The sequence below is a fragment of the Bacillus sp. UNC438CL73TsuS30 genome (assembly GCF_000482325.1).
Lineage (GTDB): Bacteria > Bacillota > Bacilli > Bacillales > Cytobacillaceae > Neobacillus.
The window spans coordinates 57,672-115,342 of the sequence record NZ_AXVA01000022.1; the positions used below are offsets into that span (position 1 = coordinate 57,672).

The window sequence follows — 57,671 nt, forward strand, 5'->3', positions numbered from 1 at the left end:
TGGCAAGAAAGGTTTGTTCCGTAAAATCTACCGTTCTAATATTGGGAGAAAGCGGTGTTGGGAAGGAAGTGTTTGCCAAAGCTATCCATAAAGCTAGTGAAGATGCAAAGGCCCCATTTATCTCTATTAACTGTGGTGCGATACCAGCTTCCCTATTTGAAAGTGAATTATTTGGATATGAACGTGGAGCATTCTCTGGTGCTGACCATCGGGGGAAAAAGGGAAAAATTGAACTGGCAAAAGGCGGCACCCTCTTCCTCGACGAGGTTGGTGAAATGCCGCTTGAAATGCAGGTGAAAATGCTAAGAGTGCTTCAAGAAAGGAAATTTTATCGAATCGGCGGTGAAAAGGAAATTGATGTTGATTTCCGAGTCATTGCAGCAACGAATCGTGATTTGAAGGAATTAATGAAAGAAGGTCAATTCCGCGAGGATTTATACTATCGTTTAAATGTTGTTAGCCTTTCGATCCCCCCTTTACGGGAACGACATGAAGATATAATTGAATTGACCCATTATTTTTTACAGGATTTTGCGCAACGTTATCGTCGACCAATTTATGAATTGTCAGCTGATGTCATTCAAGAAATGCTCCGATACGACTGGCCTGGAAATATCCGTGAACTTCGAAATGTGGCAGAACGTCTAGTTGTTTTTGCTACAGATGGTGTGATTAAGAAGGAATACCTGCCTTTTTCTTCAAATAATAAATGGATTCAACAACATGAGGAGATTCGTGACAATAATCTTCTTATCGAAAATGACGATACCATTTTATCGTTACAGGAAGAAATGGAACAGCATGAGAAAAAGGTTCTTGAAAAAGCTTTAAGGATTGTCAATGGGAATAAATTAGAATGTGCTAAACGGCTTGGGATTACAAGGGCTACGTTATACAATCGGCTAAAACGTCTTGGAATGGAGTAGTTTCCCCTCTATCTTGGTACGATTTTTGCATGGTATTTACATGTAGAAACCAAGGGGAGGAAAAGAAAAATGGTCAATAACGAGAATCTGATTATTTGTCGTTGTGAAGAAGTAACCTACGCTGAACTTCTGTCTACAGCAAATGAACATAAATGTACAGCAAGGGAATTGAAATTAAGAACACGAGCTGGGATGGGTTTCTGTGGAGGACGTACATGCAGACTATCTGTTGATCGAATCATTGAAAGTGTTGTCCCAAATACATCTCCGGGGGAAATTCCTTTGAAATATCAACCACCGGTACGTGCTGTGACCTTTGGAACGGTAGGTGAACGAAAATGACGAGAATTGTGAACCATCCTGTTTTAGGAAAATTGCATGATCGTGAAACCGTTCCATTTTTGTTTGATGGATCTACCTATGAAGCATATGAAAACGAAACAATCGCCGCAGCCCTTCTTGCAAACGGGATAAGAACATTACGGGTTCACGAGGAAAGCGGAACACCAAGAGGAATTTACTGTAATATCGGTCATTGCATGGAATGTCGTGTAAGGGTAAATGGACAAGCAAATGTGAGATCCTGCTTAACGGTTGTTGAAAAAGACATGGTGGTTGAGAGTGGTAAGCAACTTCCAAATATCGTCAAAAGGATGGTGGAGCAGCAATGAGAGACGTAATTATTATTGGAGCCGGTCCGGCAGGATTAGCAGGAGCAATTGCCTGTGCTGGTTATGGTCTGAACGTTACCATCCTTGATGAATTTATCAAACCTGGTGGCAGACTCCTTGGTCAGCTCCATCAAGAACCATCCGGTGAATGGTGGAATGGTATCAAAGAAGCTGTACGACTTCATCAAGAAGCGAAAAAATTATCGGTTGAGATTCGATGCGGTGTATCTGTTTATAACTTGGAAAAGGAAGACTTTCTTTGGAATGTTCATACAAATGCAGGAACATTCACTTCCACCCATGTACTTGTAGCAACTGGTGCAGCAGAGTATCCAATTCCTGTGCCAGGATGGACATTACCGGGGGTTATGTCCATCGGGGCAGCACAGGTAATGACAAATGTTCATCGGGTAGAGGTTGGTAAAAAAGGGATTATTATCGGAGCAAATATTTTAGCATTTGCGATTTTAAATGAATTACAGTTGGCTGGTATAAAAGTTGACCGGATTGTTCTCCCCGAAAAAAGTCCAATCAGCCAAAAATCAGGTGAGCCAGAAGAGGTTTTAAAATCGCTCTTGAATGCCGCACACCTTGCCCCTTCCCCCTTGCTGCGATTTGGGAGTAAATTTATGAAAAACGAGTCGATTCGTAAATTGGGGCTGCAATTTTATCCTAAAGGCGGAGTAAAGATAAACGGCACCCCGTTACAGCTTCGGAAAGCAGCAGTTGAAATTATTGGTAAGGATCAAGTGGAAGGCGTACGAGTTGCAGATGTAGACTCGACTGGTGCGGTTATTCCTGGTTCCGAAATGATATACGAGGCAGACTTTGTGTGTATTGCGGGCGGTTTATACCCGTTAGCAGAGCTTACTGCTGTTGCCGGATGTCCTTTTCATTATCTTCCAGAACTAGGAGGACATGTGCCAGTTCATTCTGAATGGATGGAGACGCCTCTTGCAGGGCTTTTTGTAGCAGGGAATATCACGGGGATTGAAAGTGGAAAAATCGCCATGGCTCAGGGAACAGTAGCAGGTTTGGCAATTGCAAAACGGGCTGGTAAAGGTTCTGGTAAGATTGAACAGCATTTGAAGAAAGCTATTCAAAATGTTCGTACTGTTAGACAACAAGCAGCAATCCAATTTAACCCAGAAATTGAGAATGGCAGACAGAAGTTGAAAGAAATTTGGGAGAACCAATATGAGATAAATAATGGCTCACCGAGAAAAGAAGAGATTGGATAAAAAAATTAACCAGCAGACAATCTCTCTGCTGGTTTATCTATTGATATTATCAAAAATGTTTATTAATTTTCTTTCCTACCTTAAACATGGATATAAGTAAATTTCTAGAGAAACAAAGTCCATATCTAATTTATACAACTCAATTGTTACTTATCAATGTTCTTTTATAGCACATTTAAAAATGTCTTAGCTTAAAAAGCATATTTAATAGCGCATGTTTTCACTTGAGAGTAAAAGTCCAATGCAGCCTGTCCCTGTTCTCTTGTATGCGAGCTGGAAGATTTCATCCCACCAAAAGGTGCTTGATACTCTACTCCCGCAGTCTCTTGATTTACTCGCACCATACCGATTTCAGCTTCTTCTAAAAAGCGCATGGCTTTTTCCATGTCATTTGTAAAGATAGAGGCACTCAATCCGTATTCTGATTGATTGCAAAGACGGACTGCTTCTTCGAAATTTTCCACTTCCACTACCGCTGCGACAGGTCCGAAAATTTCTTCTGTAAACAGCCTGTGAGAGGCACCCACTTTCCCAACAACTATAGGGCGGATATAATATCCTTGGTTTGATTGTTCTACAATTCCTTCCGCGATAATCTCACCTTCATTACGAGCCAAAGCAACGTATTCAGAGATTGTATCGAATTGTGATTTTGACGCAACCGGTCCTAAATAAGCATCGGCTTGCAACGCATCTTTAACAGTTAAATTAGATACTGCCGCACGTAAATGATTTATAAAATCACTGTAAATATCCTTTTCTACAATAATTCTGCTGGTTGCAGTACATTTTTGCCCAGCCGAACGAAAAGCTCCACTTAAGATCATTGGAATAGCTTTTTCAAGGTCAGCGTCCTTTAGTACGATAGCTGCATTTTTGCCGCCCATCTCTGTTTGATACTTAATATTACGTTTGGCACATGCTGATGCAATCTGCATTCCTGTAGAGGTGGAACCAGTGAAGCTGACTGCATCAATATCTCCCTCTTCCAGAAGTGTGTCCCCTATAGATCGGCCCTTGGCAATAACCAAATTCAGGACGCCCGCAGGAAGCCCGGCATCTTCAAATACCTCCATCAGAAGGCCGGCTGTAAAAACAGCATTATCTGCTGGTTTCCATACAATAGAATTCCCGCAAATAAGAGCAGGAGCAATCTTCCAAATAGGAATCGCAACCGGGAAATTCCAAGGAGTGATTAATGCTACAACTCCCAACGGCACCCGTTTGGAGTATTGAAGAACATGCTGATCGCTTGCTGGAACTAATTGACCATCAGGGCGTACTCCTTCTGCAGCATAATAACGTAATAGATTAACTCCACGCATCACTTCACCAATCATTTCGCTAATTGGCTTTCCCATTTCACGACTAGCCAAATTGGCCACTGTTTCTTTTGCTTTTTCAAGATTATCTGCCATTTTATATAAACAAGCCGCTCTTTCCACTCCTGTCTTCTGCTTCCAGGTTTTAAAACCTTCTCTGGCTGCAGAAACGGCCGCAGTTATTTGTTCTTGCGTGGAATAATGGATATCTCCAATTTTTTCATTAATATTTGATGGACTATACACACTTCTACCCTTTTCATTTAATTCATGCCATTGTCCACCTATATAGTTTTTTGTAATTAGATCCGTTTGAGTAATCATTTCTATCACACCTTTCCTTAAAATATAAGGGAGGAAATTAATCCCTCCCTTTCTGCATTATTAAATAAATGTCCTATTGAACCAATTGTTGAGCAGCTCGGTCGAATGCTTTTTTGACAGCTTCATAACTTTCATCAGTTAGAGGAAGGCGAGGAGGGCGAGTTGGACCCATAGGTTTGCCAACGAGCTCCATCATATATTTAATGGATTGAACCAATTGCGGATTAGCGTCAAATTCAAACAGTGGAAGAAAACGTCTATAAAGCTCTGTAGCTTCTTTTACCTTTCCTTCTCTAGCCAATCTGAACAATTCAACACCCTCTCTAGGGAAAGCATTTGGAACTCCAGCAATCCATCCTGTAGCGCCACACAAAGGCCCTTCCATCGCTAGGTTGTCCACTCCGATCAATACTTCCAAGTCCGTTTCTTCAAGGATTTTGTGAACGCGTCTAATGTCTCCAGAAAACTCTTTAACAGCTACCACATTTTCGAATTGAGCAATTTCATTTAATAAATCGGGAGTTAAATCCGTTGGATAATCCAGTGGATTGTTGTAAGCAATAATTGGGAGCCCAACACTTGAAAGGGCCTCATAGTGAGCCACAACCTCATTTCTTAATGGACGATAATTAATTGGTGGCAATGCCATGAGAGCATCTGCCCCGCAGTCTTTCGCATGCTGCGCCCAAGAAACTGCTTGCTTTGTAGAAGGAGCTCCTGTGCCAACTGTTACAGGTACGCGTTTATTAGCTGCTTTTACTACAGTTTCAACAACTTTTGCTCTCTCCTCAGTTGAAAGAGTTGCATATTCTCCTAAAGAGCCAACCGGTACTAGGCCGTCTACCCCTTCCTCAATTAGCCAGTTGCATAGTTCCTCCAGTTTTTGATAATCAACCTCATAATCATTTGTGAATGGTGTTACAATCGCCACATGGACTCCAGGAAATCTAATCATTTGTAGTGCTCCTCTCAATATTTTTTTAGATGAGTACCATCTTACCCTCAATAATGCAAAAGTCGTGCCAAGTTACTGAATAGTAAAAAAAGAGACTTCATTAGAAGCCCTTAGTCATTCTATATATTGATTAATAAGCGAAAAAAATAGCTTTTTTTCCATTCTAATTTCTTTGAAAAATTCCAAAATCGTAAATTTTTTTTAAAAAAGAAAGAAGGAGTGTAAATAAAATTTTACATTGTCAATTTTTCTATACACTATTTTGTAAAATATCTTTAAACTCGATAAAATCTACTAGAATTTCATACTTTTAAATTTGTAAACATGGACTAATTTTTTCAAAGTAAAATAAAAGAAACAAATATAATCTAATGCAGCTCTTATGAAAATTTATAAATAATCGGTTCTATAAAATAAATCCGTGATTACAAGACAAGAGATTTTTCACAGGTTCCTTTAGGTAGTGTCAAAGGTTCTCGTTTGCGATTTGTTTATTGCATCATCGTACATTCGACATTGAAAAGCATTGGCCTTTTGTGGATATGTTATGCCTTGTGTGGCATCCAATCACTGACTGCACTTATATATTTTAGTATTGGGTTAAGGAGCGGTTAATGTGAAAAGAGGTCAAGTTATATCCTTCCGTTTACCTTCGGATTCCCCTCACTATGTATTAAAGTATTGGGAAAATCTTAAGAAACTGGAGAAACGGAATTTTTCAAAAAAGATTGCTGAGCTATTGATTAAAGGAATTAATTCGAGTGATCCAGACGGAGTTATGATTCCTCAAACCGAACTCCATATTTCTCATCCAGAGACGATGGACAGTCCATATTGAGCTTAGGATAGTTTCATTTTTTACCTTAAAAGACGGAATGGTCCATCCATCTACTCAAATTTGCTTGTTGCAGTTACTCACAGGACCTTTCAATCTTCCTATTTAAGAATGGTATCATATTAATTAAAATGATTTGGGAGGGATAGGATGAAAACACTAGTAAAGGTGGTGGCTGCCATTATTGAAAATGAGCACGGTGAATTCTTATGTGCTCTTCGGTCACCTCAAATGTCGACCCCAAATATGTGGGAATTTCCAGGTGGGAAAGTAGAAGTAAATGAAGATATTTATACCGCCTTAAAAAGAGAAATTGCCGAGGAATTGGATTGCAGAATTGAAACAGCGAAAGAAATTTTTAATGACAGCACCCATGAATATGAAACAGTTATCGTAAATTTGCTATCGATTAAATGCAAAGTCGTGGAGGACTCCCCTACACCAAGAGAGCATTCTAAACTGAATTGGCTAAAAAGGGAAAATCTAGATTCATTGAAATGGGCACCTGCTGATATCCCCGCAGTACAGCAATTAATCCATGAAAAATAGTCTTCTTGTCATCGAAGACTATTTTTCACGTCAGATGCATTTTAACTAAACGTTTAATTAGTATATGCTAATTAGGGCAAAAGCATTATTCTATGGGAATGGCCGCTTTTAATCAAATGATTGATTAGTATATCCTAATCCTTCCCAATCCTCCGCGGCCGTATAACTAGTTCCCCGCCACAATTCGGGCAAATGCTACTCATCTCATTCGTACACTCTGGACAGAAAGTACATTCATAACTACAGATATAGGCTTCCCCTTCCTGCTGAACTGATTGATTGCATCTTTCACATACACTCCGCATTTCTAACGCCATCACAAATCCCTCCTATTTTACTAAATTTAAAAACCTTGGCCACGAAATATTCCGGCCGGTAACCACAACCGCTATCTTACGTTCCTTTAGTTCTATCCCTAATTGTTTCAATGCCGCTATCCCCGCTGTACCCGAGGGTTCCACAATGTATTGATGCTTCAACATTGATTTCATCGCTTCGATGATTTCTTCATCGGTTACAGTTAGAATTCGATCAATATGTTTATGGATAATCGGAAACGTTACCGTCTCCGGTTCAATTGGCCCGCTCAATCCCTCTGCAATTGAAGCCTGTAAATCAACTGGACAGACTTCACCATTTTGATGCCAGACAGCAAATGTTGGGCTGTTCTTGGTTTGAACACCCCAAACCTTAATATTTGGATTTATTGATTTAAGAGCAATACACAAACCAGCTGTGAGTCCCCCACCGCCTAAACAAGTAATGACGGTGTCAACATCGGTTAAGTCTTCTAAAATCTCTAAACCAATCGTTCCCCCTGCTTCAATCATGCTCCGATTATTATAAGCAGACACGAAAGTATAGCCAGTTTCTTTAGCAGCCTTTAAGGCCGACACCCTCGCTTCCTCAATCGAATCAAAGTAAGTTATCGTGGCCCCGTAGCTTTCCAATGCTTTTACTTTACTCTCATCTGCATCAAACGGTAAATAAATGCATGCAGGAACGTTCAATTTATGGGCAGCATAGGCCAAGCCGATTCCATGATTTCCGGCAGAAGGTGCAATCACTCCGATTTCACGATGATTTTTTTCTAAAGTTAACAGCTTATTGAAAGCCCCTCTTGCCTTGAAACTACCGGTTATCTGGAGGTTTTCCAGCTTTAAATAAATATCGTTATCATATAAACCACTAAGCTCCCCGTTGTATTCCAACGGTGTATGGCGGATGTAAGGCTTAATCCGACCATGGGCCTGGATTAGATGCTGTAATGTTATTAAGTTAGAATTCATTACGGTCAACTCCCTTATCACCATCTTACTTGGAAACACGAGTCAGGAGATAATACCATTAAGTTATATGGTCATAACCATTCATTATGACTATAGTTAACAGTTCAATAATGGAAGGTTTTGTAATACACTATGACTACCAATACTTTTCAAGGATTTGATCCGAATGTTTAAACTCGCTCAACTTCATTACTTTGTTACCATCGTTGAGGCAGGTAGTATGACTCAAGCGGCTAAAACTCTCTTTATCTCGCAGCCTGCCCTCTCAAAACAATTATCCTTGCTTGAAAAAGAACTAAATTGTGAGTTGTTCCAACGTAAAACGACCGGGATTGAGCTAACGAAAGCAGGCAAATTTTTTTATGACAAAGCCGTTATCATCCTAAGAGATGCAGAAAGTCTGGCCAAATCTATGGAGGCTTTCTCCCGTATAAATACAATTAAAATTGGGACACTTCCCAGTATCGGCAGCTATTTTTTGCCAAGCGTGATAAGTAAAATCGGTTCATCCTTTAAGGTAGAGTTAACGATAAAAGACACTACACAGGAATTAACCGACCTGTTGGATTCTGACTTTATTGATTTTGCCTATGTCCAGGACACTTGTAATCTTAAAAGTAATATAAAATGTAAAGAATTATTCTGGGAGCCATACGATGCAATACTCCCTAGATTACAGTCTAGTAAATCAACGATTACTTTAGCTGCGTTTCTACAACAGAACTTAATTCTTCATAAACATCCGTGTGATATCCGCATGTACTTTGAGAAATGTTGCAGGAATCAAAACCTGGATTTCAATGTAGCCATTGATCTTGAAGCCAACGAATCGATTATTCCTTTTGTTAGCAAGGGTATTGGCTCTTCCATCTTGCCTAGAATGGTAACCAGCCAAATCCGAGACAATTCTATTAAAATTGTTCAACTTGAAGAGGAGAAACTGAAAAGGCGTGTGGATTTTTTATATAAACCGATGTTGAAAAAGATTGCCTTGAAATTGATTGCTTACTCGCTTGAATCTTCTTTCATTTAACCAAATGGGCCCGCCTTTTACAAAAAATGTTAGAATAATTCGCCTAAAAAGCAAGAATTATAGGAGAGATAATGTAATGATAAAAGGTCTATATGAGGCACATTTACCAGTTAGCAATTTACAACAATCAATTGAATTTTATCAAAAATTAGGTCTAAAACTTTATAAAAGATATGATAAAGTTGCTTTCTTTTGGATTGAAGAAGGCAAAAGCTGGATTGGATTATGGGAAGGTTCAGAATCAAAAATTCCTTATCATGTATCGTTGAGGCATATAGCATTTTATGTTGAATTAGAAGACATAAAGAATGCTAAGACTTGGTTAAAAGAACGTGGAATTGAGGTAAAGGAAGAGTTTGGTAAAGAACCAAACGAACCCATTGTTGTTCCTACTCAAGCTCACGCAATGATTTACTTTGACGACCCTGATGGAAACAGTTTGGAGTTTATTACAAGATTACCCAGAGAAATTGATCAATCTGAAAAAATATATTTAAGTGAGTGGGAGAAGCTATACTTATAACTCTCTTTAATATGTGGGATTTCAGCAATTGGTTCATGAAAAATGCGCTTTAACTAAACGTTTAATTAGTATATGCTATTTCGGAAAAAGTCCTTATTCTATAGGACTAGCCGCTTTTAACCAAACGATTGATTAGTATATACTAATCCTTTCTAATCCTCCGTGGTTGAATCACTAGTTCCCCCCAATTAGGTCGAATGCTGCCTAAACGTCAATAAAAAAAAAGGGATTTTTTTCCAAAAAAAAAAAAAAAAAAGAAACCCCCAACATAATGGGGTTCAAACCTGTTATAAAATATTTTTATTTGCCCTCGGCACAAGATTTGAAGGCATCTCTTCCTTCAAGCGCCAAACAAAATTCATTGGCTTGCTGCCTGAATGGCTGACATGATTAGCAGTTCCAAGGAACACAAATGGTGCTGTATAGCCATTTTCCTTCTTATACTCTCTGACGAACAGTGCAATTTTATGATTATTCTTTTTATGGTTAATATAGCGTTCAGCTATTTTACTTCCCTCCGCCACACGACTTTGCGTTTGCCAATGAAAAAGATGCTCGTTAATCGCATAATCGTCATACAAGGTCGATGGTGAAAAATCCTTCTCTGACTTATTTAACGTAATGAAAAAGATATCAAGCTTTTTACTTTCAAAGTATTTTACTCCCTCACGAAAAGCAGGGCTACTACTTTCATTGTAATAACCAAGGGAAGCCAGAATCTGCGAGGTGTTGTAACTACAATGAACACCTAATGGACAATTAAAATTAAAGTCATTCTCAAATTCCATTGTTTCTAAAGACTGATAAAGGAACTGCAAGATTTCCTTAATCTCATCACGAAACTCTGGCTGCGCCAATATCCTGGCTACACCTTCCTCAAGGGTAGCAAAGCCCTCATTGGCCGGATGGGAATTATAAAATGAATAATAGAAGATTGCCAACATCAATTGCTCTTCCTCATTATGAACCATTCGTTCATCAATATAGGTCACCAAAAATTGAAGTAACTTTCTTGAGTTTAAATGAAACAAATTCGGTAACCGTTTCGTTAATACTTTTTCATCAGCAAGCTCAAAATTTAATGCGACACCCGCTTCTACCATCATCCGACTAAAACTACGGTCACCATTTTTCCCATAAAAATCGTAAATCGAAAGATGATAATGCTTTAAAAAGCTCGCCATTGTTAGCGGCATACCCGTGTCTTCCTCAAAATATTTCATCTTAGCAACCAAATTCCCACGGGTGTTGGCACTAGATTTAATGTTTCTTAAAATATAATCCTTCGCCTGCTTTTCTAATTGAACAAAGCAGCCTTTTGGCAAATGAAAGAACCCATTTTCGACGTAGTGTTGGACCGAATGCTTCGTCTTTCCCATCAAAGCCCGAAACTTTTCTTCAAAATTATAGTTTTTATGAGCTTGGCCAACATAATCCAGCACTGTCAGGCATTCTTTTCCTTCCGCTATGCGCAGTCCCCTTCCCAGCTGCTGCAGGAACACTGTCAAACTTTCTGTCGGTCGTAGAAATAATATTGTATTTGCTTCTGGGATGTCGATTCCTTCATTATAAAGATCGACCACAAAAATAAATTTAATTTCACCTTGAACAAGCAGGTACTGGGCTTCTCTTCTCGTCCTTCCATCGACATTCCCATAAAGTGCCACAGAAGGAATACCGGCCTTATTAAAGAAATCTGCCATATACTTTGCATGCTCAATTGAGACGCAGAACCCTAGCCCTTTAACTTGGTCAATGTCGGTAACGTATTTATAAATACTTTTTACTATCTGGCTGCTTCGGTGATCGTTCGAAGTATAGACATTCTCCAATTCTCTAATTTCATACCCTTTACGGCTCCATTTCAATTTGGACAAATCAACCGTATCACTGACACAAAAATACTGAAACGGACTCAGTAGCTTTCTATTAATGGCTTCCGTTAAACGCATTTCAGCAGAGATTGTATCATCAAAATAAGTTAATATATCCTTACCATCCATTCGCTCGGGTGTTGCAGTCAGTCCAAGGAGGATACTTGGTTGATAATGGCTTAACAACTTCTGATAGGATTCGGCTGCAGCGTGGTGAAATTCATCTACAATGATAAAATCATAAAAATCATTGGTTGTGACTTCATATAGTTTTTTACTATTAAAGCTTTGAATGCTTACAAATAAATGATCTAATGACTCTGGTTGATGGGTTCCGACCAACATATCCCCAAAGTTCGGATCTTTCAAAATCACTCGGAAGGTTTCAAGACTCTGTTTTAATATTTCCTCACGATGGGCAACAAACAATAATTTGGCAGACTTACTTTTGTTCTTAAATCGTTTATAGTCAAATGCAGAAATAACGGTCTTACCCACACCCGTTGCAGCAACAAGAAGGTTCTTCATTCGGCCAAAGACTTCGCGTTCTACTTGTATCTTTTCAAGGATTTCTTTTTGATAGAAATAAGGTTGGATATCAAATATGAAACGATGTTCTTTTTCGTCATGGTTTTTACTTTTTGATAGTGCATTCTTTAGAAGTTCCTGGTCATTCTCACTATCCGGTCTGAACATTCTAAACTCATTGTCATTCCAATAGCTTTCAAACGTAGCTTCAAATTTTTTTACAATATCAAACGAATCTTTTTCAGTAACCTTAATATTCCACTCTAAGCCTGACGTTAAAGCTGGATTTGAGAGATTTGAGGATCCGATATAAGCAGTACTAAATCCTGTTTCTCTTTTAAAAAGATAGGCCTTTGCGTGAAGTCGAGTTCGCTCCACATCATAGGAAATCTTGATTTCTGTATTTGGCAGTTGGCTAAGTTCTTTGATTGCCTTATAATCTGTCGCTTCCATATAAGAGGTTGTAATTACTCTAAGCTTGTTGTTTGGATTTTCGGTAAAAGTTCGCAGTTCCTCAATAATACAACGCAGCCCACTCCATTTAATGAAAGAAACAAGCATATCGATTTTGTCTGAGGTAAGAATTTCCTTTTTCAACTCACCAAGCATATTAGGTTCATAATTCGAGCCTGTAAAAAGCGAACTTTGTGAAAGCGGGGTGACTGGCCGGACAATTTCGCCCTTTTGGATGCTGCGGATTGAATTGATTCGAGAATAGATGGAAGTAAGAACTTCTCCTTCTTCTTCGATCTTAAGTTCCCTAAATTCTTCCTCATCAAGCCGGTCACTTAATGTTGTGATAATTTCATTACAGGTCTTAATTTGATTAATTAATGCTTGTTGGTCATTACTTTCATTGTCACGAACAAACTTTAGGGCTTTCCTTGTTACTAAGGATATGTAAGAGGATAAAAGTTTTCTGGCCTCTTCAACATCGATGGATTCTTTGCCTATATCATAGGTGCTGATATCTAGCCCGTTTAGATCATTCTTTAGTTTTTGTGTGATAATTTCTTCATAGATTCCTTGTTTGAGCATATGATACTCCTTGTATTTTCCATTTATATTACTATTATTAACATTTTCTTTGTTATATATAGTAAACAACTTTATTTAGATAAAATTTGAATTTCTAATAAAAAACGGCAGATAAGTTATATCAGCTGTTTTCTTAATAATGTTATAAACTTTTTGGGATTTCAAAAGTGGTTGGAACATATCATTGTTAAATTCCCCAAAACAAATATCTCTGCATTTAATAATCAAAGACTATAAAATTTATTTATTTCTTCCTCCTGGTTGAAAATCATTTCTGCACCATTTAAGAAAGTTACTCGAATGAAGCAAATATGTTCTAGCAGTACTATCTGTTAATAGACCCATTCTTTTTGCTTCCTTAACCTCTCTCTCATATTGATCATATAATCTATCTATTTCCTTATATATCTCTTGACTAACTTTCATAGCTATCCTCCATTTTATAAACGAATTGTAATACGCTTCTTCTTAATCTATAAAGTATATTTACTACATTTCCATGTAATAGCGCCTCTTCCAATGTGACTTCACCCTTTTGAAAAACACCTATATTTTTACTATTATTATAATATAAAGTAAATTAAAATAAGGACTTTTATCCTAATACTTTCTTCTAATATCTAAATTATTTCCATTTTTATATAAGAAATGCTCCTATGTTATTATTAGATATAATATTTTTTGAGGTAGGTCACAAATGGCAAAGAGGAAAAAGAAATCAAAACACAAACAAAAAGAAGACTTTGGAAGTGTAGAAATTCATTGTTCTAAATGTAATCACAGGTTTGAAATCCCTTGGGAAACAATTTGGGATATCCAAGAAATCACCCATGGATATGTAGGCTTCCATTTGTATGATACATTTATTAGCTGTGAAAAATGCGGGGAGATTTGTACAGAGGAAGAAAATGAGGAAGTAAAAAAGTCAATTGGGCCCATCACCGATGATGACCTTCCATTTTAATCTGTGAAAGCAGTAATTCCATAAATAAAAACTCTGTAAACACCCAAAACCTATCTTTCCTAAATAATGTTAAAATAAATAGGCCATGACAGAGAACTCATCCTCTCCCATCATGGCTTTTAATTATTCTATTGGTTTTGTAATCTTTCTTTTTGTTTTAAGATATGTCCCATAAAGTTTAACATGGTCATTGCTGCGACTCGGGGAGTAGCATTTGTTGGGTCATATTGAGGTGCAACTTCTACTAAATCGAAACAAATTACATTTCCCATTTCCGCAATTCCTACTAGAATATCATTTAAAAAATCAAATGAGAAACCACCTGGAGAAGGCGATCCAGTTCCAGTTGCTAATGATATATCAAAACAATCAATATCGATAGTTACATAATATTTGTCAGCTTTAGGAATTTGATTTAAAATACCTTCAACACCTAATTGTAATGATTCTTTTGCAGAAATTAATTTACTATTATATGCTTTAGCTGCCTCAAAATCTTCTTTTCTACTACTTCCGAGTCCGCGTAATCCAATTTGAACCATCTCTTTAATATGACCCATTTCTGACATTCTTCTCATAGGACTTCCATTTCCAAACCGCTGTCCACCCGGAGCATCCGACCAATCAAGATGTGCATCTAATTGGATTACAGTAATATCCCCCTCATCTTTTAAGCCTCTTGCAATTGGAATTGAAATGGAATGATCTCCACCCATAATGGCTGGGATTGCTCCCTTTTCACGGATTTTTCTTACAGCATATTCAATGGCTTCAAAAGAGCCCTCGATATCGCCATGTACCACATCTGCATCTCCAACATCCACAATTTTAAGTGGAGCTCCTAAAAATACTTCGTCTCTTTCTGGATCATAGAAGCCAGCATCTCCACGACCGTAATGGGTTGAAACTTCACGTATCCTTCTTGGACCAAAACGACAACCAGTTAAAAAACCAACTCCTGTATCATAAGGAACACCCAATACTGCTACATCAGCATCTAGTTTTTCCAAATCATCACAAATTGGATATTTTGCAAAAGTACAAATTCCTGTAATTGGCATATTTACTTTTTTCATCTTCACTAACTCCTTTATCTTTAATATATCTGAAAAGAATCTAATTGATTTTTCCACTCAATCATTAAACGCTTTCTCAATTTCTAGAAATCCAGCTGATAATAATACTGCGAGTTTCATCCTAGCTTTTTTACTGTCATAATCCCCACCTAAGATTACCCCTCTTTTCATTAGATCATTTGCACTCCCCAGGTCATCATATGCGGCAAAAACTCTTCCCTCATCACAACTCGAAGTTATTACTATCTTTTTCCCTTGAACTAACGCCCGGTCAATTTCCTCAAGCATCATTGGGGTTACCTGTCCTCTGCCTGCACCTTCAAGAATAATCCCCTCTGTGCCTCCGTCAATTGCAGCTTTAATGAATTTCCCATCGGAACCTAAATAACTTTTTATAATATCAACTGACGGAAGATCTTTAATGATTTGATAATTTTGTCTAATAGTAGGTCTCGAAAAGATAGTAACCACTTTTTGGTCTATATTTCCCAAATGTCCAAATCCGCTGACACCAAATCCATTTATATGGGAGGTATGAATTTTTTTTACGTATTTAGAAGCAAATATATCCCCATTAAAAACAACTATGGAGCCGAGATCTAATGCCTTTTTCTCACATGCTACATGCATCGCATCTGATAAATTCTGAAAGACGTCAGTCCCCGATTCTTCCACAGATTTCTGTGACCCTGTTACCACCACTGGTCTTATATCTGATACTGTTAAATCTAAAAAATAAGCTGTTTCTTCTAGAGTATCCGTACCATGAGTTACGACAATTCCATCTATTGATGAATCTCGAAATACTTCTTCAATCTTTTCTTTTAATTCAATCAGGTGATTAAATGTTAAATACATACTTGGTAACTGAAATAAATTATGAACAATTACTTCTACTTCACCTGATAATGGTAGATTAGACATTAGTTCCAGCCCTGTCATATCCGTACACTCAAGTAGTCCATCATTATTCTTTTTACTCGCAATTGTTCCACCAGTTGTAATAATGGCAACCTTTTTCATGATTATCCCTCTCACTTACATTGCACTATCTATTGAATTATCTTTATTTTTATTAATAACAATTGGTTCAATCTTACCTGTAGCGAAAATAAAACATATTGCCCCAAGTATTGCAACAAGACCTGCAGAGAATAAACCTGCCGCAAAAGACCCAGTGGTTCCAATTAAAAAGCCTACCACCACAGGGCTGACAATACCTGCAAAGTTAGAAAATGAGTTCATAATCCCACCAATCGATGCTGACATATCTGTTCCTTTCGGTGATATATCAGTTGGTAACGCCCAAATGCTTGCGTCAGCAAATGTTAGACCCCCATATGAAATGGCTAACAAAACAAGCGCTGCAATAGGACTAGATGTGAAAGGCGCTAACCCAATAACGATTGCAAATAAAGAACCTCCGACAATACAAATCTTTCTAGCTTTGCTTATACTAAATCCTTTTTTTACTAGTGCATCAGATACAAATCCACCCGCAAGTTGCGAAAAAAACGCTACTATTCCTGGAATCATCCCAAACAATCCAAGCTTTAACAGGCTAAATCCTAGGTCTTTCACTAAATATGTGGGAAACCATGTAATAAAGAAATATAAAACATATGATGTACAGGAATATCCTAGAGTTATCCCCCAGACGGTTCTATTTTTTAGTAGATCCCACATAGAAATCTGATTCTTATTATTTTTTCCTTTTTCGATAGCATCTCCTTGTGTATTCGCTCCACCTTCTTCAATATATTCCAATTCTTCTTTTGAAAGTGAAGGATGCTTTCTTGGACTTCTATAAAAGGCAATCCAAAATACTACCCAAACAACCCCTAACAACCCTGTTACTACAAATGACATTCTCCAGCCTAACCCAGCGATAACTGCAGTAACAATTGGTAGTGCAATTACTGAACCCACTCTTGCTCCGCTTGAATAAATCCCTGAAGCCCTTGCTCTCTCATGTCTCGGAAACCATTGAGAGACTACTTTTACGCAACTAGGAAATGCTCCAGATTCACCAACGCCTAATAAAAGTCTAACAGCTGTTAGAGACACAAAACCTTTTGTAAGAGCTGTTGCTGCCGTACAAATTGACCACCATATACACGAGAATGCAAATACAAATCTAGGACCCAATCGATCAATTACCCAACCCATTGGTATTTGACAAGCTGAATACGTCCAGAAAAACAAACCTAATATTAAACCTGTTTGGCCAGCACTAAGGTTTAAATCTTTTTCCATATATGGTAGAGCAGCTGCTAGTGCGGACCGATCTACATAATTTATGATAATTCCGAAAAAGGCCAATATAACAATAGCCCACCGCAGTTTTTTCTGTGTTTTTCCGTATGATCTTACTTGCATTTTCATCCCCCTTAAATATGATTGTCTGAACCAAAACACTCCCAATAACGAATAATGTAATAATCCTTACCTTTTTAAAAAAACAAGACGTCTTAGAAATAAGATTATCATGGAAACGTATACAAAAATAATTCAAGAATTTTATCAACTAATAAAGAAAAGTTATTAGTAAATCTTCGCTCTTTTTCTTTATTATCAAATAATTACCCTAGACTAAATCGTTATTTAAACATTTTTTGATGTATGAAACTATTGGGGATATTGACTCTTCTTTTAAGTGAACAAGTGCAATGCTTGTTTTAAATTCTATGGGAAGTTTTAAAGGAATTCGTTTCAACATATTATTTTGAATTTCTTCTTCGACTGCATTTTCAGGTAAAAAACAAATACCAGTCCCTTTCATAACCAGCCTCTTTGCAGCCTCCATATTATCAATATCAACTATTAAATGCTGTTGAAAATTAATCGTTTCTAGTAAACTTGTAATACCAAGCCACTCCGGGGAGTTATGATCATAAAAAATAATATTTTGATCGGCAAGTTGCTCGAGTGTAACTCTCTGATTCATTTGGACTAACGGATGACTTATATGTGCGTATAATCCGACATTAAAGTGCATTAATACTGTAGAATCAATACGTGGATGAATAATTTCTCGAATAAGACCGCAATCTACTTCTTTATTTAATACTTTAGTTAAGGATGATTCCGAATGGTCTGAAACAATTTTAAAACGACATTCTGGAAATTGATTTCTTAATTTAGGCAGAAGGATTGGGATAACATAATTGGAGATTGAAATTGAACAGGCAATTTTCACTTGGTCAGGAATATACAATTGTTGATTCAATTTATAAACCGATTCTTGATATTCACGTAATATTTTAATAGCGTAAGGAAGAAAACTTTTCCCTGCATCTGTTAAAATACATTTGTTTCTATCCCGAAAAAATAATTCACGCATTAAATCGTTTTCTAATGATTTTATCCGTGCAGAAATAGATGGTTGCGATAAATATAAAGCTTCAGCTGCTTTATTAAAACTTCCAAATTGTACAACATAAATAAACGCCTTAATATTTTGAATATTCACGATAGAATCTCCTATACTTTAGTATTGTTCCTAATAAAGTATATCTATAATAGCATCATTTACTGTGTAAACTTTCGAACTATTGGAATTTATAAAAAATATTTTCATTTAGGTACACGTTTGCATATTTTTAAGAGACATCATTTACCACTACGATCTCGAAATTGTGTTGGTTATTATCACTTTATAGGAGGAGGAACTTCCATGTACGTTCACAGGGACTTCCCTGAATTCTCATGGTCTAATTCCAGGCATAAAACATTCCTGGAATGTGTACGAAAGTATTATCACCAATACTATGAATCTCATAATGGCTGGTTATATGAAGCTCCCGATGAAAATAAAGCAGCTTACCGGCTTAAAAATATCAAAAACCTCCCCATCCTGTTGGGGGACCTAATTCACAAAGCGATTGACTGGCAGCTCAAGAAGTTTCTCAATGACAAAAGCCTGTTTACAGAAGATGAGATGATTACTTTGATCACTCGAAGTCTCAATAAGGCCTACCTTGATTCCACCAAGCATCGACAGCTTTGGTTTAACAAGCCGAAGCAATACCAAATGCTCCATGAAATCTATTATGGGGACGGGCTTAGCAAGGATGCCATTGCCGCTGCGAAAATGAAGCTGGACCTATGTGTGAAGAACTTTTTCACAAGCAAGACCTACCAAGATATACTGACAAAACTAGAGATGCATGTCTTGCATTCAGAGGATTTTCAAACGTTTGAGGTCAATGGTGTCGATGTGTTCGTTGTACTAGACTTTGTTTATAAAGATGTGAGTCAGGAAAAGTGGATTGTCGTCGACTGGAAAACGGGGAAAGAATCAGAGGATGACCGTAAACAGCTGGCCTTTTATGCCCTATTTTTATCAAAACAACACAATATTCCAATTGAAGATATCATCCTTCGCAATGAATATTTGCTATCTGGCAAACACCAGGAATATAAGTTAACCGAGTTCGAAATGGAGTCCGCTCAAGCCTTAATGAATGACAGTATCTATTATATGTTGAAATACCTTGAAGATCCTGTGAAAAATAAGCCGGTGAATATTGAACAGTTTGAGATGAATCCTTCGAGAAAGTGTCAAAGCTGCAATTTTAAGGAGAAATGTTTGTCGGTTCATGATTCACTGAATGGTTAAAAAGCCTAAACCAAGATGGAATAATTTCCTATGGTTTAGGCTTTTTTGTTAGAGGGAATTCCTAATCCGGAATAATGATTTCTAGTTTCCCTTCCTGATTGGCAATTTCAACCGCCTCGTCAGCAAACAAATAAGGGGTATCAAACCGGTCCTGCTTTTTGATATCCAAGTAACTATTATTAGTAGTCAGAACGGGAAAAACCGCGTTCGTTTTCTTGAATAGATTTTGAGTAACCTCTATTTCCGCCATTAAAATAATCTGTTTATTGGAGACTGAGAAAAATAGTTTACCAATCTCTCTTTCGTTCTCATCCATAATTTTAATCTGTTGAAGGATGGAAATCAGACAGGTTACAAAATCGTTTATATGCTCATTACCTAGCCCTGGTAATTGATACTCTGCCAAAGCTTTATTCATTCCGGTTTTGATTTCTTTAAAGGGAAATACGTCTTCAATTCGAATCGCCGCTTTTGTTTTTCCGAGATTTTCAAACTTCTTTCTTGTATCAACAAGGTACTCCTTAATATAGCCGGTATACTGCTCACGCTGCACCGCCAAATCAGCTAGCTCCTGAATCCAGCGAATCTCTTTACTGCGATTTCGAATCAACAGCAAAAACGCATATACATCCTTTTCATCAAACGTATGATTAACTAACTTTTCATAATAATAGTTCAATAACAATTGTTCTTTCTTATCCATTGGTTTGCTCCTAGAAGAATTATTTCTATCCTATTGTAAACTTATCCTTTTAATAGGACAAACCTTCTAATGGACTAGTTTAGTATAGAAAAACGGAGAAAAGTCTGCGAACTATCGCAAAAGCCCAAATGCTCAAAAGGAATGAATAGCTAAGAATTTTTTTCAATCAATGGGATTGTTAGCATGTGATTGAATATTATCTAAATAAGTTAGAAATATCGCGAGGTGAATGCATGAAAGTTCGTTCCATTCGTTTTAGTACTGTGTTATTGATCATAGGGGGAATTCTTTGGGTGTTTTTTGGTATGAGTCTAGCTAGTAGTCCACCGGGTTTTCCCTCTAAAGAAATTTATCGAGACTCGGTCGGCACAATGCCCTGGTTAAGTATTGGAATGTTGTTCATTACAACCGGGATAGCCATTTTTTACCGAATTTACGCTTTCCGTAAAGGAATAGTGAAATTATCTTTTATTATGGTTCAAACTGGCGGAGTACTATATTTTATTGGGCATTCCCTCAGGCAATTTTTAAATGGGGGGTGGGAGCCTGCAGCACCCATTGGTTTTATCCTTATTATCATCGGAATGTTTATATTTGGTCTAAGAAGTATTAAGTTAAAATTCTTTCCTAATCCAACTGGATATTTAGTAGTATTGAGTTCTTTATGTCTCCTCTTTTTTAATGATCAATTCCTTACAGCCTGGATGTCAGTTCCCTTTGGTCTAATTTGGATTGCCATCGGTGGGTTATTTTTAAAATCCAGCAAGATGGATAAAAGCTAAACAAACGATTGGTTAGTTTTCCCTTGGAAGATTCCTTATTTAAGGAATCCCCCAAAGAATTAAATCTTATGGAGCCTAATCCTCTAATGCACCGGTTCCAAAACATCAGCCTTCTGCTTGGTTGATGCTGCTTTTTTTGTTACGAAACTAGCAATTAATAAAACAATAATATTTATAAATAAGGCGATGATTCCATCGTTCAAGTCTTTAATAGCTTGAGGAAGATGCGGGAATAGCTCGGCAATTTTTATATTCCCCAAGTCCATAAAGGACACTAACACACCACCAATGATAATTCCGGCAAAGGCACCCTGTTTTGTCACAAAATTCTTTTTCATCAAGCTGGCAAAAAAGGCAGGGGCAAGTTGAGTAATAAAATTGTAAGCGATGATGGCGATACTAAAAAGGCTATTTCCACCTCTAAAAGTCAAATAAATAGCTGCAAGTGAAATAAACGGAACGAGATATTTTACAAGTTTTGCAATCTGATTGTCCTTTGTGGCTGGAGAGAATACCTGATAAATATTTTTAGCAAACAAAGTTGAAATCGTCATTAATAGTAAGGAGCTTGGTACTAAAGCTGCTAACACGCCGGCACCGCCAATCAGCCCAACAAACCATGGGTCAAATGCCTGTTTGGAAAACTTGAGTAAGATTAAATCAGCTGCACTTCCTTCTAATCCTGGTGTTTGTAAAATGGCTGCAAACCCTACAAAAAAGGCAAACAACAGAATCAATTGGTAAATGGGCATGAGGGCTGCATTTTTTCGCAAAGCCTTTTCGCTGGAGGCTGCAAAAACGGGAGAAAACCCATGCGGCCACATATAGAATCCGATGGAGCTTAAGATAACGGTCGATATATACCACGATACGCTCATCCCCTGTTCAGGAAGAATTGGGAAATTTGGTTTCGCTTGATTGATTGCCTCGAACATCGGATGAATACCGCCGTAATAATGGATAGGGAAATAAACTCCTAAAAATACCACAATACCTAGAATCAAAATATCCTTCAAAATCGATGTCAGAGCGGAACCGTGAATACCAGAAATCATCACAAAAATGGTTACCCCAAGGGCTCCGACCCAAATGGCAGCCTTAGAAGAGATGACCCCATAAGAAGTTGCCGTCACGATATAGCCTAAGCCTTTGAATTGAAGTACTAAGTAGCAAGTACAGGCCACAATCCCGATCACAGCAACAAGGACTCCTAGGTAAGGACTCTGATATTTTTTTACAAAAAAATCAGATTGAGAAACTAATTTGTGTTGCTTTGCATACCTCCAAATCGCGGGAAATACAAAGTAGGAAATGACCGTAGCCAGGCATCCGTAAGTGACGATGCTAAAAATCGAACCCCCATCCCGATAAGCAGAACCGCTTGCCCCTAAAAAGGTAAAGGTCGTATACATTTCACCAGCTGACAAAAGGAAAATCAACAGGGTTCCCATTCCGCGCCCCCCCACCGACCATTGTTCCAAGTTCATCTCTTTTCCTTTTTTTGCCCAAATCCCTATTGCAACAGAAACAACGAAAAATGACAAGATGAATAGCACAGCAATATTCATTTTGAATTCTCCTCCCGGTTAGCTGGATCTAAAATATAGATAATTCCAAGTATTCCTGTAGTTAAAAAAGACCAGAGTACGATCCAAAAGTGAAAAAACGGCATTCCGAGCACATAAGGAGTCATTCTATTTGTAAATAAAGCCCCTGCAACAAGGCCAAGAAATGGAATAACGGCTAGCCAATAGATGGATTTCATCTCCCCATCCCCCTAATCGTTTTGATTTAATAGTTTCAATGTTCCGTGAACCAATAACTTCGTTCCATCCGCTAAAGCTTGTTCGTCGATTGTAAACTTAGGATGATGGTGTGGATAGATAATCCCTTTTTCTTCATTACCGGCACCAATGGATACATAGGTTCCTGGTACGATTTTTTGAAAGGCTGAAAAATCTTCACTTGCCATCATCGGCTTGACCAATTCTCTGCTTTCTTTTCCAAAAACTTCACAAACCGTTTCGTCTATTACTCTCGTAACTTCCTCATCATTCATAACAGGAGCGTAACCGGACTGATAATTCAATTGATAGGTGGCTCCATGTGCTTCCGTAAGTCCCTTTACAACACGTTCAATAAAGTTCGGTATCTTCTTCTGCAAGTCTGGGTTAAAGCATCGAACCGACCCTCCAATCGATACCGTACTTGGAATTACATTTATCGCACTTCCCGCATGAAACTGGGTTACTGAAATCACGGAAGTTTCCTGAGCATCCTGATACCTTGAAACAATATGCTGGAGATTCGTTACCACTTGAGCTCCAATTGCAATCGGATCAATCGTTTGATCAGGTTGTGAGGCATGTCCTCCCTTACCTAAAACAGTAATTTGAAACGTATCCGCTCCGGCCATCATCGGCCCATAACTCAAACCAATTTTCCCAAGTGGAAGAGTAGAAACCAGATGGGCACCAAGGATTGATTCTACTCCGTCGAGGACACCTGCGCTCACCATTTCTTGGGCACCGCCTGGCGGCTGCTCCTCAGCATGTTGGAATATAAAGCGAACCTCCCCCCTTAATTGCCCCTTTAACTTTGTCAGAATTTTTGCAGCGCCTAACAGCATCGCTGTATGCCCATCATGTCCGCAAGCATGCATGACACCTGAATTCCGTGAAACAAAGTTAAAATTATTCTCCTCTTTAATTGGAAGCGCATCCATATCTGCCCGCAGTGCAATTACCTTTCCGGGTTGCGGTCCCTTTAACCGGGCCATAATACTTGTTTTTGTTGGTCGTGAAATTTCCAGATCACCAAAAGTCCTTAATGTTTCATAAACAAATTGGGATGTTTTTACTTCCTGAAAGGATAGCTCCGGATACATATGTAAATATCTTCGCCAGCTAATCACTTCCTCTTTAACCTCTTCAATTAAATCATTCAACGTTATCATTTGGCTCACAATTATCACCCTCCTTTTTATTTTTGGTTAGTTTAAGGAAAAAATTCCTTAAATGAAGTATATAGGTTTGTAAATTAAGTTTCAATAGTTTTTTGAATTTTATGAATGTGATAGTTTTTAGGTATGCCGAAAAAAGCCAAAATAAATAGCACCCAAAACGATGGATGCTTATAACAATCGATATATTTTACTCGGTCTTCCACGAGTGGCATAGGCCTCCTGGCCAACATTTTTTGCCAACTCAACTTCACACATATCGGTTACAATACGGCGCACATTACGCTCCGTCATCTCAAGATGTGCCGCTAAATCTTTGGTTGTAAAATCATGCCAGCCCATTTTTTGAATGAGGGCAACGATTTTTTTATACGTTTTAACGCTGATATTTCCCTTTTTTAATTTTTCAATAAGGATTTCATTTTGGGAACGGATTTCATATTGTAATTCATTGTTTTGGCCGGGTGATTCGATAATTTTCCCATCATCCTGAACCATAACAATCTCGTGTTTCTTCATTTCCTTAGAATGTTGAATGGCACGAAACGCATTGATTTCCGCTGCATAAGCTGTCTCGCCGAAACCAATTCCAACCGCAACAGTCGTTTCTGCCTCGAATGCCAATTTTTGAACGGTTTCTTCAAGCGCAGAAATTTCACGTTCAATTGCACCGCGGGAGCTAAAAATCATGTATCGGCCATTCCCCTTCTCAGAAAAAGACCCATTTATTTTTTCTCCTAGTTGAATCAACATTTCTTTTAGTCTGAGTTCTAAGTACTGTAAATGATAAGGGGTTTTCATTTCCTCTGCTACTCTGTTAAAATATTCAACTTCGATGATTTCAACGCCAATTTGTCTATCTTTAAAGTAGGAAGTCTTTACTTTTTCCAAAAGGATTCGAAGTGTTTGCCGTATTTCCATCAACGTCATCGACATTCGGTAGGCAGGGATTCCCTTCTCTCTTAAAGCATCGTAAACGGATGGGAAACAAGTTAAAACTCCTTCTGTTTTCCCTTGATTCCATAACTCTAAATGGAATTGCAACAATTCATTCGGATCAATGTCTACCTCAAACTCTTTTGTATAAACAATTGGTTTGTTTATATTAAGCTGCGATAAGGCTTCCTCGCTAATATTATTTACGACCATCGTATCGATGCTTAGTTTCTCAATCATTTTCCCTTGTTCATGAATTAACTCGATAAAGGCTTTAAAGAAGCCTGATTCGGTAGCTGGAACATGTACCATTATTTTGTCTGTTCCCAGTGTTTTTTTCGCCATTTCATAGGGGAGCGGACCCGAAAAAAGCCACGCATGCACATCGGAATGATGTTCTGTTACAATTCTCTCTACTTCTTCGACTTCTACATAAGGTAAAGAGATGAAATTCAATTCCTGTTTATATTCTTCTGCCAAATCTAAAATCTGTTTTATAGACGTTTCTAGGCCGACTAATCCGATTTTAAACATTATGTATTCCGACTTCCTTTATGATCCGTAATCGATTCTATGTTCTATCTTGAATTCCCTTGATACCTTTGATACCAAAATATTCAAAAAAAGTACCTGTCCTCATCATTATACCAGTTTGAGGCAGGTACTATAAATTAACATTTATTTAGATTTGGCTATTTTTAATATGGTGACCTTGCACCTAGGTATCTCGTTTTCCAATAGGATACTGTCATGTCGGAGATAACAACACCTTGGTCTGCTGCACTAATGAATTTATTGTTGCCTAAGTAGATTCCAACATGTGATGGACCTGCTTTATAGGTTTCAAAAAAGACTAAGTCCCCTACGCTTGGCGAACCAACTGGTGTAGTTGCACTCCATTGTGTGCTGGTTGTTCTAGGGATTGAAATTCCAACATGATCAAATACATATTTTGTGAAACCGCTGCAATCAAAACCACTAGGTGTATTTCCACCCCAGCGGTATGGTGTGCCTATGTATTTTTGAGCTTCAGCAATTACTTCTTGGACCTTTGATGCGGAAGTAACAGCAGGTTTTTGAGTAGCCTCTGCTTGTGGTTTCGCTGCTGGTTTTTGGGTCACATTTGTTTCTGGCTTCACAGCTGGTTTTTGGACCGTAGTTGTTTCCGGCTTTTCAACTGGTTGTTGGACAGCTGTTGATGTCGATGGTGCTGCTGGTTGAACAGACTCTTTTGAATAAGTGTTTCCTTCAGATTTTTGTGTCTCGGTTGAACTGGACTTCACGGCCGGTTTTTGAGCCACCTTTGTCTCTGAAGGCGTGGTAGGTTTTACCGCATTTTTTGCTTCCGATTTTGCCACTACACTTTTAATAATCTCTACTCGCTTCACAGCTGCTTTCGCTTTGGATTTGGTAACTTTTCTTGTTGGAACTTCAGAAACTTTATACGAAGCAGATGTTGCTTGGGCACCACTCACACTTAAGGTTTGACCTACATGAATGCGGTCTGATGTTAAGTGGTTGATCGTTTTAACCTGTGTAACAGATAGATTAAAACGAGCTCCAATCTCAGATAGCGTGTCCCCTTTTTGAACCACATATTTTTGGTTAACAGAAGTAGCCCGTGCAGAAACTTGAGTACTAGTTTTTGAATTTGGTATTTTTAATTGCTGGCCAATACGAATCAAATCCGATGATAAGCCATTCAAGTTTTTCAACTCACTAACAGTCGTACCATTCTCTCTTGCTAGTTTCCATAGACTATCACCAGGTTTTACGGTGTAGGAAAGGGATAATTTTTGATTTACATATATTTTATCACTTGAAAGTTTGTTCCATTCTTTTAAGTGATTGATCGAAACATTTTGTAAATGAGAGATTTTCCAAAGACTATCACCAGAATGAACCGTGTATGTAGGTTCTTGTGCATTGGCAGTGGCTCCAAATGCAGTAAGTACAAGCCCGGCCGTTGCAGCTGCTGTTACTAGATTTTTTTTCAACTAAAGCACTCCTTACTTTCATTATCAATACATAGATATAATAATGAAAAGTAAACTCATGCACATCCACACAAAGTGGTAATATAGTAAATTTATTGAATATGTGGTTGTGTAAACGCTTTCTATTACAAACTATAGAAATAGCGGTAAATATTATAATATCGGGGTTTTACCGCTATTTTTCCCCATCAGCAACTTGACCTAAGTAACAAATTTGTAAACATTTTTTAATCTGTTAGAATATTTTTTCATGAATACTATTAGCCTAGTAAGAAAAACAGTTGTTGACGATATATAGACATTTTGACCTGTTTTGGATAAAATTGTCACCCGCTTATTGGTGTCGCTATTGAATTATATTTAGTTTTTGAATCAGTTTTAGCACTAACGGGCTGGTCCCATCTGGTAATTCACGTATTGGAAAGAATCCAGCAGCAAGCGATTCCACCCCATCCACTTTGATGTTACTGCTTTTAATATTAGTTGAAGTATATACAATTGTAACTGGATAGAATTCGTCGCCATTTTCCAGCTTTCTGAAATACTGCCTTCCTGAAAAAACGTCTACCAACTCAAGCTGACCAATTTCAACTCCTGTTTCTTCAAAAACTTCTCTTCTTCCCGCCTCTTCAGCGGACTCCCCTAATTCCAGGAGCCCGCCCGGAAGCGCCCAGATTCCCTCCGGCCGTTTTTGCAAAAGAATTTCCCCTTGTTCATTGATCACGCCCACAACTGCGCCTACTAAAATAATCGCGCGGGTGCCGATAACTTTTCGTAAATCCTCTATATAGCCCATAATATCCTCCAAAAAATAAATATATTTCTATCATATCATTTTTCCATTATTACTAATTACTAGTGCAAGCCCTTTCAGTCTCGTGTATAATGGCTAACTAGAGTAATAGACACGTAATTTTTGGAGTGAACTAGTATGAACCAGCAAAAGGGCTATACGCATTTTTTTACAAATAAATATTGGGTTATCGTGGTTGCCGTGTTTTGCTCGGTTTTATGGGGGAGTGCCTTTCCGGTTTTAAAACTAAGTTATGATGAGCTTGACATGGCAGAAGACGATTTATCGGCAAAAATTGTTTTTGCAGGAATCCGTTTCATGATGGCGTCATTACTGCTGCTGTTTTTCATGCTCTTCGTTGATCGTAAGGCACTCAAAGTAAACTGGCGACAATGGCCAGCCATTGTAGGTTTAGGGCTGTTTACAACGAGTTTAAGTTATTTCTTTTTTTATAATGGATTAGCCCATACATCGGGAATGAAGGCATCGATTTTAAACTCCAGCGGTGTATTTTTCGTTGTTTTTCTGGCACATTTTGTTTATAAGGATGACCGCTTGGATTGGCGGAAGGTTTTTGGTTTGATTACTGGTTTTGGGGGTATTGTGCTGTCAAATTGGGGACAGGATGCCTCACTGGATTTTTCGTTTTATGGAGAAGGATTTATGCTACTTTCTGGATTAGCCAGTACTTTCGGTACCTTTTTATCCAAGCGTCTGTCTGCTAATCTTCATCCGTTTGCTTTAACCGGGTGGCAAATGTTTACTGGTTCGTTGATCATGCTCGTGGTTGGGGTTCCAAATCTTAGACCCCACGCTTTTGAATTTACCGTGAATGCATGGCTTCTATTGGGGTATGCCGTATTTTTATCCGCAGCGGCCTTCGCCTTGTGGACCTCTTTGCTCAAGTATAATAAAGCGGGAGAGGTTTCTCTTTATAAGTTCGTTGTACCCGTTTCCGGGACCATTTTATCCGTGATGTTTCTACCGGGTGAACATATAACGGCTAATACAATTATCGCCCTTCTACTTGTAGCTGTAGGTTTAACGGCTGTGAATCAGAAAGGGAAAAAGGGCTTGTTTGGTTTAAAAAAATGGCGGCGGACTGAGGAGCACCTTTACAAATAAAAAAGAGCTTGGGGCAAGCTCTTTTTTATTTTTTAAATGATAATTCTTTAATTTTTATAATCCAATCCTTGAAGCTTGCGAATTCATTCGAATCAAATCCGAAGTATTTCTTGATGATTTGGACAGATTCGCTCTCCTGATGATGAAACACTCCATCTGAATAGATTAATTTAAAAAGTTCAACTAAGACGATATTTTTGGAACGCTCCGATTTAAATATCTTGAGAATATCCTCGATGGCAAGGTCCTTTAATTGATAATCCTCGAGTTCCATTTCCTTTTTATATTTAGTTAGAATAGTTTCTTCAAATATAGATCTATTCCCGTCAATTGCGGCAATTAAGTTAGCTAATTCAAGAAATGCTTCTCTCTCTTCTGAGTGAAGTTCTGCAAGGAACAATACATACATCTCCTTATTTTCTTTGTTTATTTATACGAATATTAACATATTTAATTTAAATTATATAGAAAATAGGTAACTTGTATTCTTTTCAAAGGATTATTGAAGCATAGCGAGGGTTTCGCAAAGTTCCATAGGTTCTAAATTACCCATCCTGAAAATACAATAGTTTTGGTCTTATTTCCAATAGGAGGTCTCACGATGAAAATTCAAAGACTTGGCCATGCTATGTATATTTTTAAAAGTAAGGAAGGGAAAAACTATCTGATTGATCCCTTTTTTGATTTAAATCCCGGGTTTCCGCCGGATTTGGATACTGCTGCGTTCTATCAATCTTTTGACTGTGTTTTTCTAACTCACGGACATTTCGATCATACGAGCGGGTTGTCTAAGATCGTTGAGCATAAACCTGAAATGATGATTGTTGCACAATATGAGCTGGCTTTGATTCTTCTACAGCAAGGGATTAAAAATGTACTGCCAATCAATTTAGGAGGCTCTGTTTCCTTTGATGATGTGAATGTTACGATGGTCCAGGCGAAACACACTTCCTCTTATAGGGAAACAGAAGGTACTCCTGTGTATGCGGGAGAAGCGGCCGGTTATATTTTTGATTTTAAAAATGATTTTACCGTCTACCACTCGGGGGATACAGCCTTAATGTCCGATATGAAGTTAATTCAGGACGTGTATCAGCCTGAAATTGCAATATTGTCCTCTTCCGGGCACTTTACAATGGGACCGAGGGAAGCAGCCTATGCGGTAAAACATCTGTTAGACGTTCATTACGTCATACCGAGCCATACCTTCCCAACCAACGAAACCGCCGCATCACCTGAAGCCTTAACCCAATTACTCAATGCATTTCCAGTAGTCGATTTCATGGTCGACAAAGACAAAGAACTAGAAAAGCTATTAAAAGACTACCCAAAAACAGCCGTCATCCCCCTCAGTTACGGAGAAGAAGTCACATTTGAGAAATAAAAAAGACGTGCTTTATATTCGACAAAATTCGGGCGGTGACAGGCACCGCCCGAATTTTGTCGAATACACCCACGCCCCCCAATAAATACCTAATCGCTTTTGATTGCCGGTATGATAGAATTTAGGAAAAGTTGATTTAGAAAGCGGAGGGTGAGCGGGGATGGGGAAGGATAAGATTTTGTCGATTTTGGAGAGGGAGTTAGTGGTTGCTCTTGGCTGTACGGAGCCAGTTGCGATAGCATTGGCTGCGGCAACGGCAAAAAGCTATGCAAAGGGCAATATTCAAAAGATTCATCTGTATGCGAGCGGAAATATTATAAAGAACGCCAAATCAGTTGGAATTCCAGGGATGTCGGCTAAAGGTCTTGATTTTGCTGCAGCACTTGGAGCAGCAGCAGGAGACCCTGATAAGAAGCTGGAGGTTCTTGATGGTCTAAGGGCAGAAGATGAGCTGCTTGCATTAAAGCTGATTGAAGCGGGAAAAGTTACAACCGGACATGCAGATACACCGAAACGACTATATATAGAAGTAGTTTTACAAACAGATCAGCAGACAGCAAAAGTGGTTATATCTGATAATCACAGTAATATCACGCTTATCGAGGTAGATGGAAAAACGGTTTTCCTTGGCGGCTGTGAAAACATCGGGATTCAAACCGATGAGGAAGAATTAGAAGAGCTTACCATTGATGAAATCTATGATTGGCTTCTTACTGTTAATCCTCATGACCTGGTTCTTGTAAAAAAGAGTATTGAATTAAATCGGAAGATTGGGATTGTAGGACTCTCCGGAGAGTACGGGCTTAATGTTGGACGAACCATTAAGGAAAATGTAAAAAAAGGATATCTATCTGATGATTTAGCGACTGCTGCTATGTCGCTGGCTGCTGCTGGATCTGATGCAAGGATGGCAGGTTCCACCCTTCCGGTAATGGCCAATACGGGGAGTGGAAATCAAGGGATTGCGGTAACCCTTCCAGTGGTTGCGGTTGCAGAGAAGCTGAAGGTTTCGGAGGAAAAAATGATCCGTGCGGTCGCCCTTAGTCATCTGGTTACGATTCATATCAAATCCAAGTTTGGCCGCTTGTCCGCCTTATGCGGCGTAACGGCTGCCGGGATGGGAGCAAGCGCAGCGATTGTTTACCTGCTTGATGGCGGCCTTCCCCAAATTAAAGCAGCAATTCAAAATACGATTGGCAATGTTTCGGGAATGATCTGTGACGGGGCGAAGGCAGGCTGTGCGATGAAAGTCTCAACCTGTTCCAATGTCGCCGTTCAATCTGCCCTTCTGGCACTAAACAACCAAGCAATCCAATCAACCGACGGCTTCATTCACGACGACGTAGAAAAAAGCATCGAAAGCTTCTGCAAACTCGGAAACGAAGGAACCCGACAAACCGACCAACTCATCCTGCAACTCATGCTCGAGAAATAAATCAATCATAATTAACCTTTTTGTGAAAAGTCAGCATTACTGCTGGCTTTTTTTGTATGGCCTCATTCGACAAAATTCGGGTGGTGACAGGCACCACCCGAATTTTGTCGAATCACCTATTTTTGATAGGGACAGGGCGTTTTTATTTTTATACAAGCTCATAATGTCATATTTCATAATATTTTGAATATATATAAATATGTTTTAAAACATTCTCACCGGAAAGGGGCATATGAAACTATGGATATTTGCATTTCTTGTGGAATGGAATTGTCAATTTTGGAAAGGACTCGTGCTGAGTGCTGGGATTGCAGGGATACGACAACGGAAGCTTATACGGAAGATGAATAATGATTGCTGTTATAGATAAAAATGTTAGAGAAAGCTGCCTGATCATCTCTCAAAGGGCAGCTTTTTCACCTTGCTGGAGAATAGTTGCCTTTTACGATGAACAAGATGAAAATATTGAAACCAAATGGGAATATAATCGTATAAACCTATGTATCGTACAAGTTATAGCATTTCATCAAATTTATTATAGATGGGAGAATTAAAATTGGGCTTAACCATTTTTCAATTTGGACAAACTCTTTTTGAGGTATACTATTGGCTGATCTTAATATCTATTTTCGGTTCCTGGTTTCCGGCTTTTCACTCCTCCAAGATTGGCGGATGGATTGGCAAACTAGTTGAACCATATTTAAGCATTTTCAGGCGGTTTATCCCCCCTCTTGGTCCGATTGATATTTCGCCTATCATCGCACTCTTTGTTTTTAATTATCTAAGTAGATTTGCCCTGGAAGGCCTCCGCCGCTCGTTGACTTTCATCGGGGTATAAAATCTCCATAATACAAAGAAGACAGTTAGAGGTCTCTCACTGTCTTCTTTTGTATTACGATTTACGGCCGTCCGCAAAAGCGCTGAGATCTTGATTATATTTTTCCACTGACTCCCAAAAGGGAGAATGCCCGGCATAAGCATAGAGGGAAAGAATTGAGTTTGGTATGATCTGTGCGTTTTCAATAGACTGTGCCGGATTAAGAATTTTATCCTTTACACCGTGGATAAGAAGAACCGGCAGTTGAATGGTTGGAAGCAGTTCATCATAGGAAACAGATCTTGTGATGATTGCTTCACGAACATATGGAGGAACCATTGTGTTATATCCTAGGACAAAGTAAAAATCGTTCATTGTTGGGTTTTGCGCAAACAGTAGCGTTACAAATTGCTTGAGAGCATTTGTACTATTAAGGGCTTTTTTGGATATGAGACCCGGAATGATGGCCTGCATGGCTGGAGTATAATAGGTGCCTCCAGAGATTCCCGAAGAAGTTCCTACATCCACTAGGTTAATACCAGAAATATCCCCTTCCCCATAAATTTGAAGATAATCCAAAACAACCTGTCCGCCGTAGGACCAGCCAACCAGCAATGGCTTGTTTAGTTTTAAGGCATGAATAATCGACTGGATGTCATCCGCCCAGTTTTGTTGATTGTGATACCCTTCCTTTGGCTTTTCAGAAAAACCGTGACCGCGTAAATCCAAGGCAATTAAGCGAAATTGATTTAACTCCTTGGATTGAAACTGATGAATCCAACTAAGATGGTTTTGCGTAACATCATGGACAAAAAGGATTGGCTTCCCGTGAGGATTTCCACCTTCCACCACAAATAACGACGTTCCAGATCCCCCTTTAATAAAACATGATTTCATTTAACACCTCTCCAATAAAAGATACGTTATTATACTGGAGGAGTTGTCCAAAGGTGACAAAATTCGGGCGGTGCCAGGCACCACCCGAATTTTGTCGAATTTTATTAGTGCGACATGACGCTAGTTGCTATATATATTCCCTCTGAATAATGGCGATATTATCCTTGTGGCAGGTTTTTGTGAAGTTTGATGGGAATGGCATTTCTTTTTCCAATGCACTCATTGCCTTTGTGTCCTCTTCTATAACTGCTGTAATTAATCTCTCTAGATAATCTTGTGATAATTGAATTCTGCGCTTCATTTCCCCTTGACTTGTCGTCGCCTGCCCATGTCCCGGAACCATAACAGCAACATTATGCTTCTCAAGAATCTGCTCTGCTTTTTGGAGTGTTGCTTCGTATGCCCTTGCACTGTCGTAGATAAACGGCAGCTCGAAATCAGATAGATAATCACCAGCAATCCAAATGCTCTCCGGCTCAATGACCGTAAACAATCCGTCATGTGTATGGCCCGGCGACAGGTAGAAGGTTATCGTGGTAACGCCAATCACTAACTTCTGACCGTCTTCTTCGATGACAATATCGATTTCCTCCGGAAAAACAATTGGATAAGGTGCTTTAATGTAATTTTCATTATAAAATTGCTGGATTAAGGACACCTTTTGTTCCTTATTTGGATGGTCCCTTAGTCCCTTGCTTCCAATTACCTTCGCACCCGGGAAGACTTTGTAGCCAATGATATGGTCGAAATCACCGTGCGTAAATAGAAGGTATAGTTCCTTTTCCCCTTTAATCGCATTTACATGCTGCTTTATTTCCTCGATTTCGTGCGGAAGCCAGTTTGGGTCCACAACAAGAATAAAATCCCTTGATTTTACCACTGTACAAGTTGTTTGAAATAAAGCACTTTGAAACACCGTTATGTATTCATTTTGAAATTGGATCATGGCGTCTCCCTCTTTTATAAAAATTTTATCATTTATGTCCCCAATTATATCAAATCAACCAGGTTTAATTTTAAGGATTGCATAAGACCAGCACTAAATAAATATGATAACAATAAGGAATCCTAAATAAAGGAGCTGTTAGCAAATGGCCATCTTCAATAAAATCGCCTTATTTTTTATTGTCTTATATTCCGTCATCATCATTATAAATACTTATTTAGGAGAAACTGAACGGGTTCAATCGAACGTTATTTACTTTCTTATGAACGGATTTGCTTACATCGTAACAGCAATGGAAGTGGAAAAAGAAAAGCTGCTATTAGAAGGATTGGAAGCTTGATTTTAAACTTCACCCCCAAAGATACCCGAAGACTTTTCTTGGGTATCTTTTTACTTGTATGATCATTGAAGCGACTGTCCGTCTGAGGAGGACAAAATGTCCCATTTGTCCACGAACGGTGCCTGTCACCGAATTTTATGTCACCGAATTTTAGGTACTTGGACCATAAACTTACTTCCTTTTCCGATTTCGCCGGAGACTTTAAATGGTGATTCGATTGCCGAATAATCAATGGTGGAAGTTTTTACGCACAATTAAAAAAATGATAAAGAGCGGTTCCAAATGTCTTAGGACCGCTCTCTTATTTAAACCTCTTTTCCTTTTATAATTCATCAATCACTTCTCCGGCAGCCCTTTCACCTGATTCAACCGCTCCATTTAAAAAGCCTTGATAATGAATGGATGTATGCTCTCCGGCAAAGAAGATATTCCCTTCTCGTTCCCCTTCAATTCCGGCAAATTTGGTATATTGACCGACCTTCCAAAACGAATAAGACCCTTTGGACCATTTGTTACTAAGCCAATGATCAACTGTAGATATGCCATTCCAGCTACTTATAGTGCCTGGAAGTACTGGTTCAAGCTTGTCCAAAAAGTTTTTTGTAATTTCCTTTAATCGTTCCTCAGTTGAAGCAACCTGCTTAGCAGCGATTCCTCCCCCAGTATAATTTACAAGAATTCCTGATTCCCCAGGTTGCGCCCGCGTTGATTCGAACGTTTGTTGATAACCAGTATCAGATAATGTATCACCGTTATTCTTCTGCTCACACCAGAACCGATTGAAAAATTGAGCATGAAGCTTCGTATTTACCCCCATCTCAAGTTCTTTAATCGCCACTATTTTTAAGTCCCGAAATCTTGCATTCTCATAATCTATGCTTCTTAAAATATTAAAAGGAAGACAGAGAATTACTTTATCAGCCAAAACAGTCCATTCTTTTTCTTTATTTTGAAAAACAAGCTTTACTTCTTCATTTTGTTCGATTCTTAACAGTTCAGAATTAAATATAATCTGTCCGGTTAAATTCTGGGCTAATAATAGTGGAAGCTGATCATTACCGCCTCTTATATGAAATCGTTCATCAGAGTCTCCATACATTTGATAAGAATCGGTATATCCTAATAGATATAGTAAATTTAATGCGCTTTGTACATGTGCATCTGCTCCAAATTCAATCGTATAGGCCATAGTTAGTAATTGACCGAACCTGGAGTTGGCGCCTCCGGAAACCGTTTCATTGATATAATCGACAATTGACATCTGATCAAGCTCATAGCCACGCTCCGTATAATGATTATATCTTGTGGTTTCTCCAGCTTCTTTAAGATCCCGTTGAAGTTTTGGATATATTTCTGAAAAATCTTTAGTTGCTTCTTTAAAGGTATACGGTTTTCCATCAAAAAAGTAAACTGGTTCTGTACCTTTAGATTCTGCCATTATCAAATTATCCATTTCCAATCCTAATTCTTTCGCTAGCGCTTGAATCTCTCTATGATTTGAATCAATTAACTCGCCGCCACACTCGACAATTTGACCTTCTTCAAAATAATCTCCTTGTTCGGCAGCGCCCGCCCACCCGATTTGTAGCCTCATATATAGTAGAAGGAATCCCTGCCTGCTTTAGCCGGTAAGCACAAGTGAGACCCGCCAGGCCTGCTCCTACAATAACAATTCTTGGATGATCATGTTTTTCCTTATAAACATTCAAAGGCTGTTCTTTTTGGATCTTTCCATGGTTTGGAATACAATGTAATTGCCTAATAGCTTGTCCATTACTTTGTTTCTCCATTTCAGCACGAACTGTCACAAAGGCCATCTTCATCATTCTTGCTAATGGTGTATGTGCCAAATAAACATCAACCCCTTTTTACTTTGCTGCAATAATTTCTTGTAACAAAATATGTTAGGGGAGTGAAATTGCTGTAGGCTAGATGGTCAGAAAATTAAAATTTGGTTAAAAATAGGGCTATGTATATGAAAAAAAGAGTGGTTCCTCCATTTTGGCGGAACCACTCTTTTATCTGATAAGAAAAATGATTAGGGATTATATAAACAACTTTGCAAATTGCCCATACCCCTCATCTTCGAGCTTGCTTTTAGGAACAAACCTCAGGGCCGCTGAATTAATGCAATACCGTGCCCTGTCTGGACCCGGCCCATCATCAAAAACATGGCCAAGATGCGAATCGGATGTTTTGCTGCGAACCTCGATTCTCCGCATACCATGCGAAGTATCAAACTTTTCCTCCAGCTCATTGCGGCGCGGGGGCTTCGTGAAGCTGGGCCAGCCGCAGCCTGCATCATATTTGTCCATGGAACTAAACAAGGGCTCACCGGAAATGATATCTACATAAATGCCTTCTTCATCATGATTCCAGAATTCATTTTGGAACGGCGGCTCTGTTGCATTCTTTCTCGTTACTTCATACTGAAGCGGCGTTAACTCACTTCGCAGCTCGTCATCACTTTTGCGCATCTTCCAGTTCTCACGAATAAACCGTGCCCTACCGGAACCTTCCCGATAAAGATTATAGTGAAACGGAAAAGTTTTATAATAATACTGGTGCTTATCTTCCGCCCTGTAAAAAGGTCCAGCCGGAAGGATTTCTGTAACAATCGGCTTTTGAAAACGGCCGCTCGCTGCAAGCTCTGCTTTTGAGGCTTCAGCCTGTTGTCTTTGGTCCTCATTATGGTAAAAAATAGCAGTCCGATAAGAGGTTCCTCGATCATTAAACTGCCCCTCCGCATCAGTCGGATCGATTTGCTGCCAAAACAGCTCCAGTAGCTTTTTATAAGAAAAGACAACCGGATCAAAAGTAATTTGAACCGCCTCATAATGACCTGTCGTATTAGAACACACCTCTTGATACGACGGATTTTCAGTATGTCCCCCCGTATACCCCGAAACCACTTCCCTAATTCCTAGCTGCTCATCAAACGGCGAAACCATACACCAAAAACACCCGCCAGCAAACGTTGCAAGCTCGAATTGATTCTTCAATCCCATCATTCCTCCATCTTCTTCATAAATTGTACGAACTTAATTGACCCTGTGACCCTATTTTATACCAATGTTTAATTGCATCTAAACTCAATGAAAAGGATTGCTACAAAAAGATAGGGTGGCAGCATAACCCAGATTACTATCACAAGAAGTTTTCAGGTTTATTTCTTAGTGGGAAGCTTACGAAAACACGTGTTCCTTCGCCTTCTTTGCTCATAATTCGAATTTTCCCAGTATGTGATCGAACAATCCAATTTGCAATCGAAAGCCCTAAGCCTGATCCCTCTAAATGACGAGTTCTGGATTTATCCCCACGATAGTAACGGTCAAAAATATAGGGGAGATCACTTTTTGGTATCCCAATCCCAGTATCCGCTACCTCAATAGCAGCACGTGAATTCTTCACATCCGCTTTAATAGTGATAACTCCATTCTCCTCCGTATACTTAAGGGCATTGTCTAACAAAATGACAAACAGCTGTTTCAGTCTCTCTTTATCCCCTATCATTTTGATTGGAAAGATTTCAGCGATTATCTGTATATTTTTTCTACTAGCCAGCGCTTTAAAATCTTTAATTACATGCTGAAGAATCTCTTCCAGCATAATAGTCTCTTGAATCAACTGAATCTGGTCCGTGTCAGAACGAGCTAATGTCAATAAATCAGAAGTCATTTTTGACATGTAGTGAATCTCTTGAATCACCTGGTGAATGGTCTCGCTTTCCTGTTCAATCGTAAAATCCGGATGACGAAATAGGTGTTCAAGATTTAATTTCATAACGGAAAGAGGTGTACGCAGTTCATGAGAAGCATCTGCCACAAACCGCTGTTGTTTTTCCCAGGACCTCTTGATGGGTATCAAGGCCTTATTAGCTAGATAGAGCCCAGCTAGTGCGGCAATAAACACACTTAATAAGGACCCAAAGCCAATGACCACCAATAAATGATCCAGCATTTCATTTTCACGTCTCAGATTATAAACAATTTGAATATGCTGGACTGGTGAATATTCCCCATTCTTTGGTTCAGCCATCGTGATGACACGATAGGATTCTGCTCCAATCGCTACAGTTTTAAGACCTTTCCTCTTTAATAATGGTGAAAAATGAGCCGTATCCTTTAAAGAGAGCGTACTCTGTGGTATCACCTGGTAAAGTTTATTTCCCTTCTTCCAAAGTAAATAAACTAACCGATGGTTCTCTTCCCGCTCTGGACTTAATTCCTTGCCGAGTTTCTCTCTCTCTCGCTGCAAATGATTTCGCTTTTCTAAAATAGTCTGATCCACTTGATGGTATAAACTATAATGCGTATAAAAATAAATAATAGCCCCAAAAGCATTTTGAAGGATAAAAAATACAAGTGCATTCAGGATAACGAGCCGACGTTTAGTTTTTTTAAACATTGCTCTACCTTACTCCTTTAACATATACCCTACACCCCTTACGGTCCGAATCAACCGCTCAAGCTCAAAAGGGGCCAATTTTTTCCGTAAATAATGGATATAGAGTTCAACAATAGCGTCTGTCGTTTCACTCTCTATTCCCCAAACTCTTTGATAAATCTGATCCCGGGTTAGGATTTGCTCTTTATTTTGTATAAGGTAAAAAAGAAGTTCAAATTCTTTAATTGTTAACTTTAGAGCCGTTTCATTTATAAAACCCTCATGCTGGTTGGTGTCTAAGAGGATGGGGCCATAGGTCATCTTTCCTTCGATTCCTATTTTCCCTGACCGTCTAAGCAAGGATCGCACTCTCGCTAAAAACTCTTCTGTAGCAAAGGGTTTGACAATATAATCATCCGCACCAAAGTCAAGACCCTTTACCTTATCTTCAATCCGGTCCTTTGCAGTCAAAAATAAGGTCGGGGATTGATGGCCTTCACTCCGCAGCTTTCTCATCACCGCGTATCCATCCATCATTGGCAGCATAATATCCAACGTGATCAAATCATACTCACCGTTCGAAGCCATAAAATACCCTTCTTCCCCGTTTTCAGCCTGGTCCACCTCGTACTGTTCTTCCTCTAATATTCTAGAAATGATCCTTCTTAAAGGTCCATCATCTTCTATGACCAATACACGCATAGATGCCTGCCCACTCCCTTTCTTTTTATCCTGCATAGTTTGTCCCAATTATTTCAATATTTTAATCGCGAAGCAAAGAATCTAGCTAGCTTTACAATTTACTAACTGCCCTTTGTGTTTTGGTAACTTGCCTCATGGCGGATGCCTTTGAGATAAAACGTTTATTCCAATAGTTATAAAAATTCCCGGCAAATAAGCCGATAAATAAATAGGTTAGTCCGCCGAAAAGGCCGTATATAATAACCCCTGAAACGGCAGCCAGTATACCAAAGAAGATTTGCTGCTTATATTTTGCCGGTGAGGTTGGCGGATCTGTGAGCATGAAAAAGGCGAAAAATAGGGTCGCATTGATAAATGGCGGACGAAGAGCGTCTGCAGCATCTCCTTTACTTGTTAAACCAAGTATAAGCAGTAATACAAAAAAGGTCCCTAAGAATGAAAATACCTGTGGAAATTTATTAACTCGTTCGGTTACAAAATAACCGCCAATTAAAAGGAACAAAATAGTCCAGGCAGGAAGATCCCCAAAAGCCCCCCACCAGCTTTGGCCTGTTTGAAAAATAAAAATAGATAACAGTAATCCGAAAGCAGCAGGATTAACGATTGGTTTTTTCTTATAAACGAATAGATGCTTGGACAAGATGGCGAGAATCGCTGTCCCTGCCACAACCATCCCAGATGTCGTAAAACTTAAGATTAGTGCAATGATTAAGGCTGTTATTACTGTACTGTCCTTGCTGCTTCTTCTAACCATAATTCTACATAGGATATTATCTACAAAGATTGATGCCACAATGGCGATCATACTGTTCTCTATCCCCAGCATACTTTTTGACCCAATAGATGCGATGATTAGATAAAAAACCATGGCTGTCGCGACATAGCCCTTTGGTGTTTTGAACCACTTTTTCCCTGACACTTAAATCCCTCCAACTTTATTAATCTGTAATTCTGATGTGATAAGGATCCCTTTTAAAGCTAGATGTTCGATTAATTGTTTTCCTTTTTTTACTCCAAGTAAAAAGGAGGCTGTTGAAAAGGCATCTGCCATCATTGCAAACGGTGCGATGACACTGCAGCTAATCCATTCATTCGGGGAGCATTTGGTTTTTGGATTTACCAAATGATGTGAATCTGAATTAACTGGATTTCTACGTTCATAGCTGCCAGATGTACAGACGGCTTCGTTTGATATTTCTATCGTTTCAATGATGGAATCCTTATGGTACGGATGCTGGATTCCAATTTTCCATTTTTCTCCGTTGTCATCCAAACCGAATGCAAATAAATCGCCTCCAGCGTTAATGACAAATCCCTTAAATTCCTTTAATTCATTAGCAGCCAGATCAATCGCGAACCCTTTTGCAACAGCTCCAAGATCAATGACCATCGGCTTTTTTAAGGTTACTGTATGATTGTACTGATCTAGTTCGATATCATGATAAGAAACCGAATCAGAAGAAACACTTTTCATCAACTGTCCAGAAATATAGTGTCGATTAAATCCATTCATTTCCATCACCTTTCCTACCGTCGGGTCAAATAGTCCATCCGTTAATTTAGCCATTTCAATCGCAATATAAAGAGGTTCAAATAGAAAAGGACTGATTTTTATTGGTACTCCGATATTCTTACAAGCTCGTATTAGCTCACTTGATGGGCTGAAGCGGCTGCATGCTTGTTCTACATGCTGAAATGCCTCAAAGGCACGAGTTATTTTTGCTTCCGTCTCTTTCTTCGACATATTTGAAACGACCTTTATGTCAACAACAGTATCCATGTACAATTTTGTTTTTTTCATAGATTATCCTTTCACGTTATGGGCTTGGGAAAGTGCATCCATCACAGCGTCCTCAAAAGCCTGTGTACTATAAGTGGCCCCAGAAACATTATTCACTTGTGCACTTTGTTTTTGCACTACTTCATCAGGCAGTCCTACTATGTCACTTTCTGAATAATGCATTGCAAAATGGCTAATCTCTACGGTGGTAATTTTGTCATTCTTAATTGTGACAGCTACATCAATAAATCCACGCCGATTCATACCTGTACCTGTAAACGTCCCATCCTTGTAGATCCTTTTATTTTGCTTGCTCTTTTGTTCGCCGACCTTTTCATTAGAGTGATTTATTGTAATATGCCTAGTTTGAACATTCGCTGCAATATGGTGTAAGGGCTGATCAATAGAAGCCTGCGTCTCTGTAGTAACAAATCCAGCAGCATACACCGCTGCAACAGCTGTAGAACAAAGAACAACCCACTTCTTATCCATTTTCTTCATAAAAAATCCTCCTAACCAATTCCTCTATTCTCGGACAGTATAGCCAGTCAATCTTAGAATTTTCTTAGAATCCTATTTGATCGACAAAATTCGGGTGGTGACAGGCACCACCCGAATTTTGTCGACCTTGTCCCCTTGAATTTGAGGGGGAAATCTGATATATTAGGTGTTAATTAAATATCTTCTTACTTCAAACCTTTTGAAGTGAGGATAGAGGCGCAAAGACCATTAGTACGTAGTTTGAGGATAATGAGGTCCTGGGATGATTATGGAAAGGGGAATTTGCCGAAGCTTATAAGACTCTCATTTGTCTTGGAGCTGGTTCTGCTATTGAATAAATACAGAACTGTCATATAGGGAACTATATGGAGGGCTATCTCACGCACGGGAACTTGTTTCTTATTTATGTTTCTATTGCAGCAGCGAGCCTTCGTTGCTGCTTTTTTGCGTTGACTTGGAATGTCCTTAGCCACCTCTAATTTATAAAAAAAATAATTTAAAGGGTGAGGAAAAATGAATTTTGGCCAAGTTTTAACTGCTATGGTTACGCCATTTGATCATGAAGGCGAGATTGATTTTAACGCGACGAGAACATTAGTAAATTACCTAATTGAAAATGGGACGGATGGATTGGTAGTCGTTGGCACCACTGGGGAATCTCCTACATTAACCACGGATGAAAAAGTTGAATTTTTTAAGTTTGTTGTGGATGTCGTAAACGGCAGGATTCCTGTCATTTCCGGAACAGGTTCGAATAACACGAAGGCTTCAATTAGTTTAACAAAACAGGCTGAAGCAGCGGGTGTGGATGGGATTATGCTCGTGGCCCCATACTATAACAAGCCATCACAAGAGGGTTTATATCAACACTTTAAAGCAATTGCCGAGTCCACAGCATTACCGATTATGCTCTATAATATTCCTGGGCGAAGTGTGGTCAATATGTCTGTTGAGACAATTGTTCGTCTTTCCCAGATTCCAAATATCGTAGCTATTAAAGAAGCTAGCGGCAATTTAGACGCCATGGCAGAAGTGATAAGCCAAACACCGAGTGATTTCACTTTATATAGTGGTGATGATGGTTTAACCATTCCGGTCTTAGCAATCGGCGGTGCAGGAATTGTTTCCGTTGCCTCCCATATCATTGGAAATGAGATGCAGGAGATGGTCAATCTCTTTAAAAATGGTCATGTCCAAGAGGCGGCTGCAGCGCATCGCAGACTGCTTCCAATCATGAAAGCACTATTTGCTGCTCCAAATCCAACACCGGTCAAAGCAGCCCTTAATCTTAAAGGTGTCAACGTTGGCGGAGTCCGTCTCCCAATGGTCCCACTAACCGACGAAGAAACTAACACACTACAAAGCATTCTACAACTTGTTTAAATTTCAATACAATAAGGAAAGGCACCTCCAACATTAGGAAGGTGCCTCTCTTGTTGTGTTCGACAAAATTCGGGTGGTGCCTGTCACTCATCGAATTTTGTCGAAACCGCCAACGACAATGTCTTCAATCACACGATGCCGGCTTAGTTGGCCGGTACAGATGATTTCCTGGTCTTCTGTTTGCTTTTTGCGGACCATTTGGTTAATTTCGGCTAATAGTAGTCCGGAGAATAAAAGATAGGGAATGACGATAACTCTCCCCGATCCTGCCTCCAGAACTGCCTCAAACCCCTGCTCCAGCCTTGGATCTGCAGCTGCGAGGTAACAAACAGACACCTGGTCCGTTTGAAGCCGTTCTTGGATTTCATTGGCAATCAGCTCAAATGCAGTATGAATGCTTGGGTCACTGCTGCCTCTGCCTACAATCAATAATGAATCCTGTGAAGAGACATCTCCTGCCGCCCTTCTAACCAGCTCAGCAATCGCATCGAGAATTTCGCCCTGCACGCCAAACGGATTCCTTACCTGTACTTGGATCTCTGGATACTGTTCGCCTAATACAGATAGTGCATTCGGAATATCTTCCTTAATATGACCAGCAGCTAAAAGAAAAATCGGCACAACGGTAATCTCCGATGCACCTTTTTCCACACATCTCCTAAAGCCTTCTTCAATAGAAGGATCGGTCAATTCCAGAAAACTGATTTCCTGAATCGGGGCATCCACACGTTCGATTACCCTATTCAAAAAGGATTTTACCTCTTCGGCTCCCTTTTTTGATCTTGTTCCATGGCCGATATAAAGAATCGCTTTCATGCAGATTGCTCCTTTCCGCTTACCCTTGAACAACTGGTAAATGAGGAACGATCTCTTCCTCGAACCAGTTCAGTCTATCATGTAAGCGGACAACCTCGCCAATCACAATCATGCTTGGGTTTGCAATTTTTTCATCCTTAACACGCACTTCAATCGTGCCAAGGGTCCCAACTACTGTTCTTTGATCGTTTAAAGTGCCCCAGTGAACAAGAGCGATTGGTGTGTCCGCAGATTTCCCATTCTCCACCAATTGCTGAACGATCGTAGGAAGGTGGGAAACTCCCATATAAACACATATCGTATCGACCGCTTTCGCTAAATGGGCCCACTGATGCTCAGCCTCTTTATCACCGGCAGCTTGATGTCCGGTAATAAATGCAAAGCTTTTACTCAAAGTGCGATGGGTAACCGGTATGCCGGCATAGGCGGATGCTGCAATTCCAGCGGTAATGCCCGGGACCACTTCAAACGGTACATGATGTTTCACACATTCCTCCGCTTCTTCCCCGCCCCGTCCAAAAACGAACGGGTCGCCTCCCTTTAAGCGGACAACCGTATAGCCCTTTTTCGCATATTTGACCAAGAAGTGATTAATTGTTTCCTGCTTCATTGTATGGTAATTCGGAAGTTTACCGCAGTATACCAGCTGCGCATCTGCTTTTGCATTCTGAAGGAGCTCCGGATTTACTAACCGGTCATACAAAATCACATCAGCCTGCTGCAGGCAGCGTAATCCTTTTACTGTAATTAGATCTGGATCACCAGGACCCGCACCAACTAAATAGACTTTGCCAACCATGAAATCCAACATCCTTTCCCTATGCCTTTTCTATAAATCTAGCTGTTATTGATGTTTCGCTGATAAACATTGTAAATCTGCTGATAAATTGCTCTGATTCGCTGATAAAATCTTAAAATCCGCCGATAAATGTCCCAGATTCGCTGATAAACGCTTAATATCCACCAAAATGGTGTAAAATTACACCCCAGGTCATTTCTTTAAAACTCTAATTCTATTAAAAAATATTTTTCTCCCGCAAATAAGCAATCACTTGCCCAACTGCTTCCTCAACCGATAATAAATCAGAACGTAAAGTAATTTCCGGTTTTTCCGGTGCTTCATAAGGAGAATCAATCCCTGTGAAATCCTTTATCTCACCACGGCGTGCCTTTGCATAAAGCTGCTTGGGATCACGCTGTTCACAAACCTCAATTGGACAATCAACGAAAACCTCGATGAATTCTCCTTCTTCAAACAATTCCCGAACCTGATCACGGTCGGAGCGAAACGGAGAAATAAACGCAGTTGTAATCACCTTGCCGCTATCGACAAATAACTTCGCCACTTCGCCAATCCGGCGGATATTTTCCGTGCGGTCGTGCTCTGAAAAACCTAAATCCTTGTTTAAACCATGACGAATATTGTCACCGTCCAAAACATATTCATTAATCCCAAGACGAAATAATTCATTTGATACCGCGTTGGCAATCGTTGATTTTCCAGAACCAGAAAGACCTGTGAACCATAGTGTACAGCTTCCATGGCCATTCTGGGAACGGCGGTCATTTTTTGTAATTGTTGTTTCATGCCATGTGATATTCGTAGATTGTGTCACACCCAAGTCCCCCTTAAGCTTCAACAGTCGCTTTTTCTTTCATTCCTTCAATTAAAACCTCAACAACTTCCTTGCGGCTGAAAGTAGACGGCGGAAGTACACCGCTTCTTAGCATCTCTCTCACTTTTGTTCCGGAAAGGATTACGCGATCTTCTTTGTCATGCGGGCAAGTTTTATCAGATGCCATTCCATCGCATTTTGTGCAATAGAAGCTATGCTCGAAAAATAAAGGCTTAATTCCAATCTCTTCTTCTGTAAAGTTGCTGAAAATATGCTGTGCGTCGTAGGTTCCGTAATAGTTACCAACTCCGGCATGGTCACGGCCGACAATGAAATGCGTGCAGCCATAGTTTTTACGTGCAAGCGCATGGAAAATCGCCTCCCTTGGTCCTGCATAACGCATTGCAGCAGGGTGAACGCCCAATTGGACACGCTCTTTAGGATAATAGTTTTCTAGTAAAACACGATAGCTTTTTAGACGGACATCTGCAGGAACATCATCAGACTTCGTTTGACCAACAAGTGGATTTAAGAATAAGCCATCAACTGTTTCAAGAGCTGCTTTTTGAATATACTCATGGGCACGGTGAACCGGATTTCTTGTTTGGAAACCAACAACCGTTTTCCAGCCCTTTTCTTCAAATAATGCACGGGTTTCTTTTGGCTCAAACCATACATCGCCAAACACGCCTTTTTCTGGCTTTTTCACAAGCACGATTTCACCAGCAACGTAAACTGGACCTCTTTCGAATAAACGTTTCACACCTGGATGCGCCAGCTCTTCTGTTTTATAAACATTGAGAGCTTCCTTATTCAAATCTGGTTCATACGTTTCGGAAACCTTGATCACTCCAAACACTTCTTTGTTAGAAACAAGTTTAACTTCCTCGCCAACTACAAGTGTTTCCGCTACTTCATAAGATACCGGCAGTGTTACAGGGATGGACCAGATTGTATCGTCTGCTAGGCGCATACGCTCTACTACTGATTCGTAATCTGCTTTTCCAAGAAAACCATTTAGCGGGCTGAATACACCAACGCCGATTAGTTCTAAATCACTTAGAGCGACTGCATCAATTTCAATTTCTTTTTCTACATTTGAAAAATTATAATTGGGATCATATGCCTGAATTAGTTTTCCTCCATGAGGTTTTGATACAAATGACATCTACAATCAACCTTTCTTTACTGGTTTTATTTTTTTGAAATATTTGCTTGAGAAATGGCACCCTGTGAGGCAGATCGTTTCATTAAGAACATCACGCCTAAAACGGAAATCACTACGCCCGCCATTGCAACGATTGAGTATCCATTTTTTTCAATCAATAACTGAATAATCGTATAGGACAGCACCATTGATAATACGGGAGAAACCATCCATACTGTTAAGAGCTGCACGACAATATCCTTTTTCAAAACGGATTTCCCATGTTTGGCAAAACCAATTCCAATAATTGAAGACGTCGTGATTTGCGTTAACGGAACCGGGATTCCGAATAGAGAGGCAATTGTAACAATGCTTGCTCCCGTTCCGGAAATCACACAGCCCTCTTCGAGCTTAAGCTTCGTAATTTTTTTCCCGTTTGTTTCAAGCACGCGGTGTCCAAAAAGAATTGCTCCTAACGCAACAGCTAATCCGCCCCAAAGAATGGCATCACCAGTGGACATCAATTTTGCAGCAACGAGCGGGCCAACCGCATTCGCCACATTGTTCATACCGGCTGAAAAAGCTTCAAACAATCCCATCAAGACAACTAGAATCGCTAAAAACGGTCCTGCTTTCGGCATTTCAATCAATCGTTTGATAAACTTTAGTTTTAAAATAGTTGCCGCGAGAATGGCTATCACAAAGGCAGCAAACGGTGTTAGCAGCCAGAACATCGCAATCCAGATGAACTTGCCGACAAATACGGATTGGTAAACCACCCCTGCTCCAACCACTGCCCCTACTGCAACTTCACTGGTCGAAAGCGGTATACCAAATATATTGGCTAAAAACAGTGATAACGCCGCTGATGCTAAAACAATTAACGCAATTGCAACAGTAAACGTGCTGCTTGGAACAATTCCACCGCCGATTGTTTTTACTACTTCACCGCCGCCAAGCCATGCACCGAAAAAAACGGCAATGGCGCAAAGAAATAGTGCGACCCGCTTTTTTACTACTCCTGCCCCGTACGAAATCCCCATTGAGGCAGCCGCACCGCTAGCTCCAATATTTACTGCAAAAAATAAACCGATGGTAATGGCAATGATTGTAAGCATAAGGATGACCTCCCTTCTCCCGCATTAAAGTTTAACTTACTTTGTGTGCAAACCACACTCGGTTTTCCCGCTTCCGGACCATCTTCCTGCACGGGAATCTCCATCTGCTGTAACCGGTTGTGTACAAGGGAAACATCCAATACTTGGATAGTTTTGATCATGTAATTGATTATACGGAAGATCTTTTTCACGGATGTACGCCCAAACCTCATCCCACGTCCAGTGAATGAGCGGGCAGATTTTAATATTTTCAAATTTTTCATCCTTATTAAGGAATTGTGTATCCTTGCGCGTTGGAGATTGTTCCCGGCGAAGTCCCGAGATCCAAGCTTCTTTCGTCGTTAAGGTCTCTCTTAATGGAATCACTTTTCTAATTTGGCAGCAAAGATTCGGGTCTTTCTTCCATAACGCCGACCCATACTGCTCTCTTTGTTCATCTAAATTCAAGGCTGGCTGCTTCCGCTCTATTCTAAGCGAAGGAAAGCGGGCTTCAATTTTATCAATGACATCGTAGGTTTCCGGAAAATGCAGGCCTGTATCTAAAAAAACAATATGGGCATCCGGTTTTACCTGCTGAATCAGGTCAATTAACACAATTGCTTCTGCACCGAAGCTTGAGGCGTAGACGATTTTGTCTTCAGAATAATTTTGGTAAGCCCATTCTAAGACAGCACGGGCACCCTTTGTTTCATCCTCTGTTTGAAAGTTGCCTGAGATCTGATTCCAGTTTTCATAGGTCACAGCTCTTGTCATCTTGGAAAAACTCCTTTCTTTAAAAAACAATACTCACTTTGGCTCCGTCTTTTCTTTTCAAAAAAGGCAGTCTGCCACCGGTTAAAGTGAAGACTGCCTCTAGTTTTTCTAGTCAGCGTTTCTTATTGGTTTGTAGACGAACCTTTTCGTTTTTCTCTATTTGCACTACTTTTCCATCCTGGACAACAAGTGTGATTGATCCGAAATTCAATGTTTCAAGCATTTTCTCAAGATGTGAAGTAATTTCTTCCCACTCAGATGGTTTCAGCTGATTCGCCGCCTTTCAAAAAACGCCCTCCCCATTTGGAAAAGGCGTTCGTACTTCAATGTAACACCTTATCTTTCAAAATGGATTCCATTTTGCAGGAATTGGCACCTTTCTTTGTAGGTTGCCGGGCTTCAACGGGCCAGTCCCTCAGCCGCTCTAGATAAGCGATTTATTTAATTTATATTTTATATCCTACCATACCTATAGGATTTGTCAATAATCTGTTTAAAAAATTCCCAAAATTCTGTTTGGCAATCTTTGAGATTACGATTCTAATTGATTCTGTTTCGATCAATCGTGGAAATTCGTCCCGTCCGTTGTAGCTTTGATAATTTCCGCACGGATGACAAAGTCCCCAAAATGCTCTCCATCGTGACGCTCTTTCGCATAACGGGAAAGAAGCATACGAAGCTCACTAAGAATTTCCGCTTCGCCAATGTTTTCACGATACATTTTGTTTAGACGGCTGCCATCAAAAGCAGCACCAAGATACAAATTATATTTACCGACGGCTTTTCCGATTAAGGCTATTTCAGCAAGCGCCGGTCTAGCACATCCATTCGGACAGCCCGTCATGCGGATCGTAATTTCATCGTCGTGAAGGCCGTTTTCATCGACAATCTCTTCGATTTTATCAATTAGTTCCGGTAAGTAGCGCTCACTTTCCGCCATTGCCAAACCGCAAGTAGGAAGGGCCACACATGCCATGGAATTACGGCGAAGCGCTGATTGATTATGGCCATCAGTTAAGCCGTATTGATCCATTAGCTCGGAAATCTTTTTCTTATTCTGGCTGGATACATTGGCAATCACTAAGTTTTGATTTGGTGTCAAACGGAAATCTCCGGTATGAACTTTTGCGATTTCCTGTAGGCCAGTTTTTAACTTGTAATCAGGGAAGTCTGCCACACGGCCATTTTGGACAAACAGGGTGAAATGCCAATTGCCGCCAACACCCTCTACCCATCCATAACGGTCGCCATTATGATCAAAATGGTAGTGTTTTGCTTCATCCAGCTTCCAGCCAAGGCGGTTTTCCAATTCTTCTTTAACCGTTTCTAACCCAAGGCGGTCCACTGTGTATTTGAAACGGGCATTTTTACGGACGGAGCGGTTACCGTAATCACGCTGAATCGTGATCGTTTTTTCCGCAAGCTCGACAATTTTATCTGGTGTCACGAAGCCAATCACTTTCGCTACCTGTGGATAGGTTGCTTTGTCACCGTGCGAACTGCCCATACCTCCGCCGATTGCCACGTTAAAACCAACTAGTTTATCGTCTTCGACAATTGCTATTAAACCAAGGTCCTGTGAAAAAACATCAATATCATTCGACGGTGGAACCGCAATACCGATTTTAAACTTTCGAGGTAAATACGTTAGTCCGTATAACGGTTCAACTTCTTCGTCCACTTCCGGTGTGCCGGCCACTCTTTCTTCATCCAACCAGATTTCATGATATGCTCGTGTACGTGGCAATAAATAATCACTCAAATATTTAGCCCATTCATACACTTCCGCATGAATATCTGATTGATATGGATTTGGATTACACATTACGTTCCTGTTTACGTCGCCGCATGCTGCAAGAGTGGTTAACAGGGATTTATGAATTTCTTGAATCGTGTTTTTCATGTTCCATTTTAAGATTCCATGGAATTGAAAGGATTGTCTTGTTGTCAGTTTGATCGTTCCATTGGCATTTTTATCAGCAAGTCCGTCTAAAACAAGCCATTGTTCAGGCGTTACCACTCCACCCGGAGCACGAACGCGCAGCATGAATTGATATGCTGGTTCTAACTTTTGTTTCTGACGCTCATTTCGAAGGTCACGATCATCCTGCAAATAACTACCATGATGTTTCATCAGACGGTTATCATCATCGGGAATACCAGCGCTAATTCGATCAAGCATTACTTCTTTCAGCGTGCCGCGCAGATAGTCACTTTCAACTTTAATTCGCTCAACATCGCTTGGTTTACCGTCCGGCGCTTTTAAAACTTGATTTACCATTTTTAAAAAAACTCCTCTCAGTATACATCACGCTGATAACGTTTTTGTTGCTGCATTTCAGCCAGATATTCTTCTGCTTTTTCACGGCTAAAGCCGCCTTCTTTTGCGATAATTTCAATGAAGGTATTATGGACGTCATGTGCCATATGTTTTTCATCTCCGCAGATGTATACAACTGCACCCTCTTCAAGCCATTTATATAGCTCTTTGCTTTGCTCAAGCATTCTGTGTTGTACATATACTTTTTCTTCCGTATCCCTCGAAAAAGCAACATCCAGCTTTGTCAGTGCCCCATTTTTCAGCCATTTTTGCATTTCTGTCTGATATAGGAAATCGGTCACGAAATGCTGGTCACCGAAGAACAGCCATGATTTTCCTTCTGCACCGGTTTCTTCACGTTCTTGAATAAAGGAACGGAACGGCGCCACACCTGTACCTGGTCCAACCATGATGATTGGTGTTTCAGGATTTTTAGGAAGTTTAAAGTTTTCATTTTGTTGAACGAAAACAGACACATGATCCCCTGGCTCCAAACGCTCTGCTACATACGTGGAGGCTACGCCTTTTCTTTCCCGGCCATTTGCCTCATAACGGACCGCGCCGATTGTCAAATGTACTTCATCAGGATTGGCAGCTAAACTGCTCGCAATTGAATAAAGACGAACCGGAATTTTACGAAGAATCGAAACAAACTCCTGAGCAGAATCACCCCACGGGCCAAAATCACGAACCAAGTCTAATATGTCACGTCCATTGATGTACTCTTTTAATTTTTCTTCATTTCCTTGAGCAACGAGCTCTTTTAATCCCTCATTTGTGGAGAGCGGTGCAATTTTTTCAAGAAGCGGCTTTGTTAATGTCGTAATCTCATAGTATGATTGGAGCGCTTCCTGAAGAGTGCGAACATCGCCTTGTTTTACTGTTATTTGGTCTTCTTTGGACCATTTTAATTCATTTAGAAGCTGCTCAACTAAAGCCGGATCATTTTCAGGATATACGCCTAAACTGTCTCCCGGCTCAAACGTAAGACCAGACCCTTCAAGTGAAAGTTCAAGGTGATGCGTTTCTTTATTCGATCCCCGACCGTTCAGATTGATGTTATCAAGCACTTCCGCTTTAAACGGATTCGTTCTTGAGTATACGGATTCAGCCGTTTCCAGAGCCGCTGCAGCAGGTACCTCAGCAGCGCTTCCTTGAGCATCCTTTAGGCTGCTAAGAACGCCTTCCAGCCATTCTGCAGCTGGTTCATCAAAATCGACATCACAGTCAAATCGCGGATATAGCCTTGTTCCACCGAGTTCCTCGAGGCGGTCATCAAATTGTTTACCTGTCTGACAGAAAAACTCATAAGAGCTGTCCCCTAAAGCTAATACGGAAAATTGTAAGCCTTCTAGCTTTGGTGCCCGCTTGCTGTGAAGAAACTCATGGAAGGTCATCGCATTATCAGGTGGATCTCCTTCCCCGTGTGTGCTCACAACAATCAGCAAGTTTTGGACTTTCTTTAAATTGTTGGGTTTGTAATCACTCATGGAAGAAAGTGTGACAAGATAACCGTTTCCTTCCAATGTTTTGGCTGCTTTATTCGCAAGCCCTTTCGCATTTCCTGATTGTGAACCGTAAAGGATGGTTACGTCTTTGGAAACGGCCTGACCAGCATTTTGTGAAGCTGCCGGTGCAGCTGCTTGCGCCCCCGAAAACTGGGAAGCAGCTAGATATCCGCTTAACCAAAGCTTTTGTTGGTCTGTCAATGTTGGCAGAATGCGGTTTAGGAGCTCTGCCTGCTCCTGACTAAACGGACTGTTTAATACCTGAAGTTGCAACATATCCACCTCACTAAGGAATTAAAATTCAAAAACCCCGCTTCAAAAATCACGGGACAAGAATTTTTTTACTTTTCAGTCTCTCTAATAGATTAATAATATAATAATTTGACAATTCCTATAAGTCAAGTCGGTTTTAAAAATAATTTTAATTTATCGACAAAATTCGGGTGGTGCCTGTCACCACCCGAATTTTGTCGAATCACCACCACTCTGACACTTTGTATGAATTTTACTATGTTTTCTTTATCGTTTTGTACATTTAGAATTATCTGATACTTTTGGTACCATTGGTTTATGGAAGGGAGGGCAGCTGACCAGGCTTAATTGGATCTAAGCTGTAACAAACAATGAAAGACTTAATACCTTTTTGATACAATGAAATAGCATTGTTAGTTGATAAAGGGGTGTCCATCTTGTTTAGCAGTTTACACGAACTAGCGCAATTTACCGTTTTTCATTATTTCGTTGAAATATCAAAAATAAAAAGGCGGTCTGGTCAGGAAAGAGAAATAAGTGATTTTTTGATTCATTTTGCAAATGATCATCAGTTAGAAATCATCCAAGATCAGGCTTTAAATATCATTATTAAAAAACCTGCTTCACCGGGGTACGAACACGCCCCCACTGTCATTATTCAAGGGCCAATGGACATGATTGAGGATAAAAGTGATGCCGAACATGACTTTGTGAAGGACCCTCTCCAATTAAGAATTGAAGGAGATATGCTCTATGCAACAGATACGACCTTAGGCGCCAATAGCGGGATTGCTCTCGCCTACTCTCTTGCATTATTGAGCTCTAATCGGATTCCTCATCCAAAGCTAGAAGTGGTCCTTACGACAGAAGGCAGATTGACAATGAAAGGTGCCCGTGAATTAGACACCTCCCTTCTAAGCGGAACCATCTTAATCAATTTAGATTCAGACGAATCGGGAAAACTATTGGTCAGTGGTGCTGGCGGGATTGCCAACACATTTAACCTCCCTATTTTTTGGGAGGATGCAGCGAAGAATAAAACTCTCTGCCGCATTCATATTAGCGGATTAAAAGGCGGTCACTCGGGTCTTTGTATCAATCAAGGACGAGGGAATTCCATCAAACTTTTAGGGCGGATTTTACAGAGATTATCCGCGAAAATGGAGTTTAGCCTGACAGCGTTGGCCGGCGGAACAAAAGACACTTCTATTCCCCGAGAGGCCGAAGCTCTCGTTCTAATTAATCCCGAAGAAGTGGGTCAGTTAGAGACAGAGGTAGCCCAATGGAACCAGGTCTTTAAGAATGAATTAAGGCACTCCGATGGACAAGTACTTGCACACGTTACAAAGAAAGATGAAGTTTGCCAGAGAGTATTTTCAAAAGAAACAACGGAAAAAGTAATTGCTGCATTGCTCTTATTACCCAGCGGTGTAGAAAATATGAGCTTGGATTTCCCTGGTATGGTAGAAAGCTCCGCTAGCTTGGGTGTGGTAACAACACATGAAACAGACATTACTTTCGAAAGTTTCATTCGAAGCACTGAAAAAAGTTTAAAAGACAAGATGATGAATGAAATGAAAACCCTTGCAAGTGTTCTTGGTTGTGAAGTGGCATTTGGCTATGATTATCCAGAATGGCCATATAACCCAAATTCGAAAATCAGATTACTTTTTGAGATGGTATATAAAGAAAAATACGGAGAAAAGATTGAATCCATTGCAATACATGCCGGGATTGAATGTGGTCTACTTTTAGAAAAGATGGACTTAGATGCTATATCAATTGGACCTAATGTTTATAACAGTCATACACCAAATGAACATTTAAGCATCTCGTCCACCTTAAAAACCTGGGAATACCTTCTTGCTGTTTTAAAAGAAATTCATGCGATTGAGCTCGTAGGCCCGCAGAGCAAGTTCAATACAAATCCGCCGTTCTGGATTGGCTAAATCACCAAGTAGTTCTTCGAGTTTTTCGAGACGATAATACAAGGTTTGGCGGTGGATAAACAGCTCCTTGGCCGTTTTCTGCTTCGAACTATTATTATTTAAATATACCTTAAGGGTTTCAAGCAACTGGTGTCCATGCTCCTTATCGTATTGGATCACCCTTCCCAAATAATCATTGATGAATGATGGGGTTGTTCGATCATCTTTCATGTTTAATAGGATACGAAAAATCCCCATATTCTCATAAAACGGATCGGGATTTGATTCAGTTATTTTAGCGACTTCAATTACTTGCTTTGCTTCTTGAAAACCTTGGTAGGCTTGGGTGAGTAAATGAGCCGGGTTACTCATCCCAATAAAGATTTCTCGACTTTCCAGCAAATTTGCAACCGCTTGTTTTAATTGAAGTACCGCCATACCCATACGTTCCTGAATGGGCCGCATTTGTTTGCGATCAATTTGCGTTTGATAAACAAGCAAATACACGCGGTTCCCTAAAGGAAGAATAACCGTTTGAAAAAAATGGCGCTTCAACATATTTCGCGTCATAACAACCACACTTTGCTGAGTAGTTCCTAAATCATCATAAGTGGAATTCAATCTTGGGAAACCCCATTCCATAACACCACAGTAAAAACAAAAATCACGCATATCATTTGGGATAAGGCCAAGTTTTGTCCGAAAAAGCTCTTCTCCCTGGATACGGTTGTTCAAAATATCGTTTAATAGAATATTTTGTTCGTGAAAACTTCTCTCTTCAATGAATAAACGGCGTAATAAATTCTGGGCGACGGCGGTGACAGTATAGTCTAATGATAGAGATAGGAATTCATCTACTTCCCTTTCAACCATCCATATACCAACATATGCAAGACACTGCCCCATCGCAATGACCGGTTGATAGAGTAAGATGTTTTCCTGATTAACAGCTTTTTGCATTTGTTCGGTACTATCAATAGAACATTTCTCCATCTGTATTTTAAATAATTCTATACATTCCTTTTGAATAGTTGGATTTAACTGGGGTAGAAAGATCGGGTCACCGTCAATGGGATAGTAAATGACATTTATTGAAAGCATTTGATGAAACGTTTGCAGAATCGTGCTGATTCCTTTTGATTGTAAATTTATTTGCGTTAATTTTTTATGAAAGGTTTCTAATTCCTTTAAAGCCTTTGCATTGGAATTGATTAATAATGTGTGAATATCACTAGTAATCTCAACAAATTTAACCTTTCTAGTAAAAATAATCAGTGGAAAATCATAGCATTCCGCCATTTCGATCATTTCACTCGGGATTGATGAAAAATTCACCCCTAACTCAATACAAAGAGCAGAAGCATTTTGCCGAATGAGCTCCCAAAGGAATGATAAACAAGAATTTAGATCGCCATTATAAAACAGACCTGTTGTAAGAATTAACTCATTTCCATCAATGAGACTTTGATTTTCATTGGTTTCAAGAATATGAATCCATTTTACTTGACGGTTCATACCGTTATACCCTGCAATTACTTTTGCCTCGCTGAAATGGGGCCGTTTCATAATATCTTTTACAGTAAATATCCGTTCAGACATAATGTTTAACTCCAATCGAAAAAACGTATAATTGATTAGACATTTTGTATATGACCCATATTTTATCACAGTAATGGTTTATATAATAATGGTTTAATCTAATCTTCCGTCTATTTTTAACTAACAGAATATTGCGAATAACATTAATAGGAGTTGATCGGTTTTGGAAAAAGTCGTTTTGCTGGAACCAAATCAGGTAACCAAAAGAAAATTCAAACTGAAAATGCCACATAGTTATGTCTTTATGGGACTAATCATTCTCATAACGGCCATTTTCACCTATATCATTCCGGCAGGTGAATTTGACCGAGTTGAGGACCCTGTTACAAAAAGGTCATTAGTTGTACCAGGTTCCTACCATTCTGTTCATCAAACACCCGTTAGTTTTTTTAATATGTTTATAAGTATTCAAAAAGGAATGCTGCACGGAGCAGAAATTATCTTTTATCTTTTTTTCGCCTACGGTTTTATTTTTATTCTGACAAAAACCGGAGTATTTAATAGCGGCATAGGTGCACTTGTTCGAAAAATGAAAGGAAAAGAAAGCCTAATCATTCCCGTATTTATGCTTGTCTTTGGAGCAATGGGTGCGGGGTTTGGGATGTATGAAGAAAGTTATGGATACATTCCGATCATGATGGGAATTACTGTTGCACTTGGGTATGATGCATTGGTTGGTGTTGCCATTGTTTACGTCAGTATTACCACAGGTTTTGCAGCAGCCGTTACCAATCCCTTTACCGTCGGCATCGCTCAAGGTATTGCTGGCATTCCGCTTTTTTCGGGTATTGCCTTTCGTGCCATTGCATTTGTTGTCTTTATGTCTATTTCCATATTCTTTGTCATGCGCTACGCTAAAATGGTGAAAGAAAATCCCGAAAAGAGTATTGTAAAGAATGTACAATTCCCCTTTTTATCTGGAATTGTACAAGGCGGTCTAACAGATACAAAATTCACCCTTCCACATAAGGTAAGC

Annotated in this window: 58 protein-coding genes, 1 pseudogene and 2 riboswitches (2 of these 61 cut by a window edge); of the genes and pseudogenes, 21 read left to right on the forward strand and 38 right to left on the reverse strand. The window is 39.5% G+C overall.

The genetic code is table 11. The annotated features are described in order from the left end of the window. The 4 genes from M028_RS0109425 to M028_RS0109440 all read left to right on the forward strand — a co-directional run. Nucleotides 1-926, forward strand: partial view of a sigma-54 interaction domain-containing protein gene (locus M028_RS0109425; protein WP_442852780.1) — the 3' portion only. Its footprint begins 706 nt before the window's first position; the window shows 926 of its 1,632 coding nt (coding positions 707-1,632); its start codon lies beyond the left edge, outside the window; its stop codon occupies nucleotides 924-926. A gap of 69 nt (nucleotides 927-995) precedes the next feature. Then, a complete protein-coding gene (locus M028_RS0109430; RefSeq protein WP_026573705.1) occupies nucleotides 996-1,268 on the forward strand; it encodes a (2Fe-2S)-binding protein in 273 nt (90 codons plus the stop codon). Beyond that, on the forward strand, nucleotides 1,265-1,597 hold the full coding sequence (locus M028_RS0109435) for a (2Fe-2S)-binding protein (protein ID WP_026573706.1): 333 nt from the start codon (nucleotides 1,265-1,267) through the stop codon (nucleotides 1,595-1,597). The genes M028_RS0109430 and M028_RS0109435 overlap by 4 nt, the downstream gene beginning before the upstream one ends. Further along, a complete protein-coding gene (locus tag M028_RS0109440) occupies nucleotides 1,594-2,838 on the forward strand; it encodes an NAD(P)/FAD-dependent oxidoreductase (protein ID WP_026573707.1) in 1,245 nt (414 codons plus the stop codon). The genes M028_RS0109435 and M028_RS0109440 overlap by 4 nt, the downstream gene beginning before the upstream one ends. Before the next feature lie 191 nt (nucleotides 2,839-3,029). Here the strand turns inward: M028_RS0109440 and M028_RS0109445 are convergent, their stop codons facing one another. Further along, on the reverse strand, nucleotides 3,030-4,484 hold the full coding sequence (locus M028_RS0109445; protein WP_026573708.1) for an aldehyde dehydrogenase family protein: 1,455 nt from the start codon (nucleotides 4,482-4,484) through the stop codon (nucleotides 3,030-3,032). A gap of 73 nt (nucleotides 4,485-4,557) precedes the next feature. Next, the gene (gene dapA, locus M028_RS0109450; protein ID WP_026573709.1) at nucleotides 4,558-5,439 is read right to left on the reverse strand and encodes a 4-hydroxy-tetrahydrodipicolinate synthase; all 882 of its coding nucleotides are present in this window, start codon (nucleotides 5,437-5,439) and stop codon (nucleotides 4,558-4,560) included. Between the two features lie 616 nt (nucleotides 5,440-6,055). Between dapA (M028_RS0109450) and M028_RS0109455 the strand changes: the two genes are divergently transcribed. Both M028_RS0109455 and M028_RS0109460 read left to right on the forward strand, forming a co-directional pair. Then, complete coding sequence (locus M028_RS0109455; RefSeq protein ID WP_026573710.1) at nucleotides 6,056-6,277, forward strand: hypothetical protein; 222 nt, start codon at nucleotides 6,056-6,058, stop codon at nucleotides 6,275-6,277. A gap of 147 nt (nucleotides 6,278-6,424) precedes the next feature. Continuing rightward, nucleotides 6,425-6,823 carry a (deoxy)nucleoside triphosphate pyrophosphohydrolase gene (locus tag M028_RS0109460; protein ID WP_026573711.1) on the forward strand — a complete coding sequence of 133 codons (399 nt, stop codon included), beginning with the start codon at nucleotides 6,425-6,427 and terminating at the stop codon, nucleotides 6,821-6,823. Nucleotides 6,824-6,957: 134 nt separating this feature from the next. Here M028_RS0109460 and M028_RS0109465 read toward each other — a convergent pair whose 3' ends face one another. Continuing rightward, nucleotides 6,958-7,140 (reverse strand): DUF1272 domain-containing protein, encoded by a 183-nt coding sequence (locus tag M028_RS0109465; RefSeq protein ID WP_026573712.1) that lies wholly within the window; start codon nucleotides 7,138-7,140, stop codon nucleotides 6,958-6,960. 12 nt (nucleotides 7,141-7,152) lie between these two features. Continuing rightward, on the reverse strand, nucleotides 7,153-8,112 hold the full coding sequence (locus M028_RS0109470) for a threonine ammonia-lyase (RefSeq protein ID WP_081810702.1): 960 nt from the start codon (nucleotides 8,110-8,112) through the stop codon (nucleotides 7,153-7,155). A gap of 166 nt (nucleotides 8,113-8,278) precedes the next feature. On the opposite strand from M028_RS0109470, the gene M028_RS0109475 reads away from it, so the two are divergent. Together M028_RS0109475 and M028_RS0109480 are read left to right on the forward strand one after the other, a co-directional pair. Further along, nucleotides 8,279-9,145 carry a LysR family transcriptional regulator gene (locus M028_RS0109475; RefSeq protein ID WP_026573714.1) on the forward strand — a complete coding sequence of 289 codons (867 nt, stop codon included), beginning with the start codon at nucleotides 8,279-8,281 and terminating at the stop codon, nucleotides 9,143-9,145. Nucleotides 9,146-9,221: 76 nt separating this feature from the next. Then, complete coding sequence (locus tag M028_RS0109480; protein ID WP_026573715.1) at nucleotides 9,222-9,668, forward strand: VOC family protein; 447 nt, start codon at nucleotides 9,222-9,224, stop codon at nucleotides 9,666-9,668. A 287-nt stretch (nucleotides 9,669-9,955) separates the two neighbouring features. Here M028_RS0109480 and M028_RS0109485 read toward each other — a convergent pair whose 3' ends face one another. Next, nucleotides 9,956-13,108: a DEAD/DEAH box helicase gene (locus M028_RS0109485; protein ID WP_026573716.1), complete on the reverse strand. Its 3,153-nt coding sequence runs from the start codon at nucleotides 13,106-13,108 to the stop codon at nucleotides 9,956-9,958. Nucleotides 13,109-13,348: 240 nt separating this feature from the next. Next, nucleotides 13,349-13,534, reverse strand: coding sequence for a hypothetical protein (locus M028_RS0109490; RefSeq protein WP_026573717.1), 186 nt, complete (start codon nucleotides 13,532-13,534; stop codon nucleotides 13,349-13,351). Nucleotides 13,535-13,805: 271 nt separating this feature from the next. On the opposite strand from M028_RS0109490, the gene M028_RS0109495 reads away from it, so the two are divergent. Further along, entirely contained in the window at nucleotides 13,806-14,072 is a 267-nt protein-coding gene (locus M028_RS0109495) for a hypothetical protein (protein ID WP_026573718.1), read from the forward strand. Between the two features lie 128 nt (nucleotides 14,073-14,200). Here M028_RS0109495 and M028_RS0109500 read toward each other — a convergent pair whose 3' ends face one another. From M028_RS0109500 to M028_RS0109515, 4 genes are all read right to left on the reverse strand, one after another. Continuing rightward, entirely contained in the window at nucleotides 14,201-15,148 is a 948-nt protein-coding gene (locus M028_RS0109500) for an agmatinase (RefSeq protein WP_026573719.1), read from the reverse strand. A gap of 57 nt (nucleotides 15,149-15,205) precedes the next feature. Further along, nucleotides 15,206-16,171: an asparaginase gene (locus tag M028_RS0109505; protein ID WP_026573720.1), complete on the reverse strand. Its 966-nt coding sequence runs from the start codon at nucleotides 16,169-16,171 to the stop codon at nucleotides 15,206-15,208. A 15-nt stretch (nucleotides 16,172-16,186) separates the two neighbouring features. Then, the gene (locus M028_RS0109510; RefSeq protein WP_197031398.1) at nucleotides 16,187-17,533 is read right to left on the reverse strand and encodes an MFS transporter; all 1,347 of its coding nucleotides are present in this window, start codon (nucleotides 17,531-17,533) and stop codon (nucleotides 16,187-16,189) included. Nucleotides 17,534-17,735: 202 nt separating this feature from the next. Continuing rightward, on the reverse strand, nucleotides 17,736-18,620 hold the full coding sequence (locus M028_RS0109515; RefSeq protein ID WP_026573722.1) for a LysR family transcriptional regulator: 885 nt from the start codon (nucleotides 18,618-18,620) through the stop codon (nucleotides 17,736-17,738). 204 nt (nucleotides 18,621-18,824) lie between these two features. On the opposite strand from M028_RS0109515, the gene M028_RS0109520 reads away from it, so the two are divergent. Beyond that, nucleotides 18,825-19,769, forward strand: a complete 945-nt coding sequence (locus M028_RS0109520; protein ID WP_026573723.1) for a PD-(D/E)XK nuclease family protein — start codon at nucleotides 18,825-18,827, stop codon at nucleotides 19,767-19,769. A gap of 61 nt (nucleotides 19,770-19,830) precedes the next feature. On the opposite strand, the gene M028_RS0109525 is transcribed toward M028_RS0109520, so the two are convergent. After that, nucleotides 19,831-20,472, reverse strand: coding sequence for a hypothetical protein (locus tag M028_RS0109525; RefSeq protein WP_026573724.1), 642 nt, complete (start codon nucleotides 20,470-20,472; stop codon nucleotides 19,831-19,833). A 293-nt stretch (nucleotides 20,473-20,765) separates the two neighbouring features. On the opposite strand from M028_RS0109525, the gene M028_RS0109530 reads away from it, so the two are divergent. Continuing rightward, nucleotides 20,766-21,254 carry a hypothetical protein gene (locus M028_RS0109530; RefSeq protein WP_026573725.1) on the forward strand — a complete coding sequence of 163 codons (489 nt, stop codon included), beginning with the start codon at nucleotides 20,766-20,768 and terminating at the stop codon, nucleotides 21,252-21,254. An 83-nt stretch (nucleotides 21,255-21,337) separates the two neighbouring features. On the opposite strand, the gene M028_RS0109535 is transcribed toward M028_RS0109530, so the two are convergent. The 6 genes and pseudogenes from M028_RS0109535 to M028_RS0109560 all read right to left on the reverse strand — a co-directional run bounded on the left by M028_RS0109535 (nucleotide 21,338) and on the right by M028_RS0109560 (nucleotide 27,945). Then, complete coding sequence (locus tag M028_RS0109535) at nucleotides 21,338-22,822, reverse strand: sodium:solute symporter family protein (RefSeq protein WP_026573726.1); 1,485 nt, start codon at nucleotides 22,820-22,822, stop codon at nucleotides 21,338-21,340. Next, entirely contained in the window at nucleotides 22,819-23,019 is a 201-nt protein-coding gene (locus M028_RS0109540; protein WP_026573727.1) for a DUF3311 domain-containing protein, read from the reverse strand. Before M028_RS0109540 ends, M028_RS0109535 begins: the two co-directional genes overlap by 4 nt. A 12-nt stretch (nucleotides 23,020-23,031) precedes the next feature. Beyond that, the gene (locus tag M028_RS0109545; RefSeq protein WP_035424022.1) at nucleotides 23,032-24,210 is read right to left on the reverse strand and encodes a M20 family metallopeptidase; all 1,179 of its coding nucleotides are present in this window, start codon (nucleotides 24,208-24,210) and stop codon (nucleotides 23,032-23,034) included. A 177-nt stretch (nucleotides 24,211-24,387) separates the two neighbouring features. Continuing rightward, entirely contained in the window at nucleotides 24,388-25,686 is a 1,299-nt protein-coding gene (locus tag M028_RS0109550; protein ID WP_026573729.1) for a hypothetical protein, read from the reverse strand. Between the two features lie 164 nt (nucleotides 25,687-25,850). After that, a pseudogene (locus M028_RS34045) lies at nucleotides 25,851-26,189 on the reverse strand (C40 family peptidase); the annotation flags it as partial. A gap of 1,306 nt (nucleotides 26,190-27,495) precedes the next feature. After that, nucleotides 27,496-27,945, reverse strand: coding sequence for an NUDIX hydrolase (locus M028_RS0109560; RefSeq protein ID WP_026573731.1), 450 nt, complete (start codon nucleotides 27,943-27,945; stop codon nucleotides 27,496-27,498). A gap of 135 nt (nucleotides 27,946-28,080) precedes the next feature. Here M028_RS0109560 and M028_RS29705 point away from each other — a divergent pair, with 135 nt between their 5' ends. Further along, nucleotides 28,081-29,067 carry a DMT family transporter gene (locus M028_RS29705; protein WP_051590984.1) on the forward strand — a complete coding sequence of 329 codons (987 nt, stop codon included), beginning with the start codon at nucleotides 28,081-28,083 and terminating at the stop codon, nucleotides 29,065-29,067. 25 nt (nucleotides 29,068-29,092) lie between these two features. On the opposite strand, the gene M028_RS0109570 is transcribed toward M028_RS29705, so the two are convergent. Next, the gene (locus tag M028_RS0109570; protein WP_026573732.1) at nucleotides 29,093-29,467 is read right to left on the reverse strand and encodes a hypothetical protein; all 375 of its coding nucleotides are present in this window, start codon (nucleotides 29,465-29,467) and stop codon (nucleotides 29,093-29,095) included. 201 nt (nucleotides 29,468-29,668) lie between these two features. On the opposite strand from M028_RS0109570, the gene M028_RS29710 reads away from it, so the two are divergent. The 4 genes from M028_RS29710 (at nucleotide 29,669) to M028_RS0109595 (ending at nucleotide 32,724) form a co-directional block, all read left to right on the forward strand. Next, nucleotides 29,669-30,451 (forward strand): metal-dependent hydrolase, encoded by a 783-nt coding sequence (locus tag M028_RS29710; protein WP_051590985.1) that lies wholly within the window; start codon nucleotides 29,669-29,671, stop codon nucleotides 30,449-30,451. A 160-nt stretch (nucleotides 30,452-30,611) separates the two neighbouring features. After that, nucleotides 30,612-31,886 carry an L-cysteine desulfidase family protein gene (locus M028_RS0109580; protein WP_026573733.1) on the forward strand — a complete coding sequence of 425 codons (1,275 nt, stop codon included), beginning with the start codon at nucleotides 30,612-30,614 and terminating at the stop codon, nucleotides 31,884-31,886. Nucleotides 31,887-32,236: 350 nt separating this feature from the next. Then, nucleotides 32,237-32,440 (forward strand): hypothetical protein, encoded by a 204-nt coding sequence (locus M028_RS0109590; RefSeq protein WP_026573734.1) that lies wholly within the window; start codon nucleotides 32,237-32,239, stop codon nucleotides 32,438-32,440. Nucleotides 32,441-32,442: 2 nt separating this feature from the next. After that, nucleotides 32,443-32,724: a YggT family protein gene (locus M028_RS0109595; RefSeq protein ID WP_419180521.1), complete on the forward strand. Its 282-nt coding sequence runs from the start codon at nucleotides 32,443-32,445 to the stop codon at nucleotides 32,722-32,724. A 54-nt stretch (nucleotides 32,725-32,778) separates the two neighbouring features. On the opposite strand, the gene M028_RS0109600 is transcribed toward M028_RS0109595, so the two are convergent. After that, nucleotides 32,779-33,600 (reverse strand): alpha/beta fold hydrolase, encoded by an 822-nt coding sequence (locus tag M028_RS0109600; protein WP_026573736.1) that lies wholly within the window; start codon nucleotides 33,598-33,600, stop codon nucleotides 32,779-32,781. A 127-nt stretch (nucleotides 33,601-33,727) separates the two neighbouring features. Continuing rightward, entirely contained in the window at nucleotides 33,728-34,546 is an 819-nt protein-coding gene (locus M028_RS0109605) for an MBL fold metallo-hydrolase (RefSeq protein ID WP_026573737.1), read from the reverse strand. A gap of 145 nt (nucleotides 34,547-34,691) precedes the next feature. On the opposite strand from M028_RS0109605, the gene M028_RS0109610 reads away from it, so the two are divergent. Then, nucleotides 34,692-34,886 carry a hypothetical protein gene (locus M028_RS0109610; protein WP_026573738.1) on the forward strand — a complete coding sequence of 65 codons (195 nt, stop codon included), beginning with the start codon at nucleotides 34,692-34,694 and terminating at the stop codon, nucleotides 34,884-34,886. A 96-nt stretch (nucleotides 34,887-34,982) separates the two neighbouring features. Next, nucleotides 34,983-35,114 carry a hypothetical protein gene (locus M028_RS33840; RefSeq protein WP_269320924.1) on the forward strand — a complete coding sequence of 44 codons (132 nt, stop codon included), beginning with the start codon at nucleotides 34,983-34,985 and terminating at the stop codon, nucleotides 35,112-35,114. Between the two features lie 94 nt (nucleotides 35,115-35,208). Here M028_RS33840 and M028_RS29715 read toward each other — a convergent pair whose 3' ends face one another. The 8 genes from M028_RS29715 to M028_RS0109655 all read right to left on the reverse strand — a co-directional run bounded on the left by M028_RS29715 (nucleotide 35,209) and on the right by M028_RS0109655 (nucleotide 42,255). Then, nucleotides 35,209-36,480 carry a flavin monoamine oxidase family protein gene (locus tag M028_RS29715; RefSeq protein WP_269320925.1) on the reverse strand — a complete coding sequence of 424 codons (1,272 nt, stop codon included), beginning with the start codon at nucleotides 36,478-36,480 and terminating at the stop codon, nucleotides 35,209-35,211. Then, the gene (locus M028_RS33845; protein ID WP_269320926.1) at nucleotides 36,428-36,736 is read right to left on the reverse strand and encodes an NAD(P)-binding protein; all 309 of its coding nucleotides are present in this window, start codon (nucleotides 36,734-36,736) and stop codon (nucleotides 36,428-36,430) included. Before M028_RS33845 ends, M028_RS29715 begins: the two co-directional genes overlap by 53 nt. A 195-nt stretch (nucleotides 36,737-36,931) precedes the next feature. Then, the gene (msrA, locus tag M028_RS0109630) at nucleotides 36,932-37,894 is read right to left on the reverse strand and encodes a peptide-methionine (S)-S-oxide reductase MsrA (RefSeq protein WP_026573739.1); all 963 of its coding nucleotides are present in this window, start codon (nucleotides 37,892-37,894) and stop codon (nucleotides 36,932-36,934) included. Between the two features lie 139 nt (nucleotides 37,895-38,033). After that, complete coding sequence (locus M028_RS0109635) at nucleotides 38,034-39,293, reverse strand: sensor histidine kinase (protein WP_026573740.1); 1,260 nt, start codon at nucleotides 39,291-39,293, stop codon at nucleotides 38,034-38,036. A 9-nt stretch (nucleotides 39,294-39,302) separates the two neighbouring features. After that, complete coding sequence (locus M028_RS0109640; RefSeq protein ID WP_026573741.1) at nucleotides 39,303-39,974, reverse strand: response regulator transcription factor; 672 nt, start codon at nucleotides 39,972-39,974, stop codon at nucleotides 39,303-39,305. Nucleotides 39,975-40,065: 91 nt separating this feature from the next. Further along, complete coding sequence (locus M028_RS0109645; RefSeq protein ID WP_026573742.1) at nucleotides 40,066-40,893, reverse strand: RnfABCDGE type electron transport complex subunit D; 828 nt, start codon at nucleotides 40,891-40,893, stop codon at nucleotides 40,066-40,068. Next, nucleotides 40,894-41,775, reverse strand: a complete 882-nt coding sequence (locus M028_RS0109650; protein WP_026573743.1) for an FAD:protein FMN transferase — start codon at nucleotides 41,773-41,775, stop codon at nucleotides 40,894-40,896. It lies immediately after the preceding gene. 3 nt (nucleotides 41,776-41,778) lie between these two features. Next, a complete protein-coding gene (locus M028_RS0109655) occupies nucleotides 41,779-42,255 on the reverse strand; it encodes an FMN-binding protein (protein WP_026573744.1) in 477 nt (158 codons plus the stop codon). Between the two features lie 203 nt (nucleotides 42,256-42,458). Then, nucleotides 42,459-42,639, forward strand: a riboswitch (Lysine riboswitch). A 129-nt stretch (nucleotides 42,640-42,768) separates the two neighbouring features. On the opposite strand from M028_RS0109655, the gene dapA (M028_RS0109660) reads away from it, so the two are divergent. Continuing rightward, entirely contained in the window at nucleotides 42,769-43,638 is an 870-nt protein-coding gene (gene dapA / locus M028_RS0109660) for a 4-hydroxy-tetrahydrodipicolinate synthase (RefSeq protein ID WP_026573745.1), read from the forward strand. 87 nt (nucleotides 43,639-43,725) lie between these two features. Here the strand turns inward: dapA (M028_RS0109660) and M028_RS0109665 are convergent, their stop codons facing one another. From M028_RS0109665 to M028_RS0109700, 9 genes are all read right to left on the reverse strand, one after another. After that, a complete protein-coding gene (locus M028_RS0109665) occupies nucleotides 43,726-44,454 on the reverse strand; it encodes a sirohydrochlorin chelatase (RefSeq protein WP_026573746.1) in 729 nt (242 codons plus the stop codon). Between the two features lie 19 nt (nucleotides 44,455-44,473). Then, nucleotides 44,474-45,253, reverse strand: coding sequence for a uroporphyrinogen-III C-methyltransferase (cobA, locus tag M028_RS0109670; protein WP_026573747.1), 780 nt, complete (start codon nucleotides 45,251-45,253; stop codon nucleotides 44,474-44,476). Between the two features lie 217 nt (nucleotides 45,254-45,470). After that, nucleotides 45,471-46,070, reverse strand: a complete 600-nt coding sequence (gene cysC / locus M028_RS0109675) for an adenylyl-sulfate kinase (protein WP_026573748.1) — start codon at nucleotides 46,068-46,070, stop codon at nucleotides 45,471-45,473. A 13-nt stretch (nucleotides 46,071-46,083) separates the two neighbouring features. After that, on the reverse strand, nucleotides 46,084-47,238 hold the full coding sequence (sat, locus tag M028_RS0109680) for a sulfate adenylyltransferase (protein WP_026573749.1): 1,155 nt from the start codon (nucleotides 47,236-47,238) through the stop codon (nucleotides 46,084-46,086). Nucleotides 47,239-47,264: 26 nt separating this feature from the next. Next, the gene (locus tag M028_RS0109685; RefSeq protein WP_026573750.1) at nucleotides 47,265-48,335 is read right to left on the reverse strand and encodes an inorganic phosphate transporter; all 1,071 of its coding nucleotides are present in this window, start codon (nucleotides 48,333-48,335) and stop codon (nucleotides 47,265-47,267) included. 36 nt (nucleotides 48,336-48,371) lie between these two features. After that, complete coding sequence (locus tag M028_RS0109690) at nucleotides 48,372-49,088, reverse strand: phosphoadenylyl-sulfate reductase (RefSeq protein ID WP_026573751.1); 717 nt, start codon at nucleotides 49,086-49,088, stop codon at nucleotides 48,372-48,374. Nucleotides 49,089-49,200: 112 nt separating this feature from the next. Beyond that, complete coding sequence (locus M028_RS32030) at nucleotides 49,201-49,332, reverse strand: YezD family protein (RefSeq protein WP_372512743.1); 132 nt, start codon at nucleotides 49,330-49,332, stop codon at nucleotides 49,201-49,203. Between the two features lie 89 nt (nucleotides 49,333-49,421). Continuing rightward, a riboswitch (SAM riboswitch) is annotated at nucleotides 49,422-49,523 on the reverse strand. Nucleotides 49,524-49,647: 124 nt separating this feature from the next. Further along, nucleotides 49,648-51,369, reverse strand: a complete 1,722-nt coding sequence (cysI, locus tag M028_RS0109695) for an assimilatory sulfite reductase (NADPH) hemoprotein subunit (RefSeq protein WP_026573752.1) — start codon at nucleotides 51,367-51,369, stop codon at nucleotides 49,648-49,650. 17 nt (nucleotides 51,370-51,386) lie between these two features. Further along, nucleotides 51,387-53,189: an assimilatory sulfite reductase (NADPH) flavoprotein subunit gene (locus M028_RS0109700; protein WP_026573753.1), complete on the reverse strand. Its 1,803-nt coding sequence runs from the start codon at nucleotides 53,187-53,189 to the stop codon at nucleotides 51,387-51,389. Nucleotides 53,190-53,605: 416 nt separating this feature from the next. On the opposite strand from M028_RS0109700, the gene M028_RS29720 reads away from it, so the two are divergent. Next, nucleotides 53,606-55,117 (forward strand): aminoacyl-histidine dipeptidase, encoded by a 1,512-nt coding sequence (locus tag M028_RS29720; protein ID WP_051590986.1) that lies wholly within the window; start codon nucleotides 53,606-53,608, stop codon nucleotides 55,115-55,117. Here the strand turns inward: M028_RS29720 and M028_RS0109710 are convergent. Beyond that, the gene (locus M028_RS0109710) at nucleotides 55,040-56,695 is read right to left on the reverse strand and encodes a PucR family transcriptional regulator (RefSeq protein WP_026573754.1); all 1,656 of its coding nucleotides are present in this window, start codon (nucleotides 56,693-56,695) and stop codon (nucleotides 55,040-55,042) included. The two genes, M028_RS29720 and M028_RS0109710, sit on opposite strands and share 78 nt — an antisense overlap. Before the next feature lie 163 nt (nucleotides 56,696-56,858). Here M028_RS0109710 and M028_RS0109715 point away from each other — a divergent pair, with 163 nt between their 5' ends. Then, a protein-coding gene (locus tag M028_RS0109715; RefSeq protein WP_051590987.1) for a YfcC family protein crosses the window boundary here: on the forward strand, nucleotides 56,859-57,671 show its 5' portion. It continues 618 nt past the right edge of the window; 813 of the gene's 1,431 nt are visible here — the first part of the coding sequence; its start codon is at nucleotides 56,859-56,861; the stop codon falls past the right edge of the window.

Coding starts and splice junctions, on each gene's coding strand:
- M028_RS0109550 (WP_026573729.1), bottom strand. CDS start 25,686: ATGTTTAAAATCGGATTAGTCGGCCTAGAAACGTCTATAAAACAGATT.
- dapA (WP_026573709.1), bottom strand. CDS start 5,439: ATGATTAGATTTCCTGGAGTCCATGTGGCGATTGTAACACCATTCACA.
- M028_RS0109465 (WP_026573712.1), bottom strand. CDS start 7,140: ATGGCGTTAGAAATGCGGAGTGTATGTGAAAGATGCAATCAATCAGTT.
- M028_RS0109460 (WP_026573711.1), top strand. CDS start 6,425: ATGAAAACACTAGTAAAGGTGGTGGCTGCCATTATTGAAAATGAGCAC.
- M028_RS0109665 (WP_026573746.1), bottom strand. CDS start 44,454: ATGAAAGCGATTCTTTATATCGGCCATGGAACAAGATCAAAAAAGGGA.
- M028_RS29710 (WP_051590985.1), top strand. CDS start 29,669: ATGAAAATTCAAAGACTTGGCCATGCTATGTATATTTTTAAAAGTAAG.
- M028_RS0109650 (WP_026573743.1), bottom strand. CDS start 41,775: ATGAAAAAAACAAAATTGTACATGGATACTGTTGTTGACATAAAGGTC.
- M028_RS0109475 (WP_026573714.1), top strand. CDS start 8,279: ATGTTTAAACTCGCTCAACTTCATTACTTTGTTACCATCGTTGAGGCA.
- M028_RS0109500 (WP_026573719.1), bottom strand. CDS start 15,148: ATGAAAAAAGTAAATATGCCAATTACAGGAATTTGTACTTTTGCAAAA.
- msrA (WP_026573739.1), bottom strand. CDS start 37,894: ATGGGATTGAAGAATCAATTCGAGCTTGCAACGTTTGCTGGCGGGTGT.
- M028_RS29715 (WP_269320925.1), bottom strand. CDS start 36,480: ATGAGGCTACAAATCGGGTGGGCGGGCGCTGCCGAACAAGGAGATTAT.
- M028_RS0109690 (WP_026573751.1), bottom strand. CDS start 49,088: ATGACAAGAGCTGTGACCTATGAAAACTGGAATCAGATCTCAGGCAAC.
- M028_RS0109635 (WP_026573740.1), bottom strand. CDS start 39,293: ATGTTTAAAAAAACTAAACGTCGGCTCGTTATCCTGAATGCACTTGTA.
- M028_RS0109520 (WP_026573723.1), top strand. CDS start 18,825: ATGTACGTTCACAGGGACTTCCCTGAATTCTCATGGTCTAATTCCAGG.
- M028_RS0109495 (WP_026573718.1), top strand. CDS start 13,806: ATGGCAAAGAGGAAAAAGAAATCAAAACACAAACAAAAAGAAGACTTT.
- cysI (WP_026573752.1), bottom strand. CDS start 51,369: ATGGTAAATCAAGTTTTAAAAGCGCCGGACGGTAAACCAAGCGATGTT.
- M028_RS0109490 (WP_026573717.1), bottom strand. CDS start 13,534: ATGAAAGTTAGTCAAGAGATATATAAGGAAATAGATAGATTATATGAT.
- M028_RS0109685 (WP_026573750.1), bottom strand. CDS start 48,335: ATGCTTACAATCATTGCCATTACCATCGGTTTATTTTTTGCAGTAAAT.
- M028_RS0109540 (WP_026573727.1), bottom strand. CDS start 23,019: ATGAAATCCATCTATTGGCTAGCCGTTATTCCATTTCTTGGCCTTGTT.
- M028_RS0109655 (WP_026573744.1), bottom strand. CDS start 42,255: ATGAAGAAAATGGATAAGAAGTGGGTTGTTCTTTGTTCTACAGCTGTT.
- dapA (WP_026573745.1), top strand. CDS start 42,769: ATGAATTTTGGCCAAGTTTTAACTGCTATGGTTACGCCATTTGATCAT.
- cobA (WP_026573747.1), bottom strand. CDS start 45,253: ATGGTTGGCAAAGTCTATTTAGTTGGTGCGGGTCCTGGTGATCCAGAT.
- M028_RS0109485 (WP_026573716.1), bottom strand. CDS start 13,108: ATGCTCAAACAAGGAATCTATGAAGAAATTATCACACAAAAACTAAAG.
- M028_RS0109560 (WP_026573731.1), bottom strand. CDS start 27,945: ATGGGCTATATAGAGGATTTACGAAAAGTTATCGGCACCCGCGCGATT.
- M028_RS0109470 (WP_081810702.1), bottom strand. CDS start 8,112: ATGAATTCTAACTTAATAACATTACAGCATCTAATCCAGGCCCATGGT.
- M028_RS0109580 (WP_026573733.1), top strand. CDS start 30,612: ATGGGGAAGGATAAGATTTTGTCGATTTTGGAGAGGGAGTTAGTGGTT.
- M028_RS0109535 (WP_026573726.1), bottom strand. CDS start 22,822: ATGAATATTGCTGTGCTATTCATCTTGTCATTTTTCGTTGTTTCTGTT.
- M028_RS0109600 (WP_026573736.1), bottom strand. CDS start 33,600: ATGAAATCATGTTTTATTAAAGGGGGATCTGGAACGTCGTTATTTGTG.
- M028_RS0109640 (WP_026573741.1), bottom strand. CDS start 39,974: ATGCGTGTATTGGTCATAGAAGATGATGGACCTTTAAGAAGGATCATT.
- M028_RS0109610 (WP_026573738.1), top strand. CDS start 34,692: ATGGCCATCTTCAATAAAATCGCCTTATTTTTTATTGTCTTATATTCC.
- sat (WP_026573749.1), bottom strand. CDS start 47,238: ATGTCATTTGTATCAAAACCTCATGGAGGAAAACTAATTCAGGCATAT.
- M028_RS0109440 (WP_026573707.1), top strand. CDS start 1,594: ATGAGAGACGTAATTATTATTGGAGCCGGTCCGGCAGGATTAGCAGGA.
- M028_RS0109590 (WP_026573734.1), top strand. CDS start 32,237: ATGATTGCTGTTATAGATAAAAATGTTAGAGAAAGCTGCCTGATCATC.
- M028_RS0109510 (WP_197031398.1), bottom strand. CDS start 17,533: ATGAAAATGCAAGTAAGATCATACGGAAAAACACAGAAAAAACTGCGG.
- M028_RS33840 (WP_269320924.1), top strand. CDS start 34,983: ATGTCCCATTTGTCCACGAACGGTGCCTGTCACCGAATTTTATGTCAC.
- M028_RS0109445 (WP_026573708.1), bottom strand. CDS start 4,484: ATGATTACTCAAACGGATCTAATTACAAAAAACTATATAGGTGGACAA.
- M028_RS29705 (WP_051590984.1), top strand. CDS start 28,081: ATGAACCAGCAAAAGGGCTATACGCATTTTTTTACAAATAAATATTGG.
- M028_RS0109430 (WP_026573705.1), top strand. CDS start 996: ATGGTCAATAACGAGAATCTGATTATTTGTCGTTGTGAAGAAGTAACC.
- M028_RS0109545 (WP_035424022.1), bottom strand. CDS start 24,210: ATGATAACGTTGAATGATTTAATTGAAGAGGTTAAAGAGGAAGTGATT.
- M028_RS0109505 (WP_026573720.1), bottom strand. CDS start 16,171: ATGAAAAAGGTTGCCATTATTACAACTGGTGGAACAATTGCGAGTAAA.
- M028_RS0109480 (WP_026573715.1), top strand. CDS start 9,222: ATGATAAAAGGTCTATATGAGGCACATTTACCAGTTAGCAATTTACAA.
- M028_RS0109710 (WP_026573754.1), bottom strand. CDS start 56,695: ATGTCTGAACGGATATTTACTGTAAAAGATATTATGAAACGGCCCCAT.
- M028_RS0109605 (WP_026573737.1), bottom strand. CDS start 34,546: ATGATCCAATTTCAAAATGAATACATAACGGTGTTTCAAAGTGCTTTA.
- M028_RS0109435 (WP_026573706.1), top strand. CDS start 1,265: ATGACGAGAATTGTGAACCATCCTGTTTTAGGAAAATTGCATGATCGT.
- M028_RS0109525 (WP_026573724.1), bottom strand. CDS start 20,472: ATGGATAAGAAAGAACAATTGTTATTGAACTATTATTATGAAAAGTTA.